Source organism: Seonamhaeicola sp. (assembly GCF_028281565.1).
GTDB lineage: Bacteria > Bacteroidota > Bacteroidia > Flavobacteriales > Flavobacteriaceae > Seonamhaeicola.
This window is the reverse complement of record NZ_JANQJQ010000037.1, coordinates 57,672-108,949: the sequence shown is the minus strand read 5'-3', so window position 1 is coordinate 108,949 and position 51,278 is coordinate 57,672. Positions and strand designations below refer to the sequence as shown.

The 51,278-nt window shown below is 36.8% G+C and carries 51 protein-coding genes (1 of these 51 only partly in view); 31 read left to right on the top strand and 20 right to left on the bottom strand.

What is annotated here, in order from left to right; all coding sequences use genetic code 11:
* On the top strand, positions 1-221 hold a 221-nt coding region (locus tag Q0983_RS15880; RefSeq protein WP_299555604.1), incomplete at its 5' end, for a hypothetical protein.
* Here Q0983_RS15880 and Q0983_RS15875 read toward each other — a convergent pair.
* The 8 genes from Q0983_RS15875 to Q0983_RS15840 form a co-directional block, all read right to left on the bottom strand.
* Positions 196-1,224: an endonuclease/exonuclease/phosphatase family protein gene (locus Q0983_RS15875; protein WP_299555602.1), complete on the bottom strand. Its 1,029-nt coding sequence runs from the start codon at positions 1,222-1,224 to the stop codon at positions 196-198. The genes Q0983_RS15880 and Q0983_RS15875 overlap by 26 nt on opposite strands.
* Before the next feature lie 337 nt (positions 1,225-1,561).
* On the bottom strand, positions 1,562-2,410 hold the full coding sequence (locus tag Q0983_RS15870) for a rhomboid family intramembrane serine protease (RefSeq protein WP_299555600.1): 849 nt from the start codon (positions 2,408-2,410) through the stop codon (positions 1,562-1,564).
* Positions 2,411-3,160 (bottom strand): rhomboid family intramembrane serine protease, encoded by a 750-nt coding sequence (locus Q0983_RS15865; protein WP_299555598.1) that lies wholly within the window; start codon positions 3,158-3,160, stop codon positions 2,411-2,413.
* A gap of 97 nt (positions 3,161-3,257) precedes the next feature.
* Positions 3,258-5,120, bottom strand: coding sequence for a DNA mismatch repair endonuclease MutL (gene mutL, locus Q0983_RS15860; RefSeq protein WP_299555596.1), 1,863 nt, complete (start codon positions 5,118-5,120; stop codon positions 3,258-3,260).
* A gap of 3 nt (positions 5,121-5,123) precedes the next feature.
* Positions 5,124-5,405 carry a riboflavin synthase subunit beta gene (locus Q0983_RS15855; RefSeq protein ID WP_299555594.1) on the bottom strand — a complete coding sequence of 94 codons (282 nt, stop codon included), beginning with the start codon at positions 5,403-5,405 and terminating at the stop codon, positions 5,124-5,126.
* 20 nt (positions 5,406-5,425) lie between these two features.
* The gene (locus Q0983_RS15850) at positions 5,426-5,656 is read right to left on the bottom strand and encodes a hypothetical protein (protein ID WP_299555592.1); all 231 of its coding nucleotides are present in this window, start codon (positions 5,654-5,656) and stop codon (positions 5,426-5,428) included.
* A gap of 326 nt (positions 5,657-5,982) precedes the next feature.
* Positions 5,983-6,468: a 6,7-dimethyl-8-ribityllumazine synthase gene (gene ribH / locus Q0983_RS15845; RefSeq protein ID WP_299555590.1), complete on the bottom strand. Its 486-nt coding sequence runs from the start codon at positions 6,466-6,468 to the stop codon at positions 5,983-5,985.
* Position 6,469: 1 nt separating this feature from the next.
* Positions 6,470-7,240: a tetratricopeptide repeat protein gene (locus Q0983_RS15840; protein WP_299555588.1), complete on the bottom strand. Its 771-nt coding sequence runs from the start codon at positions 7,238-7,240 to the stop codon at positions 6,470-6,472.
* A gap of 127 nt (positions 7,241-7,367) precedes the next feature.
* Here Q0983_RS15840 and Q0983_RS15835 point away from each other — a divergent pair, with 127 nt between their 5' ends.
* The 5 genes from Q0983_RS15835 to Q0983_RS15815 all read left to right on the top strand — a co-directional run bounded on the left by Q0983_RS15835 (position 7,368) and on the right by Q0983_RS15815 (position 10,390).
* Positions 7,368-8,447 carry a DNA replication/repair protein RecF gene (locus Q0983_RS15835; protein WP_299555586.1) on the top strand — a complete coding sequence of 360 codons (1,080 nt, stop codon included), beginning with the start codon at positions 7,368-7,370 and terminating at the stop codon, positions 8,445-8,447.
* Positions 8,444-9,124: a mutarotase gene (locus tag Q0983_RS15830; protein ID WP_299555584.1), complete on the top strand. Its 681-nt coding sequence runs from the start codon at positions 8,444-8,446 to the stop codon at positions 9,122-9,124. Before Q0983_RS15835 ends, Q0983_RS15830 begins: the two co-directional genes overlap by 4 nt.
* A gap of 2 nt (positions 9,125-9,126) precedes the next feature.
* Complete coding sequence (locus Q0983_RS15825; protein ID WP_299555582.1) at positions 9,127-9,423, top strand: DUF721 domain-containing protein; 297 nt, start codon at positions 9,127-9,129, stop codon at positions 9,421-9,423.
* Between the two features lie 160 nt (positions 9,424-9,583).
* Positions 9,584-9,775, top strand: coding sequence for a cold-shock protein (locus Q0983_RS15820; RefSeq protein WP_299555580.1), 192 nt, complete (start codon positions 9,584-9,586; stop codon positions 9,773-9,775).
* Between the two features lie 123 nt (positions 9,776-9,898).
* Positions 9,899-10,390: a nuclear transport factor 2 family protein gene (locus Q0983_RS15815; RefSeq protein WP_299555578.1), complete on the top strand. Its 492-nt coding sequence runs from the start codon at positions 9,899-9,901 to the stop codon at positions 10,388-10,390.
* 95 nt (positions 10,391-10,485) lie between these two features.
* Here the strand turns inward: Q0983_RS15815 and Q0983_RS15810 are convergent, their stop codons facing one another.
* Positions 10,486-10,905 carry a nucleoside-diphosphate kinase gene (locus Q0983_RS15810; RefSeq protein ID WP_299555576.1) on the bottom strand — a complete coding sequence of 140 codons (420 nt, stop codon included), beginning with the start codon at positions 10,903-10,905 and terminating at the stop codon, positions 10,486-10,488.
* Positions 10,906-10,991: 86 nt separating this feature from the next.
* Between Q0983_RS15810 and Q0983_RS15805 the strand changes: the two genes are divergently transcribed.
* The 10 genes from Q0983_RS15805 to Q0983_RS15760 all read left to right on the top strand — a co-directional run bounded on the left by Q0983_RS15805 (position 10,992) and on the right by Q0983_RS15760 (position 20,810).
* Positions 10,992-12,011: a bifunctional oligoribonuclease/PAP phosphatase NrnA gene (locus Q0983_RS15805; protein WP_299555575.1), complete on the top strand. Its 1,020-nt coding sequence runs from the start codon at positions 10,992-10,994 to the stop codon at positions 12,009-12,011.
* A complete protein-coding gene (gene gldI / locus Q0983_RS15800) occupies positions 12,004-12,546 on the top strand; it encodes a gliding motility-associated peptidyl-prolyl isomerase GldI (protein ID WP_299555608.1) in 543 nt (180 codons plus the stop codon). The genes Q0983_RS15805 and gldI overlap by 8 nt, the downstream gene beginning before the upstream one ends.
* Position 12,547: 1 nt before the next feature.
* Positions 12,548-13,675, top strand: a complete 1,128-nt coding sequence (locus tag Q0983_RS15795) for a peptidylprolyl isomerase (RefSeq protein ID WP_299555573.1) — start codon at positions 12,548-12,550, stop codon at positions 13,673-13,675.
* A gap of 64 nt (positions 13,676-13,739) precedes the next feature.
* Positions 13,740-14,672, top strand: coding sequence for a prolipoprotein diacylglyceryl transferase (gene lgt, locus Q0983_RS15790; protein WP_299555571.1), 933 nt, complete (start codon positions 13,740-13,742; stop codon positions 14,670-14,672).
* A 1-nt stretch (position 14,673) separates the two neighbouring features.
* Positions 14,674-15,150: a DUF192 domain-containing protein gene (locus Q0983_RS15785; protein WP_299555569.1), complete on the top strand. Its 477-nt coding sequence runs from the start codon at positions 14,674-14,676 to the stop codon at positions 15,148-15,150.
* Between the two features lie 237 nt (positions 15,151-15,387).
* Complete coding sequence (locus Q0983_RS15780; protein WP_299555567.1) at positions 15,388-16,104, top strand: DUF1080 domain-containing protein; 717 nt, start codon at positions 15,388-15,390, stop codon at positions 16,102-16,104.
* Positions 16,105-16,121: 17 nt separating this feature from the next.
* Positions 16,122-17,450, top strand: a complete 1,329-nt coding sequence (locus Q0983_RS15775; RefSeq protein WP_299555565.1) for a Gfo/Idh/MocA family oxidoreductase — start codon at positions 16,122-16,124, stop codon at positions 17,448-17,450.
* Between the two features lie 369 nt (positions 17,451-17,819).
* Entirely contained in the window at positions 17,820-18,926 is a 1,107-nt protein-coding gene (locus tag Q0983_RS15770) for an aldose epimerase family protein (RefSeq protein WP_299555562.1), read from the top strand.
* Between the two features lie 162 nt (positions 18,927-19,088).
* On the top strand, positions 19,089-19,706 hold the full coding sequence (locus Q0983_RS15765; protein ID WP_299555559.1) for an FRG domain-containing protein: 618 nt from the start codon (positions 19,089-19,091) through the stop codon (positions 19,704-19,706).
* 279 nt (positions 19,707-19,985) lie between these two features.
* Positions 19,986-20,810 (top strand): tetratricopeptide repeat protein, encoded by an 825-nt coding sequence (locus Q0983_RS15760; protein ID WP_299555556.1) that lies wholly within the window; start codon positions 19,986-19,988, stop codon positions 20,808-20,810.
* A 14-nt stretch (positions 20,811-20,824) separates the two neighbouring features.
* Here Q0983_RS15760 and Q0983_RS15755 read toward each other — a convergent pair whose 3' ends face one another.
* On the bottom strand, positions 20,825-20,998 hold the full coding sequence (locus Q0983_RS15755; RefSeq protein WP_299555553.1) for a hypothetical protein: 174 nt from the start codon (positions 20,996-20,998) through the stop codon (positions 20,825-20,827).
* 88 nt (positions 20,999-21,086) lie between these two features.
* Here Q0983_RS15755 and Q0983_RS15750 point away from each other — a divergent pair, with 88 nt between their 5' ends.
* Both Q0983_RS15750 and Q0983_RS15745 read left to right on the top strand, forming a co-directional pair.
* Positions 21,087-21,593 carry an SRPBCC family protein gene (locus Q0983_RS15750; protein ID WP_299555550.1) on the top strand — a complete coding sequence of 169 codons (507 nt, stop codon included), beginning with the start codon at positions 21,087-21,089 and terminating at the stop codon, positions 21,591-21,593.
* A gap of 351 nt (positions 21,594-21,944) precedes the next feature.
* Positions 21,945-22,265, top strand: coding sequence for a GIY-YIG nuclease family protein (locus Q0983_RS15745; protein ID WP_299555547.1), 321 nt, complete (start codon positions 21,945-21,947; stop codon positions 22,263-22,265).
* A 578-nt stretch (positions 22,266-22,843) separates the two neighbouring features.
* Here the strand turns inward: Q0983_RS15745 and secDF are convergent.
* From secDF to Q0983_RS15710, 7 genes are all read right to left on the bottom strand, one after another.
* Positions 22,844-25,849 (bottom strand): protein translocase subunit SecDF, encoded by a 3,006-nt coding sequence (secDF, locus tag Q0983_RS15740; protein ID WP_299555544.1) that lies wholly within the window; start codon positions 25,847-25,849, stop codon positions 22,844-22,846.
* 284 nt (positions 25,850-26,133) lie between these two features.
* Entirely contained in the window at positions 26,134-26,742 is a 609-nt protein-coding gene (locus tag Q0983_RS15735; protein WP_299555541.1) for a hypothetical protein, read from the bottom strand.
* A gap of 78 nt (positions 26,743-26,820) precedes the next feature.
* Positions 26,821-27,753: a malate dehydrogenase gene (mdh, locus tag Q0983_RS15730; RefSeq protein WP_299555538.1), complete on the bottom strand. Its 933-nt coding sequence runs from the start codon at positions 27,751-27,753 to the stop codon at positions 26,821-26,823.
* 253 nt (positions 27,754-28,006) lie between these two features.
* On the bottom strand, positions 28,007-29,041 hold the full coding sequence (locus Q0983_RS15725; RefSeq protein ID WP_299555535.1) for a DUF6588 family protein: 1,035 nt from the start codon (positions 29,039-29,041) through the stop codon (positions 28,007-28,009).
* Between the two features lie 158 nt (positions 29,042-29,199).
* The gene (locus Q0983_RS15720) at positions 29,200-30,387 is read right to left on the bottom strand and encodes a Gfo/Idh/MocA family oxidoreductase (protein ID WP_299555532.1); all 1,188 of its coding nucleotides are present in this window, start codon (positions 30,385-30,387) and stop codon (positions 29,200-29,202) included.
* A gap of 91 nt (positions 30,388-30,478) precedes the next feature.
* Complete coding sequence (locus Q0983_RS15715; RefSeq protein WP_299555529.1) at positions 30,479-31,804, bottom strand: Gfo/Idh/MocA family oxidoreductase; 1,326 nt, start codon at positions 31,802-31,804, stop codon at positions 30,479-30,481.
* Positions 31,805-31,814: 10 nt separating this feature from the next.
* The gene (locus Q0983_RS15710; protein ID WP_299555526.1) at positions 31,815-33,218 is read right to left on the bottom strand and encodes a DUF1080 domain-containing protein; all 1,404 of its coding nucleotides are present in this window, start codon (positions 33,216-33,218) and stop codon (positions 31,815-31,817) included.
* Positions 33,219-33,363: 145 nt separating this feature from the next.
* On the opposite strand from Q0983_RS15710, the gene Q0983_RS15705 reads away from it, so the two are divergent.
* Positions 33,364-34,401, top strand: coding sequence for a LacI family DNA-binding transcriptional regulator (locus Q0983_RS15705; RefSeq protein ID WP_299555523.1), 1,038 nt, complete (start codon positions 33,364-33,366; stop codon positions 34,399-34,401).
* A 55-nt stretch (positions 34,402-34,456) separates the two neighbouring features.
* Here the strand turns inward: Q0983_RS15705 and Q0983_RS15700 are convergent, their stop codons facing one another.
* On the bottom strand, positions 34,457-35,659 hold the full coding sequence (locus Q0983_RS15700; RefSeq protein ID WP_299555520.1) for a metallophosphoesterase family protein: 1,203 nt from the start codon (positions 35,657-35,659) through the stop codon (positions 34,457-34,459).
* A gap of 141 nt (positions 35,660-35,800) precedes the next feature.
* Entirely contained in the window at positions 35,801-37,741 is a 1,941-nt protein-coding gene (gyrB, locus tag Q0983_RS15695; protein WP_299555517.1) for a DNA topoisomerase (ATP-hydrolyzing) subunit B, read from the bottom strand.
* Positions 37,742-38,611: 870 nt separating this feature from the next.
* Between gyrB and Q0983_RS15690 the strand changes: the two genes are divergently transcribed.
* The 8 genes from Q0983_RS15690 to Q0983_RS15655 all read left to right on the top strand — a co-directional run bounded on the left by Q0983_RS15690 (position 38,612) and on the right by Q0983_RS15655 (position 47,608).
* Positions 38,612-39,268: an AraC family transcriptional regulator gene (locus Q0983_RS15690; protein ID WP_299555514.1), complete on the top strand. Its 657-nt coding sequence runs from the start codon at positions 38,612-38,614 to the stop codon at positions 39,266-39,268.
* A 123-nt stretch (positions 39,269-39,391) separates the two neighbouring features.
* Positions 39,392-39,913: a hypothetical protein gene (locus Q0983_RS15685; protein ID WP_299555511.1), complete on the top strand. Its 522-nt coding sequence runs from the start codon at positions 39,392-39,394 to the stop codon at positions 39,911-39,913.
* Between the two features lie 65 nt (positions 39,914-39,978).
* Entirely contained in the window at positions 39,979-40,644 is a 666-nt protein-coding gene (locus Q0983_RS15680; protein ID WP_299555508.1) for an acyloxyacyl hydrolase, read from the top strand.
* Between the two features lie 568 nt (positions 40,645-41,212).
* Positions 41,213-41,479, top strand: a complete 267-nt coding sequence (locus tag Q0983_RS15675; protein WP_299555505.1) for a hypothetical protein — start codon at positions 41,213-41,215, stop codon at positions 41,477-41,479.
* Positions 41,480-41,481: 2 nt separating this feature from the next.
* The gene (locus Q0983_RS15670; RefSeq protein ID WP_299555501.1) at positions 41,482-42,882 is read left to right on the top strand and encodes an amidase family protein; all 1,401 of its coding nucleotides are present in this window, start codon (positions 41,482-41,484) and stop codon (positions 42,880-42,882) included.
* Positions 42,882-46,220 (top strand): bifunctional amidotransferase subunit GatB/aspartate--tRNA ligase AspS, encoded by a 3,339-nt coding sequence (gene gatB/aspS, locus Q0983_RS15665; protein WP_299555498.1) that lies wholly within the window; start codon positions 42,882-42,884, stop codon positions 46,218-46,220. Before Q0983_RS15670 ends, gatB/aspS begins: the two co-directional genes overlap by 1 nt.
* A gap of 93 nt (positions 46,221-46,313) precedes the next feature.
* Positions 46,314-46,892: a hypothetical protein gene (locus Q0983_RS15660; RefSeq protein ID WP_299555495.1), complete on the top strand. Its 579-nt coding sequence runs from the start codon at positions 46,314-46,316 to the stop codon at positions 46,890-46,892.
* 158 nt (positions 46,893-47,050) lie between these two features.
* Entirely contained in the window at positions 47,051-47,608 is a 558-nt protein-coding gene (locus Q0983_RS15655) for a hypothetical protein (RefSeq protein ID WP_299555492.1), read from the top strand.
* A gap of 45 nt (positions 47,609-47,653) precedes the next feature.
* Here the strand turns inward: Q0983_RS15655 and Q0983_RS15650 are convergent, their stop codons facing one another.
* Positions 47,654-47,875, bottom strand: coding sequence for a helix-turn-helix transcriptional regulator (locus Q0983_RS15650; protein WP_299555489.1), 222 nt, complete (start codon positions 47,873-47,875; stop codon positions 47,654-47,656).
* 32 nt (positions 47,876-47,907) lie between these two features.
* Here Q0983_RS15650 and Q0983_RS15645 point away from each other — a divergent pair, with 32 nt between their 5' ends.
* The 4 genes from Q0983_RS15645 to Q0983_RS15630 all read left to right on the top strand — a co-directional run.
* On the top strand, positions 47,908-48,090 hold the full coding sequence (locus Q0983_RS15645; protein ID WP_299555486.1) for a SymE family type I addiction module toxin: 183 nt from the start codon (positions 47,908-47,910) through the stop codon (positions 48,088-48,090).
* A gap of 208 nt (positions 48,091-48,298) precedes the next feature.
* The gene (locus tag Q0983_RS15640; protein WP_299555484.1) at positions 48,299-49,597 is read left to right on the top strand and encodes an AbiH family protein; all 1,299 of its coding nucleotides are present in this window, start codon (positions 48,299-48,301) and stop codon (positions 49,595-49,597) included.
* 240 nt (positions 49,598-49,837) lie between these two features.
* A complete protein-coding gene (locus tag Q0983_RS15635) occupies positions 49,838-50,455 on the top strand; it encodes a tetratricopeptide repeat protein (protein ID WP_299555481.1) in 618 nt (205 codons plus the stop codon).
* A 161-nt stretch (positions 50,456-50,616) separates the two neighbouring features.
* A protein-coding gene (locus Q0983_RS15630) for an alpha/beta hydrolase-fold protein (protein ID WP_299555479.1) crosses the window boundary here: on the top strand, positions 50,617-51,278 show its 5' portion. It continues 469 nt past the right edge of the window; only the first 662 of its 1,131 coding nucleotides appear in the window; its start codon is at positions 50,617-50,619; the stop codon falls past the right edge of the window.

Below are 51,278 nucleotides of genomic sequence, written 5' to 3'. Positions count from 1 at the left end.
ACCTCCCTTTCCTTGGCTCTCCCCTTAAATTTAAGGGGAGAATGAATTTCGATTTTCTTAAAATCGGAAGAAAGAGGGGTTTTTATCCCAATTATTTTGGCAATTTGGGTTATTTACGATTGAAACATAAGATGGAGGCTATGGCGCAGCTTAAGCGAGCGCCCTGGTTCTACAGATGTGGGTATAAGGCAGACTCTATTCATCTCTTAATGACAACGTAGTCATAATGGGAAAATGATCCGAATAAGGTTCTGTGTAAGATTCAAATCCATTGACACTAAACGCTTCATCTGCGAAAATAAAATCAATTCTAACCGGAAAAAATTTGAAGTCATAAGTACGTCCAAAACCACTTCCCGCTGCTTTAAAAGTATCTTGTAGATCGCCTTTAATTTTTCGGTACACATACGAAAAAGCGGTATTGTTAAAATCGCCACAGATCACCATGTTGTGCTTACATTGTTTTTTATGCATTAAAAATAATTCGGTTTGAAACTGCTGCATTTTAAAAGTAGAACCAACTCTTTTAAGCAATCGTTCCGAGTCTTCATTTTTAAGGTCTTCAACGTCGGCACTAATACGCAAAGACTCGAGGTGAATATTGTAAACCCTGATCGTATCGTTTCCTTTTACAACATCTGCGAAAATAGCATTGTTACCGGTATCGGGAAATTCAATGGAGCCGGAATTTACAATGGGAAATTGAGAAAAAATGGCTTGTCCGTATTTTGTTTTTTTTCCGGATAATTTTTCGAATTTGTGTTTAAAAAACGACAGATCAATATTCTTATGTGGATGGTATTCCTGAACGCTTAAAACATCAGGAGCTTGGGTTTTTATAAAGTCTACAATTTTGGTTTCAACCGCATCTTCCTTAATCCAATCATATAAATTGAACAACCTGACGTTGTAATTCATCACCTTAAAATTCCCACTATGTTCTACTTCCTTTGAAGTGGAAAATTTATATAAGGATCCGTATGACAAGTAACCGATAAACAATACTAAGAACGACAGAACAAATTGTCTTTTCAGCCTTATTAACCAATAAGTAGCAAATAAAATATTCAGTATGATCAAAAACGAAACGCCCAAATTGAGCACCGATAAAACGGCAAATGTTTTTGGCGGTAAAAACGGCAGTATGTATGAAAAGAGTAGCGCAAACGCAACAACAATATTAATGAAGTAGATAATTTTATTTAAAAAGTTCAAACTTTTCATTGTTTAAAGACCGTGAAAAGATAAATAACAATATATTTTTTTTGAATGTCGTTTTTTTGACATAAAATTGAATTTTTGTCATGCTGAACTCGATTCAGCATCTCATAATTAGCAAATCCATGTCGTACAATGAGACCCTGAAATAAATTCAGGGTGACAGTTGCGTTTATGATTGATACGAACATTCATTATTTTATTCTATCTTGTATTGATAATTCTTAGGTTATAAGGCGTGCTGCCGTTGACAGTTGTTTCTATGTTAAATTTTCAAATTTGAACTTACTCATACATTGCTTCTAGCTTCTGTCTTTCGTCTTCCAGCTTCCGCCAACAAACACTATTTCCCCGCTCTAAACAGAAAGTCTTTTTCCTCGGCAGTTAAACTGTCATAACCACTCTTACTTATTTTATCAAGGATAACATCAATTTTTTTCTGGTTATTAAACTCGTTAAATTCGGTTTTAGTATACCCCCCTACTTTACTTTTCTTTTTATGAACTGTTTTTAACGGGCTTTTCTTAGAAGACTTAAACATACCGACCAGGGCGTCCATAAAACGTTCAAACCCCTTGCCTATATCTTTTCCTTTGGTCAACTGTTTAGCATAAAGGTATCCCAATAAGGCGCCGCCTAAATGCGCTAAATGTCCTCCTGAATTATTTCCTGATAAGCCGATAACATCTAAAACCACTATGGCCGCGGCTATATACCAAAGTTTAAGTCTGATAGTAAAAAACCGAACCTCCTGGTTAGGCATGTAGGCACACAGGAAAATCAATAAAGCTCGCACCGCTGCCGATGCGCCAACCAAGGTTGAATTAACACCAAAAAAATCCGGAAAAAGTTGATAACCCAGCATAAACAACAATCCGCCACAAATGGCTCCAAGGAAGTAAATATTTAAGGCCATTTTAGGGCTAAAGAGATTTAAAATCATGCGTCCGATAAAATACAGCCAGAGCATATTAAAAAGGATATGTAATACATCGCCATGCAAAAAGGCATAAGTAATAATGCTCCAGGGTTTTAAAATAACATCTGAAAAATCACTGGGTAGTTTGAACCATTCCAGATTTAGCCTGAATAACTTTTCAATTATAAAAACTACCGCGTTAACGACTATAATCCTCTCTAAAACATTAAGCCGCTTTAACTTATCCTTTATATCCTGACCAAGCGTTGTCATTTAATACCACCTATTTCTGTTAAACTGCGTTTTCTTCCAGTACCACATAATTAAAAATCCGGTAACAGCGCCTCCAACGTGAGCGAAATGGGCAATATTACCATATCCGAAAATAGATTGCCCGCTAATACCGGAGATCAAATCTAATGCAATAATTCCCGGAATAAAGTACTTGGCCTTGATTGGAATTGGTAAAAATATTAACATTAATTCCGCATTGGGGTTCATCATCCCGAAGGCTGCCATGATGCCCATTAAACAACCCGATGCACCAACCATGGAGGCATTAAAAATCGGAAATATATGTTGCAATTGAGAAAATTGAGCCTGGGAAGTGCCTTCAATTACTTTATTGGTTGATAACATTTGTATGATTTGATCCGAAGACAACCCTGATCCTAATAAAGAATCATAGGTCGGTAAATATTGAAAATAATAATACCCAACCTGCATAGCGACCGCTCCTAAACCGGCAGAAAAGTAAATAAACAGGAATCGCTTAGACCCTAAAGCCTGTTCTACCGGTGACCCAAACATCCAAAGTGCAAACATGTTAAAAAACAAATGCATTGGGCTGCCATGCATAAACATGTGTGTTATTATTTGCCAGGGTTTGAAAGCTTCATTCTTCGGGAAATGCATAGCGAACCAATCATAAAACAAAACACCTTCTCCTATCGCTACGGTACCGATAAACATAATCACATTAATGATTAGCAAGTGTTTAACGGTTTCTGAAATTCGCATCATATTTTAATTTTCTCTTTAAACAATTGAAACCTTTCGACTGCGCTCAAGGTGACAGTATCTTAAAATTTAATCTTTTATCCTGCCTTCAATCTTAGTTTTAAATAAATTTTTTATCCAGTTCATCAACACTCATCGTGATGAATGTTGCCTTATTAGTAGGTGACACACTAGGTTCTTTACAGGCAAATAATTTGTTGACCAGGTGTTCCTGCTCATCCTTCTGTAAGGCTTGCCCCGTTTTAATAGCTAAACTTTTTGCCATGGATTTCGCCAGTAAATCGGTAGCACTAAAATGAGCATCCGGCACTTCATTTTCAACATCACTGATAAGTTGTTCTAAAATGATGGATACTTCACTTTCGGGTACACTAACGGGCACGCCGGTAATCTCAACCGACTCCTCTAAAACGTTAGAAAACACAAAACCCGTATGTTCCAGATCTTCTTTTAACTGGTTTAAGATCTGTATTTCCTGAACAGAAAAATGTAACTGAAGCGGAAACAATAATTGTTGGCTCACAGCTTCCTTGATGGTCATATGCTTCAGGAAATCCTCATACAATATACGTTGATGGGCTCTGTGTTGGTCTATGACCAGCATCCCTGATTTAATGGTACTTACTATATATTTATTATGAAGCTGGTAGGTGGTATGAATTTGTTCAACCGCTTTATCATCTGCAAAAACGGAAGCAGTGGTTTCTTCACTTTCAAAATGAACTTCACTAAAATCCTGATGCCCCTTGTTACCCTTGGATTCTAAGCCTACATACAGGCTTTCCCAATTGGCAGCCGGTTCTTTTTTAAAGGATACATGTTTAGTTGAAGTACCTCCTCCAGACCTGGTTTCTTCCTTAAACGGATTGAAACTTCTGTCCACCTCAATAGTCGGTGTACTGGTTGCCTTCTTATCAAAATGGTAAGGCGTATCAAGGCTGGAATCTCTGTCAAAATCCAAAACAGGCGCTATATTGAACTGCCCCAAACTATGCTTAACTGCTGATCGTAACAAGGCATACAAGGTATGTTCATCGTCAAACTTTATCTCTGTTTTTGTGGGATGGATGTTGATATCAATGGTTTGAGGGTCTACTGTCAAACTCAAAAAATAGCTTGCATGTGTTCCGCTTTTCAACAGACCGTCAAACGCTGAAGCGATAGCATGATTTAAGTAAGCACTTTTTATAAACCGGTTGTTTACAAAAAAATACTGCTCACCTCTGGTCTTTTTGGCAAACTCCGGTTTACCTACAAACCCGGAAATTTTAAGCACTTCGGTGTCTTCATTGACCGGCACTAATTTCTCATTGGTCTTGGTACCAAAAATATTTACAATACGTTGCCTGTAATTACTAACCGGTAAATTAAACGTTTCGCTGCCATTATTATACATGGCAAAATGGATGTCGCAATGCACTAAAGCCACCCGGTGAAATTCGTCAATAATGTGGCGCAGTTCTACAGCATTCGATTTTAAAAAATTGCGACGTGCCGGAATATTAAAAAACAAGTTCTTTACAGAAACCGAGGTGCCTTTAGGCGTTACAACGACTTCTTGCGATACCACTTCACTGCCTTCAATAACAATGGCGGTACCAACATCATCTTGTCCTTGTTTGGTCTTTAACTCTACATGGGCAATAGCGGCAATACTTGCCAACGCCTCACCGCGAAAGCCTTTGGTATCTAATTGAAACAGATCGTCTGCAGTTCTTATTTTAGAAGTAGCATGGCGTTCAAAACTTAATCGGGCATCGGTAATACTCATCCCCTTACCGTCATCGATCACCTGGATTAAGGTTTTACCGGCATCTTTAATAATAAGTTTTATAGTTGAAGCCCCTGCATCAATAGCATTTTCAAGCAACTCCTTTACTACGGAAGCCGGACGTTGTACAACTTCTCCGGCGGCAATTTGGTTTGCAACATGATCAGGTAAAAGCTGTATGATGTCTGCCATGTATTATTTAGAAAAGAAAATAGATAAATCAAACCCAATAATAAACAAGAAAATTAAAACTAAAACCGCCACTATAATTAGCACACGTTTATTTGCTTCTTTATTTGGATTATACTTGTAATCGTTTATGGCATTATTAAATTTAGTTTTCAAACCGGAATTATTACCAACAGTAGTCCTGTGCTCATCAAACTTATGTTTAATTTCATACGGATTCCCTTCACCTTTATAATAACGAGGTGAATAACTAAACTTTTTGTTCTTACGTAATTTTAAAAGCCCCATAATTTCTAAGTTTTTTTGAGTTACATGTATTTTTTTTCTAATACATACATAAGGATCAATAATAATACCAAAGCCAAAATTAAGGTTCTTATGGGCATCACGCCTTTCACTTTACGCTTACCTTCCCGGGTAGCTTTCCATCTGGAAATAAACTCCTTTTCAGGACTTTCTTCGGAATCGGCATGCGTTTGATCTTCTTTTGAAAACCTGGGTTGATAGTTAAATCTTTTATTTTTTCTTTGTTTGAACAAATCTAACAATGCTTATATCATTTATTATTTGGAACCACTGAGATGGAAATTTGGATATTTTTTATTTAGACAATAAAGAAAATTAAAGCATAGCCTTAGCTACGGTTTCATTTTATTTTGAAGTATAAATGAAAAAGAACAGATTTACACCAGTGATTTCAATTATTAAATGGTATTAACTTCAAAAATAATCAAAAATAGATAGAGTTAAGCGTTTGAAAAGCCAAAAATTGTTAACAAAGTAAAGCTCAAAAACCGAAGGTCAAAGACCGGGGACAGAAGACAGAAGCTAGAAGTTTGAAACTGTAAACCGGGACAAAATACTGTTAACTGTTTTTACGTAGTTCTGCCATTTTAATGGCGGCAATAGCGGCTTCGGTACCTTTGTTACCGTGTTTTCCTCCGGAACGCGCCTGAGCCTGTTCTAAGGTATTATCGGTAAGCACACAGAAAATCACGGGTGTTTCACGGGTTACATTGAGGTCTTTTATCCCTTGTGACACCGCTTCACAAACAAAATCGAAATGTTTGGTTTCTCCCTGAATAACGCTTCCAATGGCAATCACCACATTTACCATTTGTTCCTGCATTTTTTTACACCCGTAAATAAGCTCAAAGCTCCCAGGAACATCCCAACGGATAATATTATTTGGTAAGGTACCATTATCTACCAAAGCATCATAAGCCCCTTGATAAAGAGCCTCGGTAATGGTATCATTCCATTCAGAAACAACAATCCCAAACCGAAATTTACTCGCGTTTGGGATTGTGGCTTTATCGTAGTCCGATAAATTTTTATTTTCAGTGGCCATATTATTTATTGGCTAAAACTTGAGCTTTTCCTATAAACACATCAATGTTTGAAGCTTCGGTAGCCTTAGGATACTCTGTCTTAATTCTTTCAAAATAAGACAGTGCCTTATCCGGATTTCCCAACTCTAAAGCTACAGTTCCCGCCTTGTATAAATACATGGGGGTTGTAAATTCATTATCACGCATGTTAGCCGCTTGCTCATAATAATCCAGGGCGTCTTCCGGCTGATTCAACTGCACAAAGGCATCACCAATATTTCCTTTGGCTAAGGGTGCTAAAATCTCGTCATCACTTTTAAAATTGCTTAAGTGCTCTACCGCATTTTTGTAATCCTTCAATCTTAAATAAGCGGTTCCCGCATAGTAACTGGCCAAATTAGCAGCATCAGTTCCACCGTACTCACTAATAATATCCAACATGCCAAATTTACCCTCACCACCGTTTAGCGCTAAGTTGTATAACGAATCTTTTGCAACTCCTGTTTGAGCTTCATCAAAGTATTTTTGCGCCTGGAACATATCGTTCATAGCAGCTGTTTGTTTAGGCTTTGCAATGTATTCTTTATAACCCATGGTGCCCAGAACCACAGCAGCTACAACGCCTATAATGATAAAAATATACTTTTGGTTTTTCTCTACAAAAGCCTCTGTTTTTGAAGCCGTCTCATCAAGCGTATCAAAAACCTCAGCCGTTGTAGATCCCTCTTCTATATTCTGTTGCTTTTCTACCTTCGTTTTTGGTTTATAGCCTCTCTTCTTGTACGTTGCCATATATTATAAATTAATGCGCCGCAAAAATATAATTTTTCTTCATAACTAAAGGGCTATTTATTTGATATTTTTCAATAATTTGCACTTCTTTTTCCACTAAAACCGACTTTAAATTGCATTTGGCAGTATGATTTTAAAATCGCTCTCATTACTCAACTATAAAAATTTCGATAGCAGATCGTTCGATTTCAACGAAAAGATTAACTGTATTGTTGGTAATAATGGCATTGGAAAAACCAATGTTCTGGATGCTATTTATCATCTGTCTTTTGGCAAAAGCTATTTTAATCCGGTGGCCACTCAAAACATAAAACACGGTGAAGATTTTTATGTTGTCAATGGCGAATATGACAAAGATGAAAAAACCGAAAAGATAGTTGTCAGCCTGAAGCGAGGCCAAAAAAAAGTGATTAAACGAAACGGGAAAGCTTACGAGAAATTCAGTGAGCATATCGGTTTTTTACCTCTGGTTATTATTTCTCCGGCCGACAGAAACCTGATTATTGAAGGCAGTGATACCCGACGCAAGTTTATTGATAGTGTGATTTCGCAAAGCGATAAAACCTATTTGAGCCATTTAATTAATTACAATAAAATATTGGCGCAGCGCAATGCACTTTTAAAATATTTTGCATTAAATCATACGTTCAACGGAGATACTTTAGAGATTTATAACGATCAGTTAACAGAATACGGAACCCTTATTTTTGAAAAACGGGATGCCTTTTTAAAAGCATTCATTCCTATTTTTAAGGAACGGTATAATGCCATCAGCAATGGCAAAGAAAATGTAGATTTAGTGTATCACAGTCATTTGTTTGAAGATGATTTGAACACCCTTTTAGAAAATGCCCTGAATAAGGATAAGGCCTTACAATACACCAGTGTTGGTATTCATAAAGACGACCTGCACTTTAACATTGAAGGACATCCCATTAAAAAATTTGGCAGTCAGGGGCAACAAAAATCGTTTTTAATTGCATTGAAACTGGCACAATTCGATTTTATAAAGGCCCAAAGCGGTGTGAACCCTATTTTACTGCTGGATGATATTTTTGACAAGTTAGACGAGCAGCGTGTAGCTCAGATCATTAAATTAGTGGATAACGAAAATTTCGGTCAATTGTTCATAAGTGATACGCATGCCGAGCGGACCGAAAATGCCGTAAAACAGGTGCATCAATCTTATGAGATCTTCAAGCTATGAATCTAAAGGCACATTATGACGATCTATACGATACCTCTGTAGAACTCATTAAAAAAGATCAATATACCATAGATCATTTGATCGATGATCCCTCAGACAACAGATTTGGAATTACTTTACTTATAAGACCACCTGACCATATCAAAGAGCACATTCAGCGGTTTATAAGTAAAATCAAAACCCTGGAACCTAATCAGTATTACTATGAAAGTAGCGACATCCACATTACCGTCATGTCTATTATATCATGCTTTAATGGTTTTAAATTAGACCATATCCATATTCAGGATTATATTGATGTCATTCATAAATGCCTGTTGCGTATTAATAATTTCTCAATTAATTTCAGAGGTATTACAGCATCTCCTACGGGCTTAATGGTTCAGGGCTTTACAAGTGATGCATCCTTAAATATTTTGAGAGATCATCTGAGAAACGCATTTAAAAACACTGGTTTATTACAGTCTATTGACAAACGGTATACCATAAAAACTGCACATGCCACCGTTGTTCGCTTTAGAGAACATCTAAATGATAAACACGAATTTTTAAAGGCCGTTAAAGCCCACAGAACTCATAATTTTGGTACTTTTGATGTGAATGCTCTGGAATTGGTTTATAATGACTGGTATCAAAGAGAAGCATTAGTAAAAAAACTGTTTGAATTTCACCTGTAGGCATGCCAAAACGCCATAACGAACATATCAGCATAAAAGAGGCTTTAAAAGAATTTGTAGAAGCCAATAACCTGGAAAAAGGCCTGGATAAAGTTAATGTTGCGGAGGCCTGGGCAAAACTTATGGGCAACGGCGTTAATAATTATACTACTTCGATCAATCTGCAAAGAGACACGCTATATGTTCAGTTAAGTTCCAGTGTTTTACGTGAAGAATTAGGCTATGGCAAACAAAAGATCATAGACATGCTCAATGAGGAACTGGGGAAAAACATTATTAAAAAACTAATTTTGAGATAGAAACCACTCTATTTTTTTATTTCTCAAACTTCTATCAACGCCCGGTTTTAAAGGGTTTAAAAGCTCAACTCCAAATTTTATTAAAAATTAATTGTAATTTAATGATATACAACACTTTTAAACATTAACTTAGCCACAGTAATAATTTAATATTTTAAAAATGAGTAAAGGAACAGTTAAATTCTTTAATGACTCTAAAGGTTATGGGTTCATTACAGAAGAAGGTTCAAACAAAGAACATTTTGTTCACATTTCTGGATTGATTGACGAGATTAAAGAAGGTGATGAAGTTGAATTCGATCTACAGGAAGGTAGAAAAGGTTTAAACGCAGTAAACGTAAAGGTAATTTAATATATATTATTTCACTTTTTATTTACAAATTAAAAAAAGCCCGCAACCAAGTTGCGGGCTTTTTTGTAACCATTTCCGGGAGAAGTCGTCTTAATGTAACAGGCATCAATCAAAACAAATCAAATGATCAAAAGAACAATATTATTATGTTCACTGACGGCTCTTTTCGTTTCAACATTAAATTCCCAAAATCAAACCAATTCAAAACTGGATATTGAAGCTATCATCACCTATCACGACAGTATATTTTGGAAGGGTTTCAATACATGTGACTTTAATATCATAAAAAGATACATTGCTGATGACCTGGAGTTTTATCATGATAAAGCAGGAATAACTAATGGCATTAATGCCTTTATGACAAATCTTAAAAACGGACTTTGTTCCAACACGGAACACTATAAATTGAGGCGTGAGGTTATTCCGGGAAGCATTAGAATATATCCAATGAGCAACTATGGCGCCATCATATCCGGAGACCATGCGTTCTTTATAACCGAAAAAGATAAACCGGAATACAAAGACGGTTTAGCAAAATTCACGCACCTGTGGATATTAAAAGATAACGCATGGAAGATGTCTCGGGTTCTGAGTTATGATCACAAAAGCCCCTAAAATAACAATACGACGAAGTTCCAAAAGATTAGGACATCACAAAAAAATCCCGCAACCAGGTTGCGGGATTTTTAACATCTGTTAAATTTTATAAACTAAAACTGCTCTCTACCTGAAAAATGGAACGCACCTTCAATAGCGGCATTCTCATCACTATCACTTCCGTGAATGGCATTTTGGCTTATAGATTCGGCATATAATTTTCTTATGGTGCCCTCAGCCGCGTCAGCAGGATTTGTAGCACCAATCAAGGTTCTAAAATCTTCAACAGCGTTATCCTTTTCCAGGATAGCTGCTACTATGGGGCCGCGAGTCATATACTCAACCAACTCACCAAAAAACGGACGCTCGTTATGAATTGCGTAAAACGTTTCAGCATCTGCTTTTGTCATTTGCGTTAACTTCATAGCTACAATTCTAAATCCTGAAGCTGAAATCTTTTCTAATATTGCCCCAATGTGTCCTTTCTCAACAGCATCCGGCTTAAGCATTGTAAATGTTCTGTTTGTTGCCATTATATTATTTTAATTTGGCGCAAAAGTAATGTATTTCTATTGAAACCCAAACATTCCAATTTTAAAAAATTGTATATTCGTCGTCTATGAATAAACAAGATATTGACAGTATAAAGCAGTTATTATCTGCCCCAAAAAAGATAGTGATTGTACCACATAAAAATCCTGATGGAGATGCTATTGGTTCTACCCTCGGCTTATACCATTACCTGCTAAAAGGAGATCATCAGGCACAAGTTTTAACACCAAATGACTATCCGGGTTTTTTAAAATGGATGCCCGGTGAAAACACTATTTTAAAACATGACTCGCAAACCAAAGCATGTGAAGACCTAGTAAACGATGCCGATATTATTTTCACCCTGGATTTCAACGCATTTCACAGAACCGGTAATATGGAAACAGTGCTTTCCGAAAGTAAAGCCCTAAAAATAATGATAGACCATCACCAGGCTCCTGATGATTATGCCACATATATGTTTAGTGATGTTAGCATGAGTTCCACCTGTGAAATGATCTATCATTTTATTGATATGTTGAATGACTTGGATCTAATTGACGCCAATATTGCGACCTGCCTGTATGCAGGCATCATGACGGATACCGGATCGTTCAGGTTTTTATCAACCACCAGTACTACGCACAGAATTGTAGCCGATCTTATTGAAAAAGGTGCTAATAATGCCCAAATCCATAATAATGTTTACGATACCAATAGTTATAACAGGCTTCAACTTTTAGGTTGCGCACTCAATAATTTAAAGGTGATCCCGGAATCCCGAGCCGCTTATATTACTTTATCTCAAGATGAATTGAACACCTATAACTTCACCAAAGGTGATACGGAAGGTGTGGTGAACTATGGACTATCATTGGAAGGTGTTGTTCTGGCTGCTATTTTTATTGAAGACAAACAGGAAGGCATCATTAAAATATCGCTTCGTTCTAAAGGTAATTTCTCGGTTAACGAAATGTCCCGTGCTCATTTTAACGGCGGCGGGCATACCAATGCGGCGGGCGGAAAGAGTTATTCGTCCTTAAAAAAAACCGTTGAAAAATTTATTAGTATCTTACCCGCTTATAATAACGCCCTGAATGATGTATAAATTACTACCCCTGGCCCTGTTGTTACTGGTATTTGGTTGCAAAACACCGGAAGCCAGAAGGCCTGTCTCCTCAAAATCCGGTTCTTTTATAAATGAATCCGCAGCCAGGAACAAAGCCCTGAATGCCAAGGAACAAGCTGCTATTGAAACCATTATGCAGCAGAATAATCAAAACTATATAGCCTCAGAAAGTGGATTTTGGTATTATTACAATACTAAAGTGGAATCAGACACCTTGAAAACGCCTGCCTTTGGAGATATTGTAAACTACAACTACAATGTAAAAGCATTGAACGGCAGCCTCATCTATTCGAAAGCCGATATTAAAACACAAAACTATGCGATGGATCAGGAAGCACTTTTTACAGGTTTGCGTGAGGGCTTAAAGCTGATGAAAACCGGTGAAACGGTAACCTTTCTTTTCCCGTCACAAAAAGCCTATGGTTACTATGGCGATGAAAATAAGATCGGTACCAACACCCCCTTAATTTGTGAAGTTACGGTAAACGCTATTACCCCAAAACAAGATCATTAAAATGACATATTTCAGGCATTGTATCAAATTCGTTTTTCTAGTTTCCCTAATAATTTTCACCTCATGTAAAGCACAATATCCCGATCTTGAAGACGGTTTATATGCTGAATTTGTAACTACAAAGGGTAAGATGTTAGCCAAATTAGCCTACGATAAAGTGCCGGTCACGGTAGCCAATTTTGTGTCGTTGGCCGAAGGTACCAATACCATGGTTGATAGTCTCTACAAAGGCAAGAAGTTTTATAATGGCCTTATATTCCACAGGGTAATTGATAAATTCATGATCCAGGGCGGTGATCCTTTGGCAAACGGACTGGGCAATCCGGGATATCGATTTAAGAATGAGTTTCACCCGGACCTGAATCATGACAAACCGGGCGTTTTGGCTATGGCCAACGGAGGCCCTAACACCAATGGAAGTCAGTTTTATATAACCGAAGTGCCCCGGCCGGACCTCAATAATCGGTATAGTGTTTTTGGCGAACTGGTATCCGGTGCCGAAATTCAGGACAGCATTTCCAATGTAGAAACCGATGAGGATGATAGACCTCTGGAAACTGTTATGCTTCAGGAAGTAAACATTATCAGAAAAGGTAAAGGCGCTAAAGATTTTGATGCGCCCGATATTTTTATTAAACACTTTGCAGAAGAAGAACGCAAACAAAAAGCAGCTAAAGAAAAAGCAGAAGCTATTATAAAGGCGTCCAAAGAAAAATTTGATAAGCAGCAAGCCGAAGCTATTACACTGCCTTCCGGTTTACAATATTTTATTTCAGAAGCCGGAGCCGGCAAGAAACTACCTGTAGAAGCTTTAGTAAAAGTGCACTACGCCGTGTATTTTGAAAACGGAAAACTACTTGAAACCAGTAGCCTTGAAATAGCGGAATCTCTGGATGTTGTTAATGAAAGGCGAAGAGATGCCAACGGGTATCAGCCCATAACCGCCGATATCGGGCCGGATGCCCAAATGATTCCCGGGTTTAAAGAAGGATTACAACAGTTAAGTGTGGGTGATAAAGCTACTTTATTCCTACCTTACCATTTGGCTTATGGCGAAGCAGGGAACAGAGGCATCCCGCCAAAATCAAATCTTATTTTTGAAGTTGAGATCCTGGAACTCGTGAAATAATCCAACATATTTTTAACACTTAAGTTACAGTAAACACTTATATTTACACCGTAAAATGACCGGCATGCACGCATTAAAATTTGATTGGAACCCCATAACAGGTATTGATATTGTAGGCAACTTTAAATTACATTTTTACAGCCTCATGTGGGTCATTGCTTTTGTCATTGGCTGGTATATCATGAAACGTATTTTTACCAGGGAAAAAATACCGTTAAGCTATTTAGACCCTTTGTTTATTTACACGGTTTTGGCTACCATGATCGGGGCACGTTTAGGACATGTACTGTTTTACCAATCGGAACTTATTAGCCAGGACTTTTTTAGTATTTTCCTGCCTTTTAAGTTCAAAGGCGGTTTTGAATTTACCGGTTTCCAGGGATTGGCAAGCCATGGTGCTGCTATTGGTGTTATTATCGGTATGTATTTATATCAAAGGAAGTATAAATTCAAGCCGTTACTTGGGGTTTTAGATAGGGTTGTTATTTCAGTAGCGTCCGGGGCCATATTTATCAGAATCGGGAATTTCATAAATTCTGAAATCATTGGAAAAGTATCGGGTGATTTTCCTTTGGGAGTTCGTTTTGTCCAGGATGAATACTATAAAAGTGAGATCATACAACTCACGGGCATTCCCGATGTACAAAAAGCTTATGATGCCGTAACTGGTAATCCGCAATTTGCAGCCCTGTTAGAAAAGGTACCCTACCGCCATCCGGCGCAATTATACGAATCGTTTTGTTACATCTTTGTATTCTTAATTTTGTGGTATGTCTATTCTAGAACACCTAAAAGAGACCAGACCGGGTTCTTATTCGGCTTGTTTTTGATCTTACTCTGGACCGTGCGTTTCTTTGTAGAATTCTTCAAAGAACCTCAGGGCGAAGAATATATTAACTGGTTCAATCTGAATACCGGACAATGGTTAAGCATACCGTTCATTCTTATTGGCCTGTATTTTATGTTTTCATATAAACCGAAATCGGCTGTCAAATAACATGCAGTTTAAATCCTTTTTTTACGGTTTGCTCATACTTAGCTTTATCGCTTGTAAAGAGGACAAAAAGGTTATAAAACAAACAGAAGTAACCTTTAAAAAGGAAGGCGAACTTACCATTCACAAGATCAAGACCGACTCTTCAACAGTCACATTAGATATTGAAATTGCCGATACCGATTTTGATGTCCAAACCGGTTTGATGTATCGAAATTCCATGGAAACCAACCAGGGGATGTTATTTGTTTTTGACGATGTATCCCATCGCTCTTTCTATATGAGGAACACCAAGATCCCTTTGGATATTATCTTCATTGATGAAAACAAAAGCATTGTAAGCTTTCAGAAAAACGCCAAACCTTTTGATGAAAGCTCACTACCATCTAACGCTCCGGCTAAATATGTCCTGGAAATTAATGCCGGTTTAGCTGACACCTGGAATCTTTCTGTTGGAGATAGTATACAATTTTCTTACTAGTTATTTTTTAGCATTTCCTGTTCAGGTTATACCCATACGTTTTATTTATCGGGCCGGTCCACTAATAGTCGCGTTAATAATATGACTTAAAATTAATATCTTTAGTCACAACGACTATGATATGAAATGAGCCATAATAACTAAACGGAATACCCACCAAAATGCGTTGCATTGAGCTTGTCGAAATGTTTAATGGCGAATTACATCTGACAAATAAAAAACAATAAAAATAAACAGATGAAACAGCTAATCGTAATACTGGCACTTACAACCTTAGTATCTGCATGTAAAACAAAAACGCAATCAGACAATGACAACTGGATCTACCTCTTTGACGGTACCAATACGGAAGGCTGGAGAGCCTTTAACGGCAGTGATTTACCGCCCAAATGGGTCATAAAGGATAGTACCTTAACATTCGACACTGAAAAACGTCTGGAATCAGACTATAAGGGTGGTAATGATATTATATATGCTAAAGAAACGTTTGACAATTTTGAACTGTATTTGGAATGGAAAATTCCTCAGGGAGGCAATAGCGGTGTGTTTTACCATGTCAAGGAAGGATATAAAGCCATGCATGAAACCGCCCCTGAATACCAGTTATTGGATGACCTGAACTGGGAAGCGATCAACAATGCCAAACTTGAAGATTGGCAAAAAACCGGTGCGGATTATGCTATGTACGTTCCGGATATCAGTAAGAAAATTGTTAAACCTGCCGATACCTGGAATACAAGCCGTATTCGGTTTACTCCGGAATTGGCTGAGTATTGGTTAAACGGAGAAAAAATACTTCAGTTTGTCCCCTGGTCTGACGATTGGCATCAACGAAAAGCCAAAGGAAAATGGAAAGACTTTCCGGACTACGGTAAATTCAAAACCGGTTATATAGGATTGCAGGACCATGACAGCCCTATTTGGTTCAGAAATATAAAAATCAAAAAACTTTAATTGAACGTTGAATCACCATGAAAAGAAGACATTTTGTAAAGCAAATGACAGCGACCGGTTCGCTGCTCTTTTTACCTAAATCCGTATGGACTGCCCTGACTACCAAACGATTAAGAACCGCCCATATTGGTGTTGGCGGTATGGGTGCCGAAGACTTAAAGGCCATAGCTTCTCATAGCAAGGTGGATGTGGTAGCCCTCTGTGATGTAGATGCAAACGCGCTTAACGCTGCCAGGCAATTATACCCGAAAGCAGCTTTATTTAAAGATTACAGGCGCATGCTTGAAACATTGAAAGACAGTATTGATGCTGTTGTAGTCTCTACACCGGATCACACCCATGCTCCGGCATCTTTAATGGCTATGCAAATGGAAAAACCTGTATACTGCCAAAAACCATTAACCCACCATGTGACCGAGGCAAGGGCCATGCAAAAACTGGCCGCCGAAAAAAACTTGGTCACACAAATGGGTATCCAGGTACATTCGTTTTACGATTATAAATTAGCCACATTGCTTATCCAATCCGGTATTATAGGCAAAGTAAAGACCGTAAGAGCCTGGTCGCCTAAAAACTGGGGCTATGACGGCCCTGAACCTGAAGGAGCGGATACAGTTCCTGAACATTTAGACTGGAACCTGTGGCTGGGAACAGCTCCCGAACACCCCTATAAAAAAGGCGTTTATCATCCCGGTAACTGGCGAAAACTTTTGGATTTTGGCTGTGGGACATTGGGAGACATGGGAGTCCATATATTTGACACCCCCTATAATGCCCTTGCATTGGATGTGCCGTTGACCATTAAAACCGAATGCAGGGAACCCAATGGGTTTGGATTTCCGGAACAGAATAAGGTCACCTATAAGTTCCCCGGTACCAAATACACAACAGAATTCCTAAAATGGGTATGGTATGATGGTAAAGGCGCTCCAAAGGCCCATAGCGATCTGAAACTACCCAATAACGACAAACTACCGCTTCAGGGCGCCATGTTCATCGGTGAAAAAGGAAGGCTGCTGCTACCCCATTTTATGGAGCTTCCCAGGTTAATTGTTGATGGTTCGTATCAGGATTTAGACCTGGCCCCGTTTAAAGATTTGGGAGCACCGGTTCGTAATTACGAAGAAGAAGGCAAAAAACATTATCACCAATTTGTAGATGCCTGCTTAGGCAAAGCAACCTGTAGTGCACCCTTCTCCTACGGCGCTAAACTGACTGAGACTATCCTGCTGGGAGTCATTGCAGGTAGGTTTCCAAACATGACCTTACATTGGGATAGTGAGCGTGCCAGGTTTAAAGAGGACAAAGCCAATGCCTTTCTGGATGCTGAGTACAGGTCGTTTTGATCTTGATATTCTCGCAGGCAGGCCATGCTCCTGAGGTCACATCACTCCTTTAGATTTGTTTTATGCATTTAAGAACCAAGACGGAAGACCGATGACCAAGGACGGAAGTTGGAAGTTGGAAGTTGGGTTTTTCTTTTCTAAGTCACGCTGAGCTTGTCGAAGCGTATTTAAACTACCCCTGAAATGGCTCCTCCCTTTTTTTGAAAGGGAGGTGAATCCCGGGCCGTCGGGATTCGGAGGGTTAAAAATTCCGAAAAACCACTCGAAGTGCCATAAAACAATATTATACAAATTCTATATCTGAATAAAGAGGGCATTCTTTTTCACTTTGATTTCTTTAAATTAGTTCGTTAAGAAGAATTAAACATTATGAAACGTAAGCTCAAGTTCCCCATTTTAATCCTTAGTCTATTTCTACTTGGTTGTAACTCCAAACCCGAAACTATTCAAACAGAAGACTGGGGCGAAGTCAATAATCAACCTGTGTATTTATATACGCTTACCAATAAAAACGGGACGCAGGCCAAGCTTACCAATTACGGTGCTATACTTACGTCGTTGTTAGTTCCTGACAAGGACAATAATTTTACCGATGTGGTCTTAGGTTTTGATAACCTGGATCAGTATGTAGCAGACAACCCCTGCTTTGGGGCTACCATTGGACGGTTTGCCAACCGCATCAGAAACGGGGCGTTTGTAATTGATTCTACCACCTATCATGTTACCAGGAATGCCGGGGCACATCATATTCACGGAGCCCAGGAATTTAACAAAGCGGTTTGGGAAAGCACCACATTTTCCAATGAATCGGGTAGCGGTGTTGTTTTTAAATACCATTCCAAAGATGGCTCTGAGGGCTTCCCCGGGAATGTAGATGCTACCGTTACTTATACCTTAACAGACGACAACGATTTACGAATCGATTTTGAAGCCACAACCGATAAAACCACCCATATAAACCTGACACATCACAGTTACTTTAACTTAGCCGGAACCGACCAATTGATTTACGACCACCAGATTAAAATCGATGCTGATCATATTACCACTATTGATGAAGACATTATCCCAACCGGCGACCTAACCGCAGTTAAAAATACCGATATGGATTTAACCGCCCTTACAAGCATAGGGGATAACATTGGTAAGTTTAACAACAATGGCTATCACTTTTGCTACGTGTTTAACAAAGACTTAAAAGCAGCCAAAAAAGTGATTGAAGTGGTGGAACCTAAATCCGGGAGAACCATGACTGTGACTACCACGCAACCCAGTGTGCAGTTTTATTCCGGGAATGCTATTAGTGAAGCGCTTATTGGTAAGTATGGTATTCATTATAAACCCCATGCGGCGTTTTGTTTGGAAACGCAGCATTTACCCAACACCCCTAACCTGGCCAATTTCCCAACTACTTTATTAAAACCGGGGGAGACTTATAAAGAGCATGTAATCTATGGTTTTGGTGTGGTTGAATAACTTGTGATTTGACACTTTTCACCGCTTGGTGTTGTAGAAATTTTCAGCTACTTTAGTGACTGCGAATAAAGTGAAATAATAAATACCTATTATCCTGAAATTATCAATGGATAACAAGTGCTTTATTCCACATATAACAAGTTGTATGCAAGCTGAAATAAAATGGACAGAATAGAAATTAAATCAGTATCAGAGTTTTTAAGTGTAGTTCAAGGTTTTGAACAGCAACACATTGCTCAATGGATATTTAGAGGCCAAGGAAATGAAAAATATGAATTAGTTCCTAGCTTATTTAGGATTGACATTAAAAATACATTTACTGACTGGAACGACCTCGAAGAATATATGTTAAAGGTATTCAAAAGAGAAGCCAGACCTTTTAATGAATTTGAGCCAGAGGATGAATTAGAATTGTTGGCACTAGCTCAGCATCATGGACTACCTACTAGACTTTTAGACTGGTCAACAAATCCACTAGTTTCTCTATTCTTTGCAGTTGAAAATTATACCTCAAATGTAGAGTTTAGTGCTGTTTGGTGTTATGGTTATCATTCTACTAATAATTGCCTACCTGTTAGTACGCGAATTGATAGAAGGTTAACTCTAGAAAAAGAAAATGAAATAATTTTTCCTAACCATGTTTCACCTAGAATTACCAATCAATCAGGTTGTTTTACAATCCATGAACTTCCGAAAGGAAGAGAGGATTTTGTTCCTTTTAATCAACAAGATAGTGATTGTGGACTTTTCGATTTAATAGTGATAAATAAAAAATTATAGGAAAGATATTCTGGACCAACTTTATGATTTAGGATATCATCATGGACTTATTTACCCAGGGCTTGATGGACTAGCGAAAAGAATTAAGTACGAAGCATCTACGACTCATAACAGATGTTCGAATGAAAGACAATTAAAACGCTATATGGCGAAATAAGCCAGCATACAACAATGGCTATAATTCATTGTGGTTTAGTGCCACACCAAAATAAAAAGTATTAATCAATGGCTGATTTCTAAACGGAATAATAACCTAAACGTTACCTAATATTAGATAAAATGAAATTACCTAAAAGAATAAGTGAAGTTTCGATAAATTCAGAAATAGAAATTGGTGCTTATCCTCCAAACGGATTTTTGAAATTTGGTGAAGCCAGTTTAGGTAACGGAGATTACTTTGGCTTTTACTGGGAATTTGGAAAGGAAAATCAAGAGCCTATAATATGTGAAATGATTCATGATGAAGGTATTATTGTTCCTAGATTTTCCAATCTGGACAAATTTCTAGAATGGTATGAATTAAATGATTATGATTGGGGAGAAGAGGAGATTGAAAATGAAGAATTTGTGATGGGTTTCATAAATAAAGGAAATGAATATTTGAAACAGAATAATCCTGAAAAAGCTATTGAGTGCTATAAACGAAGTACTGATTATTTCGGAGAGTTAAGTGAAAATTGGTTCAAACTTGCATCACAACTTAGAAGAATTGGCAATGAATTAGAATTTCAAAAAAGTATAATTAATGCTGTTATCTCAAACTGGGCAATAGAATTTCCTTCTCAAAATGCCTTAAGAATGATTAAGAGTTTAAATCCGATTGAGGAATTAAAAAATCACCCATTGATTGAAAACCGTGAAAATCTGGAATTTAATTTTGGAGGTAAAAAAGAAAATAAAGACTATTTAATAATCAAAGATATTGTAGCTGGACTTAACGATATTGGAGATATTGACAGAGCTTTGTTAATGGAACAGAACTATGCTTTAATGATGTATTGGGAAACATCTTCATTTCAAGAAAGGTATAATTTCAACCTTGACGATTGGAAGAAAGAATTTGAGCAAAAAACTAAAAAAAGATTAAAAATAAACGTTGAGTAAAATGTACAATAATGTTACTCCACCTTTTGCCCACCTTTCCTTAAAGCCTGCTGAACACTCTTCATAGCAAAAACAACATTCTGAATATCCTTTCTATCAAAGGTATCTTCTTCTATAAAGAATAGCATGTAAATGCCCTTATCCAAACAAGCTGCTAATTCCTCTGAAGTGAAGTCGTGATTATCCATAGTGTAAAGAAACTGAGTTTATTATTAATATGTAACTACTGATAAGTAGTTGTTTAAAAATGATTACATTTAAGATATTTAGAAAACCATGACAATTTTAACATCAAAATGGACCATCGCCATAATGGTGTTGGCCGCTATCTTGCTACTCCTGTATCTAATTGGCAGAAAGTCGGTTCATACCGAGCTTGTCATTGAAGCCAGCCCGGAACAAGTATGGGACGTTTTGATGGACGAAACCGGTTATGAAGCATGGAATAACGTGTTGTTCCCCATATCAGGGCAAATTGAACAGGGCAACACCTTACCATACAAACTTGTGCAACCCAGAACCAAACCACTTGAACTTAAAGTTAAAGTGGTAGAATTAATTCCGGAAAAATTATTGAATCAATACGGCGGCATTCCCGGAGTACTGACCTTTGACCATCGCTATATCCTGGAACCTGTTGGGAACAAAACCAAAGTCACCATCCATGAAGATTTTAAAGGTATTGGTGTTATGTTTTGGGATGCCAGCTGGCTGGAACCGGCTTACACGGGTCTATTGCACGCGCTTCGTGATCATGTGCTTGAATTACACTCCGAGAATTAACGTTATTACTAATCACGCCAATATCGAGATGTGATAATATACTCCCTTTGTCATGCTGAACTTGTTTCAGCATCTCTTACATTTCCAAAAACATTAGTATTAAAGGTGGAAAATAAATTTGATAAAGTATTAGGCGAATTACGGGAGTTTTAGACCCTGAAACAAGTTCAGGGTGACAAGATAAACTTGTAATTCCGGTGAACTTTTGGTTAAAATAATTTGTCCATGCTACAGAAATAGGGATGACAAAATCTCTACCTTTTCCATTGTCATGCTGAACTCGTTTCAGCATCTCTACCTTACTACACCTAAAAATTAGTGTTACATTTATACTTTAATAAACACTTCTAAATGGCTAAACGCTCTTATCACAACTATTGGGTCTATATAATAACCAATAAACCAAACGGAGTTTTATATATTGGAGTAACTGGTGGTTTGGACGACAGGATGGAAAGACATGTTGCAGGAAAAGGAGCTTTTTTCGCTGTTAAATATAAACTTAAGATACTTGTGTATTATGAAGAGTTCCAATTCATTGAAGACGCTATTAAGCGAGAAAAACAATTAAAAAATTGGCACAGGCAATGGAAAATCAATTTGATAGAAAGTGTAAACCCGAATTGGGACAACTTATGGTCTCCTTTAGACCCTGAAACAAGTTCAGGGTGACAATGCATATTTGAAATGGATATATTTTTGTCATTGCGATGAGGCACGGCGAAGTAATCTCCTTACCGATTAAGAGATTACCCTACCCGGGCTTTGACAATAGTTCTACACACCCCTTACTCCCCTCTTTTTAGAGGGGAAACTCATACTCTATATTTTTTAAAAAGGCTACAGTTTCCCTCCTAACCTTGTGCTGAGCTTAGTCGAAGTGAAGGAGGGATTAAGGGAGGTGTTCTACAGGTATTGAATGAAAAATAGCAATCTCTTCCCTGTAGACCGAAATCTGTAATTAGAGGGCACTTAGAAATTAGCTACCTAAAGGTTTTACCCTAGAATGTTCAGCACAAGTTTATCAAAATTCTTTTGTGAGATGCTGAAATGGTAAATTCATGAACTCCTTAATTTAAAATATTAAACCTGTGAATAAACAAGTTCAGCATGACAGTTTAAAAAGTTGAACGTTACTTGGTGCCTGAGGCTCTCGAAGGCACCAAATAGAGATTCTTCGCTACGCTCAGAATGACAAAGGCCTATTGACATTTGTCAATAGGCCTTTAAAAGAATGAGTTAGTTTTGGTCTACTTTTTCTTTTTCTCTTTATCGTCTAATTTCTGTACAGTATCATACATAATTGGTGTCGCTATAAATAACGATGAATAGGTACCCACAATAACACCCACTATCAAGGCAAACATAAAGCCTCTGATGGAATCACCACCAAAAACAAAGATGGCCAATAATACCACTAAAGTAGTTAAAGAGGTATTTAAGGTTCTACTTAAAGTACTGCTCAATGAGGAGTTTACCACGCGGTTAAACGGCCAGCTGGAATGCTCATTAAAGAACTCACGAATCCTATCGAACACCACCACGGTATCGTTCAACGAGTAACCAATTACCGTTAAGATGGCCGCAATGAATGCCTGGTTGATTTCCATATTAAACGGCATAAACTTATAGGTCAACGAGAAGATCCCCAGTACGATCAATACATCGTGAAATACCGCAGCCACCGCACCAAGCGAGTATTGCCAACGCTTAAAACGTAGTAAGATATAAAGGAACACTACTATTAAAGACCCTAATACCGCCCAAACAGATGCCTGCTTAATATCATCGGCAATGGTGGGGCTTACTTTGTCTGATTGTAATAATCCTACCTGTTTATTCTCATCGGTTAAGTCAATAAATTGCTCATAAGTTAAACCTTCTAAATACGGCTGTAAACCGGTAAATAAGTTTTGTCTTATTTCTTCATCTACCTCGGCACCACTTTCATCTACTTTATACTTAGTAGTGATCTTTAACTGATTAGCAGATCCAAAGGTTTTAGCCTCGGCACTTCCAAAAATGTCCGGCTGTGATAATACCCCGGTAATTTCGGTTGCACTTACATCATGCGCAAAACGTACCTGGTAAGTTCTACCACCAACAAAATCAACACCCTGGTCTAAACCATTAGTAAATAACGATCCTAAACTTAAAGCGATAATAGCCCCTGAAATGATAAAGGCTACTTTACGTTTTTTCAAGAATTCTATATTGATGTTTCTGAAAAGGTTCTTGGTAATTGGTGTGGCAAAGTTTAATTTTCCGCCTTTATTTACATACCAGTCAATAGATAACCTGGTAATGAAAATAGCTGTAAATAAGGAGGTACCAATACCGATCAATAAGGTAGTGGCAAACCCTTTAATAGGCCCTGTACCAAAAATAAATAAGATCAATGCCGTTAAACCGGTAGTAATATTGGCATCTAGAATAGAGGATAACGCATTGCTGAACCCGTCTTTAATAGATTCTTTTTGCCCCTTGCCTTTGGTAAGCTCTTCCCTGATACGCTCGAAGATAAGTACGTTCGCATCCACCGACATACCAATGGTCAATACGATACCCGCAATACCAGGTAAGGTTAACACAGCGCCTAAACCTGATAAAATTCCGAAGATCAATAAGATATTTAATGCCATGGCAATGTCTGCAAATCCACCCGCTTTTCCGTAGTAGAAGATCATCCATAATAACACCACTATCAACGCAATGATGAATGACATCGTACCACTTTCGATCGCTTCCTGACCTAATGACGGCCCTACTACTTCACTTGAAATGATATCTGCCGAAGCCGGTAATTTACCCGCACGTAATACGTTGGCTAAATCTTCAGCTTCACTTAAAGAAAAGTCTCCTGAAATAGATGAATTCCCCCCTGCAATGGGCCCGGAAGTAACACCTGGAGCAGAATATACAATATCATCTAAAACAATAGCTATCTGGCTTCCCTGGTTAAAGGCCTCACCTGTCATTTGTTCCCAGATCTTAGCGCCCTTGCTATTCATTTGCATGGATACTTCAGGCTTTCCTGTTAATCCGAAATTAACACGAGCATCTGTTACAACCGCACCACTTAATTGAGGCACATTTTCCCTGTTTCCTACCAAAGCATATAAGCCTACAATCTCAGAATCCTTGCTTGGTTTACCAAACGCAAACTTGGCATAACGCTGTTCTACCGGCAGTAAGGCTCTAACTTCTTTTCTATCTAAATATTCAAGGATTTTTTCTCTATCCTTTAGTTCAAATTGGGCAATTACCGGTCCGCCCTGGTAACCCGGACCTCTGATTAAATCCAATAACGGATTTGCTACAGTTGCAACCTCTGTGGAATCTGTAGTAGCTTCTCCTAAAAGGTCATCAATAGTATCTTGTGCCGTAGCATCTTCAGAATCGTTTCCTTCAGCCACTTCTGCTTCGGGTTTGGCATCTTCAACCAATGGTTTTAAAACTTCGTTAGCCTGCGCCAAAAATCCAAAGAACTGCTCACCTTTATAGGCATCCCAGAACTGTAACTGTGCCATGGTAGTGAAGTTACGCTCGGCACGTTCAATATCTTTTACTCCCGGTAACTCAATTAAAATCCTACCTGAATTCCCTAAACGCTGAATGTTTGGAGAGGTAACTCCTAACCCGTCAATACGTTTACGTAATACCTCGAAAGCCGATACTACAGACTCGTCAATTTTGGTTTGAATTACTTTTTTAACCTCTTCATCGGTCATACTGCCGTCAATCTCACCATCTAAGTCTTTGGTGTAAAATATATCCGGAGAGGCTAATTTAGTATCGCCTTTAATTTTATCGAATTCTATAAAGAAATCCTCTAAATAGGTATTCTGACTGTTCTTTTGAACCTCAGACGCGTTGTCTAAAGCGGTATTAAAAACAGGGTCGCTGGTATTGTTTGCCAATCCTTTTAAGATGTCTTTTACAGACACCTGTAGAATTACGTTAATACCTCCTTTTAAGTCCAAACCTAAATTCATGGCTTTAGACTTCACGTCATTATAAGTGTATTTTGCAATACCGATGTTGAACACGGTATCTGTTGCTATAGACTCTAAATAGCTGGCTTCTTCCTGGCTTCTCAGTTCACGATAATTCGCTTCGGTTTCAGCAATCTTTTCTATGGCCTGTTCTTCTGCATTGGCCTCAATTTGGTTTGCTTTAAATGTAAACGATAATTGGTAGATACTTACCAACCCGAATAATATAGCAAACAATCTTACTAATCCTTTGTTTTGCATGCTTCTGTTATTTTATGGTCAAATTTTAAAACGGGAAATGTATGTTTCACCTTAAGATTTGACAATTATTTTTGTGTTTATAATTGAATTGAAAGGGTTTATTTAAACGCCTTTAAAATTTTTAATGATAGTTTAGGGATTGAAATGTCGAATATGTCATTCTAATCATGATTTCCGAATGTCACACTGAGCGCAGTCGAAGTGCCCTCAAAGCGAAGCATCTTAATTTAGTTTTCAAAGATTCTTCTCCCGATAACTATCGGAATCAGAATGACAAGTGACTTTTAACAATTAGGCCCGGCTCTAACCTCCGGTTCTTTGTGTGAAGTATTATCTATTGCAATAGCAATATTGCGATTAACTTTATAAGCCGTTTTTATGGAATGATCCGATTTACTAACCGCTTGATTTTCTAATGGAAAATAGACATTAGGATTAGTAAACCGATCGTAATCAAATTTTATTTCTAAAACATACTTACCACCTAAACTTGATGGTTCCGATCCTTTTCTGATCTCGTAAACATCAAGGTTATAACCGGATGGTTCGTCTGAAGCATGCGAATCACTTTCATCCTGGTTATCAGAAGCATACCCAAGCACTAAATGATCTTCTTTGGAGAGGATCTCTTTTATGTTGGCTACCTTAACATGACTATGGTAGGTAATCTTTAAAGTCCCGTTTTCTGCTTCCTGAACTTTAATATTGGTGGCACCAACCTCTTGCAACTGTTCTCTAACATTTGCAATGGCTGCTTGAACGTCGTCTTTAGCAACTTCGGCATTGGCAAACTCCATTACAATTTCCTGGTTGGGTACAGGATCTTGTTTCTGGCAAACACCAAGCAGTGTCAATGCTATTATTAATGTACTAAAGTACCATTTTGCGTTCATGCGCCAAATATATAAAAAATAAAGACTGTATTGCTACAGTCTTTATTATAAATTTATGTGTTTATGTAGGTTAGCGTACTAAGCCTCTACACTTAATAATCCATTTGTTTTTCTAACACCTTCCGCACTGGATTGCATGTGTGCTTTTTCGGCATCGCTTAATGGAATATCAACAATCTTTTCAATACCGTTTTTACCTAATACAACAGGTACACCAATACAGATATCACTTAAACCATATTCACCGTCCAATAAGGTAGAACATGGGAAGATCTTCTTTTGGTCACAAGCAATAGCCTGCACCAAAGCACTTACTGCTGCTCCGGGCGCATACCATGCAGACGTACCCAATAATTTAGTTAAGGTAGCACCTCCAACTTTAGTATCTTCTTTAACCTGCTCTAGACGTTCTTCACTTAAAAACTCAGAAACTTTTACACTGTTTCTTGTGGCGTGGCTTACTAATGGCACCATACCGGTATCACTGTGCCCGCCAATTACCATACCGTCAACATCAGAAATAGGCGCTCCTAAAGCCTCGGCTAACCTGTATTTAAAACGTGCTGAATCCAAAGCGCCACCCATACCGATAATTCTGTTCTTTGGTAAATCAGTAGATTGGTGTACCAAGTACGTCATAGTATCCATTGGGTTACTAACTACGATAATAATGGTGTCAGGTGAATGCTCAATCAAACTTGAAGATACTGTTTTTACAATACCGGCGTTGATCCCTATTAACTCCTCACGGGTCATTCCCGGTTTTCTCGGAATTCCGGACGTAATAACACAAATATCACTATCAGCTGTTTTACTATAATCGCCTGTAACACCAGTTATTTTAGTGTCAAAACCATTTAATGATGCTGTTTGCATTAAATCCATGGCTTTACCTTCAGCATAGCCTTCTTTAATGTCTAACAAAACTACTTCTGAAGCAAAATCTTTAATAGCAATATACTCTGCACAACTTGCACCTACTGCTCCTGCTCCTACTACTGTTACTTTCATACGTTTAACTTTTATTAATTGTTAAAATTTAGAATAATTTTCAGTTCTTTTTAATGGAATTTTACGCCACAAAATTCATGATTTAAAAGGAAAAATTTCATGACCAAAGTCATGCAAAATTAAGAATTAAAATGCTCTAAATAAAAAAAGTACAGGACTAAATCCCGTACTTTTTTAAAACATAAAACTAAATATAAACTAACTAAAATTAAAACATCTTTTTTATGAACTATTCAATAATTACGTCTTTATTTTATCTAAAGCTAAATGCCATTCCTGCAGATAGTGTATTATATTCCTGAATAGTATAATCTCCAAATATTTTGAAGAACCCTAAACTGAATCTGGCACCTAATGTGGCTCTAAAACCACTGGTATCAAAATCCATATTGATGGGGTCTGTTACCGGCACAATGGCTTGCTGACCATCAAAAGGGCCTCCCGTAATGGTGTAATCCAGGTTATAGGTTCCTAACATTTTTAATGATGAATTACCGCCGGTATATCCTACACCACCATAAACATTGATAATAGGGAAGTTTAAGGACGCAATAGCCTGCGCCGTAAATGAGCTTAAATCAAACTCAGCTCTTTGATTGCTTCCCGGAACAATATCGCCATCCATAGCATAACTAACATCCATACTGGTGTAAGCAGCTAATAATGATACATGCAACGGTAATTTATCCAAGGGGCCAAAAATGCCTGTAATTTCTTTTTTAAGACCAATACCCAATAATTTTCCTTTAACATCGTCCGTATTAATTTCCGGTACTACACGGATCATAGCATCCATTTTTAACGGAAGCCCTACATTTAATTGTAATGCCGGTGTTGGTATGGCACTTAAAGGTAAATCCCCTTTAATTCCCGAAGGCATTTCTAAAGTGGTTGAAACATTTTGAGTATTGCCCTGGTATTCTACATCCGTAGAAACCGTTAGCGTAGCACCGTTACCTGAACCTGCCACTGTTGCACTGGTTGGAGACGACGTACTGGTTACACTGGTTAAGTTTAGATCTGCAAAGCTGAAGATCTCATCTTTGGTAGGTACCATGGAGGCATTAAACCCAATGGTTAAATCGAAGCCCAATTTTTTGTGAACTTTAGCTGTGTGATACCAGCCACTGTTCATACCATAAATTAAACCGTTCATTGCCGGATTAATGTAGGCTGCGGTTAATTTGTTAGCGTCTTCTCTGGCCGCTAATAAAATGCTCTCTAATTCCTGAGCTTTAGAAAATTGTGTCATAAAACACAATAACATAAGTAAGATAATCTTTTTCATCGTTTTCATTTGGGTACAGCAAACATAGTAAAAATTCTGTAAAAAACAACACTTTATCGGAAAAAAATTGCTTTTCATCGATTTTTTAACATAAAAAAAGCCATGACCTCAGATCATGGCGCTTGAATTTACTTGAATTTTACTACTATTTCAACGGTCTATTGCCAATATACAACCGCTTCATTATACATGGCATCTAATGCTAGCTGTACTGCTTTTGCCGTATTAGCACCGGTTTCAATATTTGAAATAGGTTGTTTGTTATGTATGACGGCATCCTTAAAATCAATCAAAGCCTGCTTACTTGGATTCAAATGCTCAACCTTGATGGGCGTGCCCTTTTGTGGTATATAATCTGTTGGAGCCGTAGCACCGGCTACACCGTCAACTTCGGTTAATTCTGCTTTCTCCGGTTTTTTATAAAAGTTTATCCAGGCTTTTCCTGTAGTCATTGTTATAGTTCCTTTATCTCCAATGACCTTAATTTGATAACCACCAGGAATATAACTGGTCAAACATTTAAAATGAGCCTTTACGCCTCCTGGGTATTCAAATATTAAATGGGTATTGTCGTAGGTTTCCCTGCCATCATCCCAAAAGTTGATGCCTCCGGTCCCCATAATTTTCTTCGGGTTTTCATCCAACACCCAACTCACAAAATCTATTTGATGCGAACTCAATTCGGCCGTCATGCCTCCGGAGTATTCCTTATACATACGCCAGTTAACAGCGCGCTCGTATTGAGGCTCCGGAACCGGTTTTCTCCAATCACCTTCTCTGTACCATTGGCATTCAAAAGATTTAATAGTCCCTATTTCTCCTTTTTTCAAAAGGTCAACCACATGTGTATATAAACGTGAACTATGGTATTGGTGTCCGGTTTGAAAAATCAATTTCGATTTGGAAACGCTTTCAACCAAACTGTCAATTTCTTTTAAACCCTTAGCCAGCGTTTTTTCACAATAGATATGTTTACCGGCCTCAATAGCTGCCATAGCTATTTCATAATGTGTATTAAATGGTGTGGCAATTAAAACGGCATCAACCGTCTCATCTTTCAGCAAATCCTTATAATCCTTATAGGCTTTGGCAGTATTGTTAGTTTTTGTTAAGCCTTCTTCCAATCTGAACGGTAATACATCGCAAACTGCTGTAACATTTAAACCTGCAATGTCATTTATTAAAGGGATTAATCCGCAACCGCGTCCACCGGTTCCAATAACACCAATATTAATAAAATCCTTGCCAAATCCGGTAGTACAGGATATGGCTCCTATTGCTGAAGTAGTAGCTATTACGCCTGCAGATGCCAACCCACTCTTCACTACAAACTCTCGTCGTTTCATTTATTTTAAAATTTTTATCAGTTCGAAAATCAACAATAAATATAAAAATAGGAGGCATATACGACCTCCTATTTCTTTAATTTAACACTTTTTATAATTTAGGTTCCCAACCTGCTTCATAATCCCGTTTCCAATGTGTCATGGCTTCGTCGTCATCAAACACTTTCCCTGTTTTGGTATCGATATGAATAGTCCTTCCAACTTCCTGAGCAATGTTCCCCAAGTGACATAAGGCGGTACTTATAGCGGCATCGGCAATAGGTGAGTTCTGTTTTTCACCAACTCTGATGGCATTGAAAAAGTTTCCAATATGCTTCACATCCAGACTACCGGCTCCGGCAGTATTTAACGTGGCACTTTTTTCCTTTTCGTCAATTTGCTTAATTAACTTGCCGTCTAAACCAAATAACTGATAACTATTTCTACTTAGCATAATGGTACCTTTACTACCATATATAGTAGCGCCTCTACCGGGTTGGCTAGGCATGATCTTTCCACGACTATGCCCTACCCATTTAATGTATTTACCGCTATCGTATTCATAGAACACCTCCTGGTTATCGGTAAACTCCCAGTCATCATCATAAGTATACTTTCCTCCAAAAGACGTTACTTTATTGGGCAGATCTAAACCAAGTGCCCAGCGGCAAACATCAATTTCATGGGTACCGTTGTTATGAACCTCTCCTGTTCCCCAGGTTTTAAACCAATGCCAGTTATAAGGATGTACATTATCTCTGTATTGCTCTCTTGGGGCCGGTCCCTGCCATAATTCCCAATCTAAAGTACCGGGAACATCAACTACTTTTCCTTTTCCTATAGAACCGCGGTTGTTTGAATAATAAGCTTCTCCTTTATAAACATCACCAATGATCCCGTCTTTAATTTCCTGAACCGCTTGCTGACTCGTTACTGCAGAACGCTGTTGGTTCCCCATTTGAACCACTTTGTTGTATTTCTTTTGGGCCTTAACCAGTAAATCATTTTCAAAAAGATTATGACTACAAGGTTTTTCCACATACACGTGTTTTCCGGCTTGTAACGCAGAAATGGCCATAGGTGCATGCCAGTGTTCCGGTGTTGCAATAAACACCGCATCCACATCTTTATCTTCTAATATTTTTCTAAAATCCTTTTTAACTTTAGCTTTATATCCAATGGTTTTTACCATCCACTCATTATTCTTTTCAATGATATTATCATCAACATCACAGGTGTAAATAATTTTGGCATTCGGATACTTGCTAATAGCCTGCATTAAAGATTTTGCTCTACTGCGGACCCCAATAACTGCCACATTTACTCTTTCGTTGGCTCCCAGAATACTATCTCCTGCAAAACTTACGTTGGGTAGAATCACAGCGCCTAAAGTTCCGGCCGCTGTTTGTTTTATGAATTGTCGTCTAGTTGGTTTCATATGATATTTTTTAATTGAATTCTCTAATTTTTATACTTCTAAAGTGAACCGTGTCCCCATGGTCTTGTAACAGGATATGTCCGGCCGGCCACTGTCCAAAATTGTCCCATTTTTTATACTTGCTGTAAGCAACCAGGGCTCTAAACATATGAGAAAAACGGTCATACTCAATAACCTTTTCATTATTCAGCCAGTGCTCAACGTTTCCTCCCTTTACAACAATTCTGGCTTTATTCCAGCTACCAACACCTTTAAATTGTTTTTTGCGACCGGCAATGGTATGCCCTTCAGCCGTCATCAGATCGTATAATGAGCCTACCGTTCTATTACCATTGACCCCTTTTTTAGCATCGGGATGTTTTTTATCATCTAAAATTTGAAACTCACACCCAATGGCAGACCCTGCTCCTTTATTCAAATTAGGATCCACAAAATATTTAATACCACTATTAGCGCCTTCTGTTATTTTGAATTCCAGTTCCAACTCAAAGCTACCGTATACATTAGTTGTTACAATATCTCCGGGGCCGGTAGATTCCCCGCCATCTGTTGCTAAAACGGTTAAAATCCCGTCTTTCATTTCCCAACCGGACTTAGGAAAATGATCCAATTTGGCACCACGCCAACCGTCACTGGTTTTTCCATCCCAAAGTAAACGCCATCCGTTACGTTTTTCACTATCTGTTAGTGTATTTAACAAATAACTCATTTCCTTAACATCCGGATCCTGAGCCCACCTACTTTCGTTTAAATGGTCCGTTTTAATTCTGATGTTACGCCACTTAATTTGCTTTCCGTCCTTTTGTTTATTTCCACCAATGCCATGAACCTGTAATCCAATAAAACCCGAAGCTGTCAGGTCATCCACCAAATTAGAGCATTGAATACCATTTATCCATGTTTTTATGGAGTTGCCAATGGCTTCAATTCTACAGCTATTCCAGCTACCGTTTTTAAATGCGTTTCTTCCTTTTTCATTAATGGCCAACGGATACAGCCAGCCACGCCTGGCTTCGTCAAAAATACCACCGCTAAAGGCCCTGTCACTGGGGTCCAATTCAAACTGATAGCCGTGAACCCTGCCATTATTATGATCCTTAAAACTGTTTGACCTGAATTGTACGCCCGAATTAAGGATAGGATCAACAATCACCTCGAACTCTAAAATAAAATCGGAGTAATTCTCTTTGGTACATAAAAAACTGTTTGGGGTTCCCATTTTTGAAGTCCCTACAATTTCCCCGTTTTCAACTTTGTAATCCGCTTTTCCGTTTAACTGTTTCCAGCCGTCTAAATTTTTACCGTTGAAAAGTACTTTCCAACCATCCTGTTTTGTTTGAGAATCCATCTCAGAAGGCATTATTCCTATAAAGAATAAACCTGCAATGACTAACCACTTGAATTTAAAATACATCTTGAATATTAATAAATTAGAATTATTTTTTTAGTTTTGTGTACGTGCACGTAAAATTATAAATTTACCTGAATTATAAAAAATAAAAGCACATTTATTATGTATTTTTGGACGTATAAATAATTATTTATTACTTACAACTACATTGACAACTATAAAGGACATAGCAAAAAAGGCTAACGTTTCTACCGGAACGGTAGACAGGGTTATTCATAACAGGCCCGGCGTTTCTGAAAAAACCAAAATTCATGTTCAAAAAATTATTGAGGAACATAATTTTCAAATCAATACGATTGCCAGTACACTGGCATTAAACAAGAGCTATAAAATAGGGGTTCTGATCCCTGAAGCCAGAGTTGAAAACGAATTTTGGTCAGAACCCAAAAAAGGGATTGAAAAAGCTGCCGAAGAGATCAAGAACTTTAGGATTTCCACTTCTTTTTTTACGTTCGATCAGTTTGATTCAAAATCATATGTGACCGCTTTTAAAGATTTGATTGCCGGTGATTTTGATGCGGTTTTAATGGCTCCTGTTTTCCATAAAGAAACCTCACAACTTATTACACACCTTGACAAAGAAAACACCCCTTATGTATTTATAAATATTGATTTACAAGGTTTCAATACCCTGTCATTTATTGGGCAGGATTCTTTTAAAAGTGGCCATCTTGCGGCCAAGCTTATGAGTGTTATGCTGGCAGATTCAAGTGAGATCATAATCCCGGTTTTTAGGTTGAACAAGGGTAATTATTCGCATATAAATGATAGAATTACAGGGTTTAAATCGTTTTTTAAAGAAAAAAAGTCTTCTATAAAAATTAAAGATATTGCCATCCCTAATTTTAAAGACTTAAAGGTGATTAGCAGTATTTTAGACGACCATATGAAAGGCAGGACTATTGATGGTATTTTTGTGCCGTCAAGCAGATCGTTTTTAATTGCCGAATATTTGGAAACAGCACAACTTGAGAACATCAGATTGATTGGATACGATACCAATGAAAAGAATATTCAGTTTCTGAAAAATGATACTATCGACTTTTTAATTTGCCAGAACCCCTATCAGCAAGGTTTTAACGGTATTAAACTTTTGAGTGATTACCTGGTAATGAATAAGGCCCCTAACCCTAATTATCACTCCCCAATGACCATTGTTACTAAAGAAAATGTAGATGCTTTTTAACTTCTAAATGATAATTTCAAATATAACCAATACAAAAATATTGTTTAGGCCATACTTATTTGCTAATGACAAAAGCATCTAACACTTCGCCTCCTATTGAAGATATAGCTTGAAATTCCAATCGTTTTCCGGCTATCTTTAATAACGAAAAATGCCCTCTATGCGCATTCGCTGCGACAATGTTTTTCATACAGGCACCTGGAACATAAGGCTTCCAGTTTTTTTTAATTTTTCCACCTGCTCCTGTAGTAATTTGAATAAATCCATTTGAAATTAGAGGATAATCATAGATATTATTTCTATACGTTTCTATTACATTTCCACTTGCGTCCAATGGATGCAGCCTTTCATAAGTATGGGCATGACCATTTAATACAATATCTACATTATACTTGGAAAACAAGGGATATAAGTCTATTACTGACTGGTAATCCCTTTTATAAGTACAGGTTTTCCCATTATGATGAAAGTAAACAAAAATCCAATCATACTTAGCTTGAGCTTGAATCAAATCCTTTTCAAACCATTGAACTTGATTTTCTGCATCATATAAAACACCATCTCTGGTATCTAAGGCTATAAAATGGGCATTGACATAATCAAATGAATAATAATGTTCATTGTTTGGCAGCTTCCACTCTTTTTCAAAATTCTTATTCGGATCAACATGCCAATCGTGATTACCTAATGCCGGATAAAAAGGAATGTTTTTTAAAATTGGCTCCATTGGCTTAAATAAATAGGCATCTGCAAATGAACTTTCTCCGTCCGGATAGATAATATCACCCAAGCCTATGCCAAAATCGGGTTTTCTTTCTAAATTATTGATTTGATTACTGGTAATATGGGGAAACCCGCCTTTAATTAATGGTTCCCCTATATCTCCCATGGCATAAAATGAAAACTTTGCTACGTCACTATCAGGTTCGGTTCTAAAAAAATAATCGTCCCCGGATGCCAGTAACTTATCATCAGTATAAATAGCATAAAAATAGGTCGCGCCCCTTTCAATATCTTTTATAGTCACTGTACTCCTAACTTTATTACCCTCATTTACAACAGTTCCGTAAACTTTTGTGTCCGGCTCACCAGATTTCCCATATTTAACGTATGTGTTTTCACCTTTATTTGTAATCCACAAAATACTCACACTATCAGCATATGCATTTTGCAAATAAGGCTGCCTTAATAATATGGTTTCAGACTGGTGATCATGTTCAACTTCTGTTTTGGTTGATTTGCAACTTATAAAAAGCATTATTAGCAACAGGAAAAAAAATTGTATCTGTGAGTTTGTCATTTATAAATTTTATTTAAAACAGTATACTAAAAATACGACCATAAAAAAACCATAATATTAAATTAACATTATGGTTTTGTATCATTTTAAAAGATTTAATTACGCATCAATATTCGCATAAATAGCATTCTTTTCAATAAACTCTCTACGTGGTGGCACTTCATCTCCCATCAACATGGAGAAGATCCTGTCGGCTTCAGAACCGTTTTCAATATGCACCTGGCGCATGGTCCTAAATTCAGGATTCATAGTAGTATCCCATAATTGTTCGGCATTCATTTCTCCAAGACCTTTATAACGTTGTATCTTACTACCGTCTCCAAATTCTGCAACCACCTCATCACGTTCTTTATCAGTCCAGGCATAACGCTTTTTAGCACCACGCTTCACTAAATATAGTGGTGGCGTGGCAATATAAACATGCCCGTTCTCTATCAGTTCCTTCATATATCTGAAGAAGAAGGTTAAGATCAATGTTGCAATGTGACTACCATCAATATCGGCATCACACATGATCACGATTTTGTGATAACGTAATTTTGAAAGATTTAAAGCCTTACTATCCTCTTCGGTACCTATGGTAACCCCAAGCGCCGTAAAGATATTTTTGATCTCTTCGTTTTCAAACACTTTATGCTGCATGGCTTTTTCAACATTCAATATTTTTCCACGAAGCGGAAGAATAGCCTGGAATGCTCTGTCCCTTCCTTGTTTTGCTGTTCCACCTGCCGAATCTCCCTCCACCAGGAACACTTCACATTTTGCAGGATCTTGCTCAGAACAATCACTTAATTTCCCGGGCAAACCACCAATACTCATCACGGTTTTACGCTGAACCATCTCACGCGCTTTTTGAGCCGCGTGACGTGCCTGAGCAGCTAATATTACCTTTTGAACAATGGTTTTAGCATCATCAGGATGTTCCTCCAAATAATCGGTTAACATCTCTGATACGGCCTGACTTACAGAAGCCGAGACTTCTCTGTTCCCCAATTTTGTTTTGGTTTGTCCTTCAAACTGAGGCTCTGCAACTTTTACCGAAATAATAGCAGTTAACCCTTCACGGAAATCATCACCTGAAATATCAAACTTCAATTTATCGGTCAACCCCGAAGAATCGGCATATTTCTTTAAGGTATGTGTTAATCCGCGTCTGAAACCGGTTAAATGCGTTCCACCTTCATGCGTATTAATGTTATTCACATAAGAATGTAAATTCTCGGCATAAGAGGTATTATAGATCATGGCAACCTCTACCGGAATCCCATTCTTCTCCCCTTCAAAAGCAATAACATCTTTCATTAAAGGCTCTCTGGTAGCATCTAAATACTTAACAAACTCCGTAAGCCCTTCCTCGGAAAAGAAGGTTTCAGAAATAACGTTACCTTCTTCATCTTTATGTCTCAGATCTGTTAAAACAACCGTGATCCCTTTATTAAGAAACGCCAGCTCCCGCAATCTACTAGCCAAAGTATCGTAATTATACTCAAGCGTTTGATTGAAAATTTGAGGGTCCGGTTTAAAGGTCACTACAGTTCCGTTTCTATCAGAATCCCCTATGGTTTTAACCGGATATAATGTTTTTCCACGTTCATATTCCTGCTCCCAAATTTTCCCTTCACGATATACGGTAGCCTTTAAATGCTCAGAAAGTGCATTAACACAACTTACCCCAACACCGTGTAAACCACCGGATACTTTATAGGAATCTTTATCGAATTTACCTCCGGCACCAATCTTGGTCATTACAACCTCAAGTGCAGAGACGCCTTCTTTTTTATGTAACCCGACAGGAATTCCTCTACCGTTATCTTCGGTAGTAATGGAATTATCCTCATTGATAGTTACTTTTATAGTGTCACAATGTCCAGCCAGTGCTTCATCAATGGAGTTATCTACCACCTCATAAACCAAATGGTGCAACCCTCTTACACCTACATCACCGATATACATGGACGGACGCATACGTACGTGCTCCATACCCTCAAGTGCCTGAATACTATCGGCTGAATAATTGTGCTTTTTAGCTTCTTCGCTCATATACTTTTGTTTAATTTTATTCGTTTTTAAAAAGTTCCTGTTATATAACGGAAATAATGCTGTTTAATTTTGGTTTAATCCTAATTAAAATAGAATCTCATTAACACAAAAAAATGACGCATTAGCATCATTCTTCTATAACAAAGATACGAAATATAAAAGCCGTTAAAAAGCTTTTCAGAGAGTTTATACAAAAATTATCAACAATTGTTAATTAATAAAAAGTCGCTTAAATCACCTAAAAAGTATCTTAAAATGGATTTTAATGTTTTTTTACTGCCCGGCCAAAACAAACTATCAATATAAATGCCCTATGGAGCTGTTCGCTCCAGTGAACATTTTAACAGCCACTTCTTTTTTTCATAAAAAGACACCGGTTAGTAAAGTTTTTGTTACATTTAAGGAAATATGAATTTCAACATTTTTAATATTTTAATTATCGCTGGAATTATACAGGGATTTGTTTTTACGGGGATTGTAATTTTCACAAAAAAGTATCATTCAAGAAGTAGCTTTTTTTTAATAGCATTAATTTTTTGTTATTCCATTAGTAACCTGATGTATATATTACCAGATATTGGGGCCATGCCCCTGCTTATCATGTATGCTTATATCTTTTTACCTTTTGCATCTGTTATAGCTCCCATAATATATTGTTATGTTATATTTTTTCTTTTCCCTAAAAAAAAGATGCCTTTAAAATTAAAACTCCTTTTTCTTCCATTCCTGTTTTTTCTATTATTAATCTTACTTTTTAGATTTAGGGTCATTTTGGGATATGATGTTGTTGATCCTATTAATAATCTTTATTATTATACAGTAATTTATCATGAGTTTTTTTCCGTACTGTATAGTATCGTACTGCTAATAATGATATTCATTCAAATTTCTAAATTCGAAAAACAGAACAAAGCTTATAATAACAAACTTATAAGACCGGATATAAAATGGCTAAAGGGAACCCTGTCTATTATACTGATCTTTACTTTTTTATGGGCATACCTGACTATAAGAAACAACTTTTTTACCAACGGCGAAACTATATTTTACAGTCTATGGGTAGCCATGGCTGCTATAATTTATTGGTTAGGACATATTGGAATATATAAATATGGCGTGTTGGTAGACAGGAGAGGAATAAGGCGCTATGCCAAAAACGCCAGTATATCTGCAAACAGTCAATCTAAAAACGGACATATCATAGCGTTGGAAAACTTACTAATAAAGAATAAAACTTACCTGGACCCCCAACTTACCCTTGAAAGTGTTGCAAATAGTTTAGATCTCAGTCCCAGTTATTTATCCCGGGTTATAAATAATGAATTAAAAACCAGTTTTACAGACTATATCAACTCCTATAGAGTTGAAGCAGCCAAAACATATTTAAGAAACCCTGATTTCTCTAATTATACTATGGTCTCAATAGGCATGGAAGCAGGCTTTAATTCAAAATCGGCTTTTTATGAGGTTTTTAAAAAGACCACTGGGAAAACACCCTTGGCCTTTAAAAGAAGCTTAACAAAATAATTATAACTACTTAAAGCGCATCATTTTCAACTTTTTAAAGTTAGTCCAGAATTTTGTCATTTATCAAAATCTGGAATTACATTTTTTGTTGGGATTTTATATTTGGTTTAAAACTTTACCGAAATGAAATACCTAACTAAAGCATCACTACTCATTCTGATTATATTCTTTTTTAACTGTACAATAACCACGGGTAGCCTGAATAATTTTACAAAAGCAGCTATTCATGATTCATGTAATACGCCCATTAATTTTCAAGGCAATGATATTTATGGGTATAAGTTAACTGATGAAGCCCCAACAGATTATTGGCAAGTAGGTGCTCATATTAATCACGATGATGAATGGCCGGAAATTGGTATTAATATATTTATTGAGGAATTTGTAGACGGCCAAAATTTCTATGATGTTACTACAGGTTTTGAAGCCGATAAAGCTCAGATATATTACTTTGACCAGGACGGCAACCAGTATGTTAGCTCACCCAACAACACCGGAATAATAGCTGTTGGCTTCATTAAAGGCACTTCAGACACATGGGATAAACTGACAATACAATTTAACAATGTTGAGGTCATTGACCCTAATACAAATGTGACAAAATGTATTAACAAATTTGACTACCGTTTTTTAATAACAGAATAGCCTTTATTTATGAATAGTTGACTGATAGCTTTTTTATAAATAAGGGCGCTTGACTTTTAAGTATAATGAGACCGGCCAATAATGACACCAAAAGAAAAAACAACCTGTTTTTAATTACAATATTTTGCACGTATGGGCTCATTTATTCCCAAACTAACAACATAGAACATCACAAAATTGGATTAGGGTTTATTTATGGACAGGGCGCCCATAAAAGTTTTCCTTCGCCTTCAAAAAGTTATAATTTCAGAACCAAATTTTACAAGCTGCATTTAAATTATAAGCTAACTAACAAAAGGTATTGGGCACTAGCTGTAAACTTAGAACCGTCTTATTATATCAACGAACACAAATCGTTAGGCTCAGTACAACACGTAGCGGGCAAGATAGCAGAATCTACAACCAGACCTGAAGATGTAATAAATGAATATGCACTCAATATAGGTATCCAAGCTAAATATAATCTTTTCAAAAACTTAACATCCTATTTTTTGGGGAGCATAGGCCCTACTTTTTCCAATATGAAAACAGAAAGGCTGAATAAGGGGTTTGCATTTTCAAATATTGTGGCTATGGGACTTAACTATAATATCAATTTAGTGCTATTGGATTTCAGATTAAGCATGAGACACGTATCAAATGCAGGAATGAACTACCCCAACAGAGGGTATAATAGCTTGAATTTTGAAGTTGGTTTCACCATACCTCTTAAGACCCCAACTATTTATTAAACCAATATATTAATGCCGGGAAGCCCCAATACTTGAAGCAGTCTTCTAAAACTGCACTATTTCTAAATCTAAAATGAAGCAGGGCAAACTATTTAGTAAAACTACTTGTAATATATAAACAGGCTGGTATGATAAAAACCTGAACTATTTAACTTAACAAGTCCCTTAGAATTGATTTCGCTTCTTAAAACCCGGTTTCAAAATTAAAAAACACATAAAATTGCCTACAATCTTACATTATGCTTTTACTACTTAAAAACCATTTTTTATTTGATAGTAATAATTTATTAGGGTAAATGACGAATATAAAATGAACAATTCAGGCAAATACATTGAAGAACTTACAAATTAAAATCAATATTTTATTAATTCGATAATAATGAAATAGGGTATAAAAAAAATTGAGCTTGCTACATTTATTCTACATATCTTTGGCGGGACAAAATGAGAAACAATAATAACAATAACAATTCTAATAATCCTATCATATAGGAAGGGAAGGTTATTGTTTAAAAATATTTGAAGCCTTCCAGTTACGGAAGGCTTTTTTTAATCTAAAAATTGAAACATGAGTAAAATTATGACAGTCGACGTATTGTCGAGTATTAAAGGCGCTCAACCCTCTGAAGCGGTGAGTAAATTATTTGAAGTCATCAAGAATGCACACACAACAAATACCAGTTCCTTTAATACCAATAATAATGCAGTGTCTGTTAATGATTTAAGAGATGATGTGGTGATTGAAAGTTCCGACACTGAAAAGCAAATCATCAAAGCCAATTTCCCGAAGCAAAAAAAAGGATATCTAGTTGTTTCTAAAGTGATAGAGGAATGATTATGGATTCTCAAATTCGTTCATTACATAAAAAACTGGTAAACAAGGAGCTATCTTGTACAGACCTGGTAAAAGAAAAATTAGAACTGTTAAAACCTAATACCAACAACACGGTTAATAGCCTGTTGGAAGATTCCGCACTGAAATTAGCCGCTGATGTGGATGCTAAAATTGCCCGTGGTGAGTCTATTGGATTATTAGAAGGTATTCCCTTTGGCATCAAGGATGTGTACATGGTAGAAGGCACATACACAACGGCAAGTTCTGATCTGTTAAAAAATTACAAATCGGCTTACACCGCTACGGCCATTCAGAAACTTTTAGATGCCGGTGCTATTCCAATCGTCAAAGAGAATTGTGATAGTTTTGGTCATGGGTCTTCCAGTGAGAATACCATTTTTGGTGCTGTGAAAAATGCTCAAAACCCCGAACTTGTTGGCGGCGGTTCCAGTGGTGGTTCTGCTGTAAACGTAGCTAAAGGTTATACGGTATTTTCTATTGGAGGTGATACCGGCGGTTCCGTTCGCCAGCCGGCCGGATACAATCATGTGTATGGTCTAAAACCAACTTACGGGCGTATTTCAAGATATGGTTTAATGGCCTATGCATCATCCACGGATTGTGTCGGGCCCATTGCTAAAACCATTGAAGATATTCGTATTGTTTTAAATACCATGAGTGGTAAAGATGTTAAGGATCAAACCACTTACCAATCTGAACCCATACCTGAAAATGCGATTTCCGAGAACGGCTCTGTGAAGTCTGTTGGTTATTTTAAAAACTTTGTTGAAAGTGAAGCCATTGACTCCAAAATAAAAGCCGATTTTTTATCTGCTATTGAAAAGATCAAAGCTAAAGGCATTGAAGTTAAAGCACTGGATTTCTTTAAATCTGACACTTTGGTCTCTACCTATTATACGTTGGCTATGGCCGAAACCGCATCCAACTTATCCAGACTGGACGGCACTAATTACGGTAACAGAATTGAGTCTGAAAATTTAAAAGAAACTTATGCCGTGACGCGCTCTGAAAACTTCTCCGAAGAAACTAAACGCAGAATTGTTGGTGGCAACCAGGTACTTTCTCAGGGATTTAGCGATGAAATTTACCTGAAAGGACTGGCTCTTAGAGATCAAATCTCTGAGAACTTTGAAAAAGATTTCAATGAGGTGGACATTATCATTTCCCCTGTGACGCCGGGTACCCCGCCGAAAATTGGCGATAGCTTAAAGGACCCTTTGGCGATGTATTTATCCGATGCCTATACAGTTGGGTTCAGCTTAGGGCAACTCCCAACTTTAACCGTGCCTCAAGGCACAACAACCGGCTTACAGATCACAGCCGCAAAAGACAATGACGAACTTGTTTTGAAGTTTGCTAACTTCTTAAAAGATACGATATAATGGATTTGGAGCAATTAAATGAGGCTTTAAAAGCCCACGAATTAGAATTGGTTATCGGATTGGAAACGCACATCCGGTTAAACACGAAAACCAAGTTGTTCTGCTCTTGTCCTAATGAAGAGACTGAGACTCCTAATGAACATATTTGTTCTGTTTGTACAGGACAAATGGGTGTGTTACCTGCTGTAAATAAAGAAGCAGTTACAAAGGCTATTTATTTTGGAAAAGCAGTAAAATCAACCTTTAGAAACGATGTGATCTCCTGGGACAGAAAGCACTATGAGTATCCGGATAACCCGAAGAACATCCAGATCACACAGTTCCACAACCCGATCATTCCTGATGGACAAGTCTCTTGTTTTAGAAATGACGGAAGTGAATTCACCGTTAATTTAACCCAGGTTCATATTGAGGAAGATGCGGCCAAATTAATGCACGAGAAAACCGTTTCTTTAGTTGATTTTAATAAGGCCGGTGTACCGTTAATTGAGATCGTTACCGAACCCTGTATCCACCATATTGAAGATGCTTCAACCTATGCGCAATACTTACAGCGTATAGTTCAGAACCTAAAAATATCAGAGGCAAACCTTGAAAAAGGTGAGTTTAAATCAGATGTTTCGGTATCGTTGCGAAAAAAACGCAGCTATAACTTAAACCCTCGTACGGAAATCAAAAACCTCAACTCGTTTAAGTTTATGACCGAAGCTTTAAAGGAAGAAGTTGAAAAACAGCTCAACTATTATCTGGAGCACAAAGAGTTCAGGCCGGATCAAACTACCGTGCTTTTTGATGCCGATCTGAAGCAAACCAAAACCATGCGTAAAAAGGAGTATGAAGCTGATTATCGTTTCATCTCCGAACCGGATCTACCGTTCGTAAATATAAAAGACGTTGTTGATTCCATTCATGTAGACGTCAGCGAATTACCTCATGCCGTCGAGCGCATTTTGATCAGAGGTGGTGTATTGCCTCAGGATGCCAAATTCTTTACAGCCGATTCGTTACGTTCTAAAACCTTTATGACAATAAATAAAGAACTTAATGATCCTTCATTTGTGGCCAAAACATTAGTAAATAATATTGGGGCTGACGACTATGTCGATATCTACAGAATTGAGCATCTTATTGACATTTTCAAACTGTTCAAAGAAGAAAAGATCACATCTGTTTTAGTTCAAAATGCGATTACCTCTTATTTAAAAGACCGGACTTTTGACTATAACAAATATTTTGAAGACAATACCATTTCAAAAGAGAAGATTGATGATGCTATTGCAAAAGTGATCGGCGATAATGAAGCTATAGCAAATGACATTAAAGCCGGGGACCAGGGGAAAGCAGGCATTTTGGTTGGAAAAGTTATTGGCATTATAGGAAAAGGCGCTTCCGGAAAAGTGATCCGTCAAGGTATTTTAGATGCTCTGGCTTCAGACACTATTGACATTTCAAAACCTGAAAGCAAAACCGATCCTTCTAAAACTGATGCCCACAAAACGGCAACTAAAGAAGAGGAAGAAACATTAGCGGAAATCCCGTTAGTGGTAAAAGATGAATACAGAACACATATCGCAACTGATTTGACGGAAGATTCTATTTCCGAAAAGGTAACTTTAGCCGGTTGGGTATCCAGTGTTCGTGATCACGGAGAATTAATATTTATTGATCTGCGCGATTCCAGCAATGAGATCTTCCAGGTGCGATTAAGCAGAGAATCCTTCCCTAATTTAGACGAACTGGTTAAACTAAAGCCGGAATCGGTTATCATGGTAACAGGTGAAATAGTTAAACGTAAAGAAGACGATTTTAACCCGGGCTTAAGAACGGGAACCATTGAGCTGGAAACTTCAGAGTTGGAAATTCTGAATTTATCTAAAACGCTGCCTTTCGAAATAAAGCGTGCCACAAAAACAAACGAAACCACACGGTTCCAATACAAGTTTTTAGATCACAGGAATAAAGACGTGCATCGCGTCATTAAGAACCGTCACAAGGTCATTAAACTGATGCGTGATATTTTGGACGAGCAGGATTTTCTGGAAATAGAAACACCGATATTAAGTGCCGGAACCGATGAAGGTGCCAGGGAATTTTTAGTGCCTTCACGAAAAGAGGCAGGCTCATTTTATACTTTACCACAGGCACCCCAGCAATTCAAACAAATGCTGATGGTAAGTGGTTACGAAAAGTACTTCCAGATTGCCCGTTGTTTCAGGGACGAAGATTCCCGTGGTGACCGTCAACCGGAATTCACCCAACTGGATATTGAAATGGCTTATGCCAGCATGCAGCAAATCATGGATTTGAATACCCATATGTTCAATGACATCGTTAAAAAGATCTACGGTAAAAAATGGACCCTGAAACCCTTTGAGGTTCTGACCTATAAGGAAGCCATGGATAAATACGGTTGTGATCGACCGGATCTGCGCTTTGGTTTGGAGATGCAGGACATCACCGATATAGTAAAGGACACCACATTCCAGGTGTTTAGCAAACCCATTGATGAAGGCGGTATAGTAAAATGTATCAAAGTGTCAGCTGAAGAACAGGGTAACAAACGTATATCTAAAGGGCAGATAGAGAAATTAACTGCCATAGCTCAGGCGCATGGTCTGGGTGGATTAGCTTATATCATAGTTAATGAGAACGATTTACAATCGCCCATTATTAAATTTTTGGGTGAAGATATTGCCGCAGGTATTATTGAAATGACCAATGCCCAGATCGGAGATATCGTATTCTTCTCTGCTGCCGATTACGCTACGGCTAATAAAGCCTTAGATGCGGTTCGCCAGGAAATGGGTAAAATGTTAAAGTTGATCAACTCAAAAGAATTAAGACCGGCCTGGGTGATAGATTTCCCAATGTTTGAAAAGACCGATGATGGTAACTGGACCTTTACCCATAACCCGTTCTCTATGCCGGCCACCTATGATATTGATAAACATATCAATGGTAAAGAAGAAGAGATTGGCTCTATCATTGCCCAGCAATACGATTTGATTTTGAACGGTTATGAAATTGGAGGAGGTTCTGTGCGTGCACATAAACCGGAAATTTTAGAGGCTACCTATAAAAATATGGGCTACAATAAAGACGACATGATGAAGAGTGTAGGCACCATGTATAAAGCCTTTCATTATGGTGCTCCGCCTCATGGTGGGATTGCCTGGGGTGTAGACCGTTTGATGATGATCTTAGAAAAGAAAGCGTCTATCAGAGAAGTTATGGCCTTCCCAAAAACAGGAACCAGCGAAGACTTACTGTTTGGAGCGCCTTCGCCTTTATCAGATAAAAAGGTTGAGGAGATGAATGTTAAGGTTGTTCGGAAATAACGGATAACAGGAACAAAAAACTACTAATATCCTGACTTATTTTCGGGATATTAGTAATAAATATTATTATATAACGAGTTGTGGTGCATTAAGATGAACGATAAAGAAAAAGCCATACAAATTACAAAGTCCTTTCTCGAAAAAAATGAGATTTATAAGGATTATATTGTTGACTCTTTTAATATTTTGGAACGAGAATCGCTTTGGTACATCCCATTTAAAGAATTAAATCCCGACCCAAACAATTTTTTAGTTGGAGCTTATAATGGAATAATAGTTGACAAAAGTTCATCTGATTTTCTTCAACCAGGTAGCGCTTTGAGTCTTGACGAATGGATTTACGGATTTGAAATTGGAATTAGAGGAAAACGATATGACTTGATAATTGAGAAGATAATCGACTATCAAAAAACTTTAGATATTTTAAGTAAAATAGGACTAAACTACGTGGAAATAGAAGTTGAGAACGGAACTGAGTGGAAAATTCCAAAAGATTTCAAGCGGAAAGAAATAAAAAAGCGACTTGACAAACTACCTTGTAAATTTAAAAATCAATCATTCACTTATTCAATTGATGAATTTAAAAAAATCCGAAACGAACAAATATTTGAATATAAACTTGAAACAACAGAAAATACTGATTCTTCAATACTTGGCGAATTATTAAATTAATAAAAATAACGACACCACAACAATGTCTATAAGTAATTGCTTGTTCTAGACTACTTTGGAAATTCCGCAGGAATTTCCAACTTGGTGTGTACTTGTAAGGTTAAGTTCTAAATCACGCAACTACTCATAGCCGCGACCGTTGGGCGTAATTTGAGAAAATGAACAATCTAACAGATGAAATAAAAGATATTGAATTCGAAACAGGGCAGAATTTTCATTTTGACCTTGATAGAGAGTTTGAGCTTATTTCTTCAAATTTAAGTTTAAAGGAACAGGAACTTCTTAAAGCGGATTTTGATTTCTTTTTGGACAAAGGAAAATTCCTTGTAATAAATACATTTTGTGGAGGAATTCTATTTTTAAAAGTACCCGAACTCATAGAAAAGATAATGATTGAGTCACGAGCTGAGAAAAAAGATATTAAGGCTTCGGTATTTTTTGAATCAGAATTAAGAAAAGCGGAGAATATTAAATACAAACCAAAAGCTGGAAAAATAGAATCAACCGAATGGAATGTCAAATCAATATTTCCGAGTTTCTTTCAGTATGAGAAGAAAATTCAAATAGCGTTATTGACAGTAATTGGAAAAGTTGTCAAAAGGATTTGTGAATATGGGCGGACAAATTTTGCTTATATGAAAATAGAAAATGAGTTTGAAATAGAATTGCTGATTAATAGACAAGTTAAATCTAAACTAAAAGTTGAACTGAATTAAAAACTACTCATAACAAAGAATTGAGTTAAAGAATATATTTCTTTATTAAATTCTTAGAAGTTCGGAAATAGAAATTTCCAAACCAGCCGCAATCTTCATCAAAGTAAGTAAACGCGGATTTGTTCTACCTTTTTCAATCATATATAATTGAGTTCTACCAATCTCACAATCAAAAGCAAATGACTTTTGGTCAATCTCTTTTTCTTCTCTTAGTTGCCTGATTTTAGCACCTAACTTTTGAAAATATTTTGATTCTTTCGTGTTCACTATACCGAATATCTATAAATTATTTATATATTGTGTTCGGAATAACGAACAAATCTTTAATAAGCCGATTTAGGAAATTAAAAATCTATAAAAAATTCCAACCTCGAGAATGGAAATATACTCCCGTCCCTGAAATTCGACTTGAGGGAAAGTGGCTGAAAGAACTTGGATTTGAAATCGGAAAAGAAATTGAAATCAAACAACAAAAAGAATAAGCTGACTATTACACTGACCGACAAAAAAGAAGAAAAATAACTACGCCCAACAAGGTGTATAATTAATTGCTTGCAAAGTCCCTACTTGGAAAATTCCTTCGGAATTTTCTCTCGTTCGTTTTTGTTTATTAAATTAGTTGCTCAAACACGCAACTAATCATACACAAAACCGTTAGCAACAAGCTCAACCAAACAATCGAGATAATTAATGAACAGAATAATACTTATTGGAAATGGTTTTGATTTAGCACATGGAATGAATACCAGCTACAATCATTTTTTAAAGGATTATTGGGAAAAAATAATTACTCAACTACAACATTCTGCAGCTAGCAATATTACAAGCTTAGGAAAGACATTTGAAAATGAAGAAATCATAGTAGATGGACTTCATGGTTCTTGGGGAGATACTACTAAGATTGACGCAACAAATTTTGAAGGCTTATTAACTAATTTAAAGTCACAAAATATCAATCTTTCGTTTAAGAATAAATTCTTAGAAATACTTACAAAAAAGCAAAAAGAACTGAATTGGGTAGATATTGAAATCGAATATTATGAATTACTCAAAAAATCTTTTACTGACAAAGATAAAGGGACACTAGATTATACTATTCAACAACTTAATGAAGACTTTGAAAGAGTAAAGAATTTATTAGAGGAATATCTATTAAAAATTGAACTGGAATTTGATAAAAGTAAAAACACAAATTTCTCAAGAACTAGGAATAGAATAGAGAAAAAAATATATTCTCATTTCAATTTAAGAGATTTTTCAGAAAGCTCTTTAAATCAAAAAATTGACCTTGAATATGCTGACTTTGTAAAAGATGCTGAGGCATTTAAAGATGGTAATGTTGAAAGAAGTGAATTGTCCAAAAAAAGAATATCGCTTATTCAAGCAATTGGTGCTGATGCAAGTAGAGAGGAATTCAAAAGCATGATGATTTCACAAGATGCTCATGTTTTCTTTGACTTATTACCTAACCTAACACTCTTTTTAAATTTTAATTATACTCTTACAGAACTCTATTATGAATCACCACCTAGATTGTCTACATGGGGAAATGGAAAAACAGTAGAGTTTAATCATATTCACGGAAGCAATAGAAAAGAAGACAAAAACCCCATAATTTTTGGTTTTGGGGATGAACTAGATGAAGACTATAAAAAAATAGAGAGACTTAATAATAATGACTATTTAGAGAATATAAAATCTATAAAATATTTGGATACTGATAATTACAAAAGGTTATTAGAGTTTGTTAATGCTGGAAATTATCAAATAATGATAATGGGACATTCTTGTGGTACATCAGATAGAACATTATTAAATACAGTTTTTGAAAATGATAACTGCGCTTCAATTAAAGTTTTTTATCACAATAAAGGAGATAATAAAGATAATTTTAGCGATATAATTAAAAACATTTCACGGAATTTTAATGACAAGGCTTTAATGAGAGATAGAGTTGTAAATAAAACATATTGCGAACCTCTGAACTAAAAAGCCAGTTGCTAACAATGTGTATAATTCATTGCTAGTTAGAGCTTACTTACGAAAGTCCTCGCGGACTTTCTATCTGTGATTTATTTGCTAACTTTAGTACTTAAACATGCAACGAAATCATACACTAGACCGTTGTAAGTAATGCCGAAGAACCTAATTTACATATCAATAATCATATCTTTTTTAAACTCCTGCGACTTCAGAAGCGCTGCTGAATACTACAATACTTCTTTAGAAATGAAACAGAAGGGAGATTTAAAATTAGCCATTCAATTATTAGATAAAGCTATAGATAAGCAAGAAAATTTTAGAGCTGCTTTACTAAATAGAGGTACTTATAAAACGAGATTAGGGCTAGTGAAAGAAGGTATTGTTGACTATAAAAAAATACTTGAATTTGACCCTGAAAATACAGTAGTCCTTTTCAATATTGGAAATAGTTATAGTATGCTAGATGAACATAATCAAGCTGTTTTGTTTTACACAAAAGCTCTTAAGACAAAAGGCTCTCTAGAAAGTTTTGAAATTTCAAATGGCACTCCAATGGCGTTTCAAACAAACATAGACTATAACCGATTTGATAGTGATAATAACTATAACAAGCTGGATTGCGAAATATATTTTGAACGTGGTATAGAATATTTAGAATTAGAAAAGTTTGATAATGCAATTTCTGACTTGAACAAATCACTTAAATCCAACTACAAAAAAAAGGATTGCTTCTATTATATAGGTGAGGCATATTATGGAAAAAATGATTCGATTAAAGCTTGTCAAAATTTTATAAAATCAGCAAAAATGGGTGACAATGATGCCAGAGAAGTTCTAAAAGAATATTGTATTCAGCAGAAATAATTAATTAAAAACACTACTTACAACAAAGTGTATAATTAATTGCTTGGGTTAGTGCTTATTTGGAAAATTCCTTCGGAATTTTCTCTCGTTCGTTTTTGTTTATTAAATTAGTTGCTTAAACACGCAACTAATCATACACAAAACCGTTATAGCCCATTAGGATGAAACAACGCGCAACAATATTTATCTTGATTTTGACTTCGATTGGTTTACAAGCTCAAACGATTGATACATATTTTTTGCACTTTCCCATTTCAAAATATGATACAATTGTATATAAGAGAATAATTGAAACATTGGATAAAAACAATTTGATTCATGTTGAAGACTATTATCCAAACGGACAAATTCAAATGGATGCCTATTATTCAAATTTTGATAAAAACGTAAAAGAAGAACTTCAATGTAATTATGGCACAAACACAAAACAGGGGAGATATAAAGAGTGGGCAAAAAACGGACAACTAATTTATGATGCAAATTACAAAAATGGATTAAGAGATGGATTAGCCGTTTCATGGTATGAAAACGGGATTAAAGAATCTGAAAAAAAATGGAATAATGGACAATTAAATGGGACTTGTAAATATTGGAATGAAAAAGGAGATTTAGAGTATGACTTAACATTCAAAAATGGCATTAATCAATCCCCTGAAACAGTCTCCTATCAATACATTACTTATTTGCCAACGAGTTATGCAAGTAATGCTCTCAAAGAATATCCTTTATTAATTTTTCTTCATGGCGGTTCTGCCCGCGGGACAGACACTCTTGATTTATATGATGCTGGTCCATTTGACCAAATTTATCGAGGTCGTAATTT

What these genes read in the sequence shown, in the direction of transcription:
- Q0983_RS15875 (WP_299555602.1), bottom strand. Translation starts at nt 1,224, where the DNA reads ATGAAAAGTTTGAACTTTTTAAATAAAATTATCTACTTCATTAATATT.
- Q0983_RS15870 (WP_299555600.1), bottom strand. Translation starts at nt 2,410, where the DNA reads ATGACAACGCTTGGTCAGGATATAAAGGATAAGTTAAAGCGGCTTAAT.
- Q0983_RS15865 (WP_299555598.1), bottom strand. Translation starts at nt 3,160, where the DNA reads ATGATGCGAATTTCAGAAACCGTTAAACACTTGCTAATCATTAATGTG.
- mutL (WP_299555596.1), bottom strand. Translation starts at nt 5,120, where the DNA reads ATGGCAGACATCATACAGCTTTTACCTGATCATGTTGCAAACCAAATT.
- Q0983_RS15855 (WP_299555594.1), bottom strand. Translation starts at nt 5,405, where the DNA reads ATGGGGCTTTTAAAATTACGTAAGAACAAAAAGTTTAGTTATTCACCT.
- ribH (WP_299555590.1), bottom strand. Translation starts at nt 6,468, where the DNA reads ATGGCCACTGAAAATAAAAATTTATCGGACTACGATAAAGCCACAATC.
- Q0983_RS15840 (WP_299555588.1), bottom strand. Translation starts at nt 7,240, where the DNA reads ATGGCAACGTACAAGAAGAGAGGCTATAAACCAAAAACGAAGGTAGAA.
- Q0983_RS15835 (WP_299555586.1), top strand. Translation starts at nt 7,368, where the DNA reads ATGATTTTAAAATCGCTCTCATTACTCAACTATAAAAATTTCGATAGC.
- Q0983_RS15830 (WP_299555584.1), top strand. Translation starts at nt 8,444, where the DNA reads ATGAATCTAAAGGCACATTATGACGATCTATACGATACCTCTGTAGAA.
- Q0983_RS15825 (WP_299555582.1), top strand. Translation starts at nt 9,127, where the DNA reads ATGCCAAAACGCCATAACGAACATATCAGCATAAAAGAGGCTTTAAAA.
- Q0983_RS15820 (WP_299555580.1), top strand. Translation starts at nt 9,584, where the DNA reads ATGAGTAAAGGAACAGTTAAATTCTTTAATGACTCTAAAGGTTATGGG.
- Q0983_RS15815 (WP_299555578.1), top strand. Translation starts at nt 9,899, where the DNA reads ATGATCAAAAGAACAATATTATTATGTTCACTGACGGCTCTTTTCGTT.
- Q0983_RS15810 (WP_299555576.1), bottom strand. Translation starts at nt 10,905, where the DNA reads ATGGCAACAAACAGAACATTTACAATGCTTAAGCCGGATGCTGTTGAG.
- Q0983_RS15805 (WP_299555575.1), top strand. Translation starts at nt 10,992, where the DNA reads ATGAATAAACAAGATATTGACAGTATAAAGCAGTTATTATCTGCCCCA.
- gldI (WP_299555608.1), top strand. Translation starts at nt 12,004, where the DNA reads ATGTATAAATTACTACCCCTGGCCCTGTTGTTACTGGTATTTGGTTGC.
- Q0983_RS15795 (WP_299555573.1), top strand. Translation starts at nt 12,548, where the DNA reads ATGACATATTTCAGGCATTGTATCAAATTCGTTTTTCTAGTTTCCCTA.
- lgt (WP_299555571.1), top strand. Translation starts at nt 13,740, where the DNA reads ATGCACGCATTAAAATTTGATTGGAACCCCATAACAGGTATTGATATT.
- Q0983_RS15785 (WP_299555569.1), top strand. Translation starts at nt 14,674, where the DNA reads ATGCAGTTTAAATCCTTTTTTTACGGTTTGCTCATACTTAGCTTTATC.
- Q0983_RS15780 (WP_299555567.1), top strand. Translation starts at nt 15,388, where the DNA reads ATGAAACAGCTAATCGTAATACTGGCACTTACAACCTTAGTATCTGCA.
- Q0983_RS15775 (WP_299555565.1), top strand. Translation starts at nt 16,122, where the DNA reads ATGAAAAGAAGACATTTTGTAAAGCAAATGACAGCGACCGGTTCGCTG.
- Q0983_RS15770 (WP_299555562.1), top strand. Translation starts at nt 17,820, where the DNA reads ATGAAACGTAAGCTCAAGTTCCCCATTTTAATCCTTAGTCTATTTCTA.
- Q0983_RS15765 (WP_299555559.1), top strand. Translation starts at nt 19,089, where the DNA reads ATGGACAGAATAGAAATTAAATCAGTATCAGAGTTTTTAAGTGTAGTT.
- Q0983_RS15760 (WP_299555556.1), top strand. Translation starts at nt 19,986, where the DNA reads ATGAAATTACCTAAAAGAATAAGTGAAGTTTCGATAAATTCAGAAATA.
- Q0983_RS15755 (WP_299555553.1), bottom strand. Translation starts at nt 20,998, where the DNA reads ATGGATAATCACGACTTCACTTCAGAGGAATTAGCAGCTTGTTTGGAT.
- Q0983_RS15750 (WP_299555550.1), top strand. Translation starts at nt 21,087, where the DNA reads ATGACAATTTTAACATCAAAATGGACCATCGCCATAATGGTGTTGGCC.
- Q0983_RS15745 (WP_299555547.1), top strand. Translation starts at nt 21,945, where the DNA reads ATGGCTAAACGCTCTTATCACAACTATTGGGTCTATATAATAACCAAT.
- secDF (WP_299555544.1), bottom strand. Translation starts at nt 25,849, where the DNA reads ATGCAAAACAAAGGATTAGTAAGATTGTTTGCTATATTATTCGGGTTG.
- Q0983_RS15735 (WP_299555541.1), bottom strand. Translation starts at nt 26,742, where the DNA reads ATGAACGCAAAATGGTACTTTAGTACATTAATAATAGCATTGACACTG.
- mdh (WP_299555538.1), bottom strand. Translation starts at nt 27,753, where the DNA reads ATGAAAGTAACAGTAGTAGGAGCAGGAGCAGTAGGTGCAAGTTGTGCA.
- Q0983_RS15725 (WP_299555535.1), bottom strand. Translation starts at nt 29,041, where the DNA reads ATGAAAAAGATTATCTTACTTATGTTATTGTGTTTTATGACACAATTT.
- Q0983_RS15720 (WP_299555532.1), bottom strand. Translation starts at nt 30,387, where the DNA reads ATGAAACGACGAGAGTTTGTAGTGAAGAGTGGGTTGGCATCTGCAGGC.
- Q0983_RS15715 (WP_299555529.1), bottom strand. Translation starts at nt 31,804, where the DNA reads ATGAAACCAACTAGACGACAATTCATAAAACAAACAGCGGCCGGAACT.
- Q0983_RS15710 (WP_299555526.1), bottom strand. Translation starts at nt 33,218, where the DNA reads ATGTATTTTAAATTCAAGTGGTTAGTCATTGCAGGTTTATTCTTTATA.
- Q0983_RS15700 (WP_299555520.1), bottom strand. Translation starts at nt 35,659, where the DNA reads ATGCTTTTTATAAGTTGCAAATCAACCAAAACAGAAGTTGAACATGAT.
- gyrB (WP_299555517.1), bottom strand. Translation starts at nt 37,741, where the DNA reads ATGAGCGAAGAAGCTAAAAAGCACAATTATTCAGCCGATAGTATTCAG.
- Q0983_RS15690 (WP_299555514.1), top strand. Translation starts at nt 38,612, where the DNA reads ATGATATTCATTCAAATTTCTAAATTCGAAAAACAGAACAAAGCTTAT.
- Q0983_RS15685 (WP_299555511.1), top strand. Translation starts at nt 39,392, where the DNA reads ATGAAATACCTAACTAAAGCATCACTACTCATTCTGATTATATTCTTT.
- Q0983_RS15680 (WP_299555508.1), top strand. Translation starts at nt 39,979, where the DNA reads ATGAGACCGGCCAATAATGACACCAAAAGAAAAAACAACCTGTTTTTA.
- Q0983_RS15675 (WP_299555505.1), top strand. Translation starts at nt 41,213, where the DNA reads ATGAGTAAAATTATGACAGTCGACGTATTGTCGAGTATTAAAGGCGCT.
- Q0983_RS15670 (WP_299555501.1), top strand. Translation starts at nt 41,482, where the DNA reads ATGGATTCTCAAATTCGTTCATTACATAAAAAACTGGTAAACAAGGAG.
- gatB/aspS (WP_299555498.1), top strand. Translation starts at nt 42,882, where the DNA reads ATGGATTTGGAGCAATTAAATGAGGCTTTAAAAGCCCACGAATTAGAA.
- Q0983_RS15660 (WP_299555495.1), top strand. Translation starts at nt 46,314, where the DNA reads ATGAACGATAAAGAAAAAGCCATACAAATTACAAAGTCCTTTCTCGAA.
- Q0983_RS15655 (WP_299555492.1), top strand. Translation starts at nt 47,051, where the DNA reads ATGAACAATCTAACAGATGAAATAAAAGATATTGAATTCGAAACAGGG.
- Q0983_RS15640 (WP_299555484.1), top strand. Translation starts at nt 48,299, where the DNA reads ATGAACAGAATAATACTTATTGGAAATGGTTTTGATTTAGCACATGGA.
- Q0983_RS15635 (WP_299555481.1), top strand. Translation starts at nt 49,838, where the DNA reads ATGAAACAGAAGGGAGATTTAAAATTAGCCATTCAATTATTAGATAAA.